Here is a 57,428-nt window from a genome sequence, read left to right on the forward strand (position 1 = left end):
TCGCTCGTGTGAAGCGGCCGCCGGGCAGCGCGCTCACCTGGCCGGCGAGTTCGAGCTGGAGCAGCGTGCTTTGCAATGCCGCATCACCCATCTCGGTGCGGGTGGCAAGAATTTCAAGCGTGGCGGGGGCATGACCGAGTGCGTCGAGGAGTTGCCGTGCCTCGGCGCTCATGGCCGGCGGGGCAGTGGGTGATGCATGCGCCGCGCCTGACTCCTGCTGGACCGCTGCTGTGCACGCCGTCGGCAAATCCGGCTGAATCCTTTCCGATGCGGGCGTTTTTGGCGACTTCAGCGCGCTCGTGCCGTCCCAAAGAGCCGTCTGCTTGCTGGTGGCCTTCGTTGCCGCCGGTTTGGCGAAACCCAGTTCCTCCAACACCTCATCGGGCGTTTCCACCAGCTTGGCGCCCTGCTTGATGATTCGATGACACCCGCGCGACAACGGTGCGTGGATCGAGCCGGGCAGCGCGAAGATATCGCGCCCCATTTCGTTGGCGAGCCGGGCCGTGATCAGCGAGCCCGAGCGCATGGCGGCCTCGACGATCACCACCCCGCTGACCAGGCCGGCGATCAAACGGTTACGTTGCGGAAAATTGGCGGCGCGCGCCGGCGTGCCGAGCGGCCATTCCGACAGGATCGCGCCTTGCGCCGCAATCTGCCGCGCCAGCGCGTGATGCGCTGACGGGTACACAAGGTCCGCGCCAGTGCCGATCACGGCCACCGTGCCGCCGACACCTTCCAGGCCGCCCCGATGCGCGGCACCGTCGATACCCAGAGCGAGCCCTGACACGACAGTGACACCGGCTTGCGAAAGCTCACGCGCGAAGCGTTCGGCGTCTTCAACGCCTTGCGGTGTCGCGCTGCGGCTGCCCACCAGGGCGACCGCTCTCGTATGCAATAGAGCTAGCCGGCCCTTTATATATAGTAGCGGCGGCGGATCGGGCATGGTGAGCAGCGCCGGCGGGTAGGCGGGATCGTCGAGCGTCGCCACGTGATTGCCGGGCAGTTCGCGCCATGCGATAACCGCGTCGAGTTGCGCGTTGAAGTCTGGGCTGGGCGGCGCGAGTACGGCACGCGCTGTTGTCTCGCCCGCGACCTCGGCAAGCGCCTCGGGCGATTGACTGAAAATCGCTTCTGGCAGTCCAAAAGCGCTCAGTAGCAAGCGCAGGGCGGCGGGTTTTAGCCCCGGCGCGAGCGAAAGCCGCAGCCACGCGGCGAGTTCAATATCGGTTGCGGGCAAAGTACGCATTGAAAGTCGATCCTCTTACAGGGCCAGCGGGCAGGCGGGCGCCATGCTAAAATTTTCATCATCCGAAATAACTGCAGCGCCGCGCCCACCCGCGCGGGCTCGTCGTGTAGCGCACGTGGCGCGTTGAATCGAACCGGTTCGACACCCGCTATCGTCTGCGCAACGCGATGCGCCCACAACCTGGCCGAATGGCCAACGCGAGCCTTCCACCGGTCAGCGGCGCCGATAAAACACACACAAGATCATGGCTTTACTGAACATCCTCAATTACCCGGACAAGCGGCTGCACAAGATTGCGAAGCCGGTCGAAGTGGTCAACGACCGCATTCGCCGGCTCGTCGCCGACATGGCCGAAACGATGTACGCCGCACCCGGCGTCGGCCTCGCGGCGACCCAGGTGGACGTGCATGAACGCGTGGTCGTGATCGACGTGTCGGAAACGCACGACGAACTGCTCGCTTTCATCAACCCCGAAATCATCTGGTCGAGCAACGAGAAGAAGCTCTCGGAAGAGGGTTGCCTCTCGGTGCCGGGCATTTACGACAACGTCGAGCGCGCCGAGAAAGTGCGCGTGCGGGCGCTGAACGAGAAGGGCGAAACCTTCGAGCTGGATTGCGAAGGGTTGCTGGCCGTGTGCATTCAGCACGAAATGGATCACCTGATGGGCCGCGTGTTCGTCGAGTACCTGTCGTCGCTGAAGCAGACGCGCATCAAGAGCAAGATGAAGAAGCTCGCCCACGCGATGTAATGCGCGTCCACCTCGCCTACCGCCCCCGTACATGAGTCATTCGTTGCGCGTCATCTTTGCCGGTACGCCGGAGTTCGCCGCGGCCGCGCTGGCCGCGATCCACAGCGCCGGTTTTCCGGTGCCGCTCGTGCTGAGCCAGCCCGACCGGCCCGCGGGGCGCGGGATGAAATTGCAGGCGAGCCCGGTGAAGCGCTACGCGCAGGAGCATGGGCTGGCCGTGGCGCAGCCGGCTTCGCTGCGCCGCGCCGGCAAATATCCGGCTGAAGCCGCCGCTGCGATCGACCAGTTGCGCGCCACCCCGCACGACGTGATGGTGGTGGCCGCGTACGGCCTGATCCTGCCGCAGGAAGTGCTCGATATTCCGCCGCTGGGCTGCATCAACATTCATGCGTCGCTGTTGCCGCGCTGGCGGGGCGCGGCGCCGATCCACCGCGCGATCGAGGCGGGCGATGCTGAAACGGGCATCACGCTGATGCAGATGGACGTCGGCCTCGACACCGGCGCGATGATCTCAGAAGCACGCACACCGATTTCCGGCGAAGACACCACAGCCACCTTGCATGACCGCCTGGCGCAAGACGGCGCGAAGCTGATCGTCGAAGCGCTGATCGAACTCGAACGTAGCGGCAAGCTGGCGGCAACGCCGCAACCGGCCGACGGCGTGACTTACGCCGAAAAAATCGGCAAGCACGAGGCCGCGCTCGACTGGCGCAAGCCGGCCGCAGTGCTCGCGCGCCAGGTGCGTGCGTTCGATCCGTTCCCCGGCGGAGTGGGCGCGCTGGCAGACGGCACGTCGATCAAAATCTGGGCAGCGGTGCCGGCTGAGTCTCAAATTGGCGAGGCGCCCGGCACGATCACCGGTGTCTCTGCCGAAGGCGTCGTAGTCGCCTGTGGCGAAGGCGCACTGCGTCTCACGCAACTGCAAAAGCCGGGTGGCAAGCGCTTGCCGGTGCGCGAATTCCTCGCCGGCTCGACGCTGGCCGCGGGTCAGCGTTTCCAGCTTCCTGAAGCAAAATAACCGCATGGCGCCCACCTTGAACATCGTCCATTCGGCCGGTGTTCAGGAGTCCCGCCACGACCCTGCGGCGCGTTAGAATCCTCTATGCAACGGCCCGCGTTTAGAGGATCCCCATGTTTGGCATCACCCATTTCGAGTTTTTTGTCGTCGCGGTCTTTCTTCTGAACGTGACGCCCGGTCCCGATACGGCGTACATCGTCGGGCGCAGTGTCGCTCAGGGCCGGGGTGCGGGCCTGATGTCCGCGCTTGGCATCTCCGCCGGTTGCTGCGTTCATTCGCTGGCTTGCGCGTTCGGCTTGACGGCACTGCTGGCTGCTTCGGCCGCTGCGTTCACGGTTATCAAGTTCGTCGGCGCTATTTATCTGATCTATCTTGGCGTGCGGCTGATTTTCGCCAAACCGGAGGCAGACCAGGCGGCGGGCGAAGCGCGTGCTGCCGGCGCGCCGAAATCGTTGCGCCAGTTGTTCCTGCAAGGCTTCTGGACCAATGTGCTGAATCCCAAGGTCGTGCTGTTCTTCGTGTCGTTCTTTCCGCAATTCGTCACAACGGGGAGCGACCATAAGGCGCTGGCGTTCCTCACGCTCGGCGTGGTCTTCGTCGTGATGAGCATGATCTGGAACAGTTTTGTCGCCTGGATTGCCGGTAGCGTGACCCGCCGTTTCTCCGGCAAGCCGTCGGTGAAGCGGTGGCTGGATCGCGGCGTCGGCAGCGCATTCGTCGGCTTGGGCATCAAGCTTGCCACCGCATCAAGATGATTGAATTTTCCTCACGCGCCCATATCTAACATTTCGCTTACAATCAGCCGCCGCGATCATGCGGCGCAGATATGAACCCGCGTTAGGGCAAGGAGTTGCAGACATGTTCAATTGGGTCAAAACCGCGATGTTGATGGCCGCGATCACGGCCCTTTTCATCGTGATCGGCGGGATGATCGGCGGGTCGCGCGGCATGACGATTGCGCTCGTGATCGCCCTTGGAATGAATTTCTTTTCTTACTGGTTCTCGGACAAGATGGTTCTGCGCATGTACAACGCGCAGGAAGTGGACGAAAACAGTGCGCCGCAGTTCTACCGCATGGTGCGCGAACTCGCCACCCGCGCGAATCTGCCAATGCCGCGCGTCTACCTGATCAACGAAGACGCGCCGAATGCGTTCGCCACCGGCCGCAATCCGGAGCATGCGGCCGTTGCCGCCACCACGGGCATCTTGCGCGTGCTGTCCGAGCGCGAAATGCGCGGCGTGATGGCGCATGAACTGGCGCACGTGAAGCACCGCGACATTCTGATCTCCACGGTTTCGGCAACCATGGCGGGCGCTATTTCCGCACTGGCGAACTTCGCCATGTTCTTCGGCAGCCGCGACGAAAACGGCCGTCCGACGAACCCGATCGCGGGTATCGCCGTCGCGTTGCTCGCGCCGATCGCCGGTGCGCTGATTCAGATGGCGATCTCACGAGCACGCGAATTCGAAGCGGACCGTGGCGGCGCGCAGATTTCCGGCGACCCGCAGGCGCTCGCCTCGGCGCTCGACAAGATTCATCGCTACGCGAGCGGCATTCCGTTCCCTGCCGCCGAGCAGCATCCGGCCACCGCGCAGATGATGATCATGAATCCGCTGTCGGGCGGCGGTATTGCGAATCTGTTCTCGACGCACCCGGCCACTGAAGAGCGCGTCGCACGTTTGATGGAGATGGCGCGCACGGGGCGCTTCGAGTAACGGGCGCACTGACCCGACGTAACGAAAGGCGAGTCGGCGGGCTCGCCTTTTTTGTTCGGGCATAGGGAAATGCGCGCTGGCAGCGGCTATGGCCGGTGACTGTCATCCGTCCACGACGGCCCCCGTCCCGGGCCACGCTACAATGTGTTCTGTTTGCGCCGCGCGCACCGTGCGGGCTGCCTTAGCCTCTTTCATGACTCCAAAGCCTTCCTCGCGTTCAGCTACACCATCGGCGCGTCCGCGCGAATCCCGTCTGTCGATGCTGCATCTCGCGCCCGAATCGCTCGGTTTCGCGCTCGACGGCGCGGGTCAGGCCGTCGGCGCCGTGCGCCTCGGCGCGGCCTTGCCGGCTGCGCTGCAATCCGTATTCGTATCCGCGCCTGAAGGTAGCGCCGCCGCTGCGCGCGGCGCCGTGCAGGATATCGCGTACCGCACCATGCGGCGTCTGGCGACCGTCGAGTGGCTGATTGCGAAGCTGGTGAAGAAGGCACCGCCGCCGCACGTCGGTCACGTGCTCGCCTGCGCGCTCGCCCTGCTTGTCGACGACGAAGCGAACGCCGCCTATTCGCCGTTCACGGTCGTCGATCAGGCGGTGAGCGCAATCGCCGCGCGCCGTGAATTCGCGTTCGCAAAGGGCCTCGTCAATGCCGTGCTGCGCAATTTCCTGCGCGAGCGCGAGGCGCTGCTGAGCGCAGCGCAAGCCGACGAAGTCGCGCGCTGGAACTACCCGGCGTGGTGGATCGACGCGGTCAAAGGCGCGTGGCCCGACGCGTGGCAAGCCGTGCTCGCCTCGGGCAATACGCAAGGTCCGCTGACGTTGCGCGTGAACGCACGCCGCTCGACAGTCGATGCCTATTTGCAAGTGCTGCACGATCATCACATCCCTGCGAGCAGAGCCGGCGAGTACGCCGTCAGGCTCGCTACGCCGATGCCGGTCGACCGCATCCCCGGCTTTAATGACGGCGTGGTGTCCGTGCAGGACGCCGGCGCGCAGCTCGCCGCGCAACTGCTCGGCGTGCGTGACGGCATGCGCGTGCTCGACGCATGCGCGGCGCCTGGCGGCAAAACCGGCCACCTGCTCGAACTCGCCAACCTGCAACTCGTGGCGCTCGAAAGCGACGCGTCGCGCGCGCGCCGCATCGGTGAAAACTTGCAGCGGCTCAAGCTCGAAGCGGAAGTGCGGATCGGCGACGCGGGCGCGCCGGCCAAATGGCACGACGATATCGACCAGCCGTTCGACCGCATTCTGGCCGACGTGCCGTGCTCCGCCTCGGGCATCGTGCGGCGTCATCCGGATATTCGCTGGCTGCGCCGCGCGTCCGATATTCCCGCGCTGGTCGCCGAGCAGCGCCGCATTCTCGATGCGCTATGGCCACTCGTGAAGCCTGGCGGCGAGTTGCTCTACGTTACGTGTTCGATCTTCCCCGAAGAAGGCGAGTTGCAGGCGCAGTGGTTTGGAAACAAGTATCAGGATGCGGTACGATTGGACGCGCCGGGGCAACTTTTACCCTCAGTCGCCCGCGCGCCCGCCGACACATCGGCCGGGTCCCATGCCGGACACGCTGCTGAAGATAGCGCCGGCTCGAACTCAGACCACGACGGATTTTTCTACGCGCGCTTTCAGAAACGGTGACCATCAAACGCTTTTTCCCGCTTCGGCTCGCTGCCGTGCTCTGGATCGTGCTGGCCATATGGCTCGCGGTACCGGGCGCGGCGTATGCCGATTCGATCGCGGTGCAGCGCGCCTCGCTGCAATCGGACAACACCGGCTGGAGCCTCGACGCGCGTTTCGACTTCGACCTGAACAGCAATCTCGAAGACGCGGTCAACAAGGGCATTCCGCTGTATTTCACGACCGACTTCGAGCTGAGCCGGCCGCGCTGGTACTGGTTCGATGAGCAGCCGGTCAGCGTGTCACAGAGCATTCGCCTGTCGTTCCAGCCGCTCACGCGTGAGTACCGTGTGTCGAGCGTGTCGTCGGGCGGGTTGCAGCTCGGCTTCACGACGCTAAAGGATGCGCTAGCCGTGATCAAGCACATCACATCGTGGCACGTGATCGACCGTAGTCAGGTGCATGCCGGCGAGACGTACAACGCCTCGGTGCGCATGCAACTCGACATTGCGCTGATGCCCAAACCGTTCCAGATCGACGCGGTGAACAACCGCGACTGGAACCTCGCGTCCGAGTGGAAGCGTTTTACCTTCACGGTGACCGAACGTGCTAAATAGAGTGCGCCGCGCCACCAGTGTCAGCAGCATCGTCGTGCGCGTGCTGGTGTCCACGGTCGCCGTGACGGCCGTGCTGCTCCTCGTGCTGCTTGCAGCCGCGAGCGCGAATACCGAATTCTTCGACCGCTATTACCAGTGGCTGTATGCGGCCAACCTTGTGGTCGCGATGATCTTTTTGCTGGTAGTGGCGACGCTCGTCATCATCATCATTGCGCGGCTTAAAAAAGGTAAGTTCGGCACACGGCTGTTAGCGAAACTCGCGTTTTTCATGGCGTTGGTAGGCGTCGTGCCAGGCGGGATCATTTACGTCGTCTCGTACCAGTTCGTGTCGCGCAGTATCGAGTCGTGGTTCGACGTGAACGTCGAAACGGCGCTGACCTCGGGCCTGAATCTGGGCCGCGGCATGCTCGATGCGTCGCTGTCCGATCTGCAGACCAAGGGCCGCTTGATGTCCGAGCAGCTCGCAAGCGCGGATGCCGCCGGCACCACGCTCACGCTGCTGCGCTTGCGCGACCAGTTCGGCGTGCAGGACGCGACGATCGTCGAACCTACGCGCAGCATGTCGGGCGCGACGCCGGATATGCACGTGGTCGCGCAGGCGTCCGGCAACTACGCGACACTCGTGCCGAACGACTTGCCCACGCCGTTGATGATCGACCAGGCGCGCGGCCGCGGCTATGCGGCGATCGAAGGTGAAGTCGACGGCGATCCGCACGCGCACGGCAGCAAGGGCGCGCTGCGGCTGCGCATCGTGCAGCGCATTCCCGATTCGAACGCGTTGCTGTTGCAGCCCACCGAGCGCTTCCTGCAACTCACGCAGCCGGTGTCGCCCTCGCTCGCACGTAATGCCGACGCGGTGCAGCGCGCCTATCGCGAGTACCAGGAGAAGGCGCTGGGCCGCACTGGCTTGCGCAAGATGTACATCGGCACGCTGACGCTCGCGCTGTTCCTCGCCACTTTCATCGCGATGATGCTGGCGCTCGCGCTCGGCAATCAGCTTGCGCGGCCGTTGTTCCTGCTCGCGCAGGGCACCAAGGAAGTGACCGAGGGCGACTACACGCCGAAACGTGAAATCAAATCGCGCGACGAACTGGGCTTCCTCACGCAGTCGTTCAACGCGATGACGCGACAGCTGTCCGAAGCGCGCGCGGCGGTTGAGAATAACCGCATCGCGCTCGAGCATTCCAAGGCCTATCTGGAAAGCATTCTTGCGAACCTGACCGCGGGCGTGTTCGTGTTCGACCGGCAGTTCCGCCTCACCACGGCGAACCGCGGCGCCGAGCGGATTTTCCGTCAGCAGTTCCAGGAAGTGCTGGGTTCGGCGCTGGAGAAGATCGCCGTGTTGAGCGAATTCGGCGGGATGGTGCGCAAAGCGTTTGCCGATCGCGAAGCCGCGAGCGGCGACGGTCACGACGACCGTGGCCACTGGCAGCAGCAGTTTTCGGTGCAGGTGCCGGGCGAAACCGAGCCGCTCACCTTGCTTGTGCGCGGCGCGCGCCTTGTGTCCGCCACCGACCGCGACGCGGAAGACATGCAGACTTCCGGCTATGTGGTCGTGTTCGACGATATTTCGGATGTGATCTCCGCGCAGCGTTCGATCGCCTGGGGCGAAGTGGCGCGGCGACTGGCGCACGAGATCAAGAATCCGCTCACGCCGATTCAGCTCTCCGCCGAGCGTTTGCAGATGAAGCTTGCTGACAAGCTCTCGCCGACGGACGCCGATGTGCTGAAGCGCGGCGCGACCACGATCGTGAACCAGGTCGCGGCAATGAAGCAGATGGTCGACAATTTCCGCGACTATGCGCGTACGCCGCCGGCGGTGCTCGCGCATCTGCAGCTGAACGAACTGGTCAGCGAAGTGCTGACGCTGTACGGTATCGAAGAAGGCAAGGGCGCGATTCAGGTGGAGCTCGCGGAATTGCCGGCAATTCGCGGCGACGCGACGCAATTGCGTCAGGTGATTCACAACCTGCTGCAGAATGCGCAGGATGCCGTGGCCGACGTCGAACAACCGCGTGTGTTGCTCGAGACGAGGACAGTAGAATACGGAGACCCCGACGCGGAAGGCAAAGTACACGTCGCGGTGCGTCTGACAGTGTCGGATAACGGACCGGGCTTCCCCGCGCGTATCCTCACACGTGCATTCGAACCTTACGTGACGACCAAGGCCAAAGGTACGGGTCTCGGTCTTGCGATGGTCAAGAAGATCGTCGACGAACACGGCGCGCGCATCGACATTCGCAACCGCATGAAAGCGGGTGATGTGATCGAAGGCGCGCAGATTTCGATCCTCTTCCTTCAACTGGCAGACGATGCAGCGGCACCTGAAGCAGGGCCGCGGCCGGCGCATGGCAATGCGTCGCAGGGAACGACAAAAGCAACAGTGCAGACAAGGGCAGCGTAAATGGCAACCATCCTGGTGGTAGATGATGAAATGGGCATCCGGGAATTGCTCTCGGAGATCCTGAGCGACGAGGGGCATGTCGTGGAGGCCGCGGAAAACGCGCAGGAAGCGCGCGAATTCCGCTTGCGCCAGGCGCCGGACCTGGTGCTGCTCGACATCTGGATGCCCGATACCGACGGCGTAACTTTGCTCAAGGAATGGGCCGCGCAGGGGCAGCTGACCATGCCGGTGATCATGATGTCCGGTCATGCAACCATCGATACGGCGGTTGAAGCGACCAAGATCGGCGCACTCAATTTCCTCGAGAAGCCGATTGCGCTGCAGAAACTGCTGAAGGCAGTCGAGCAAGGCCTCGCCCGTGGAAATACCGCGGGTGTACCGGGCGGCGCGGTCGCGAAGCCGGCGTTGCCGGTCAGCGCTTCGGCCGTGGCATCGGCGGCTGCGTTGCCGATGCTGTCGGCGGATGGCATGGCCGGCGGTGCGCTGGCCGCACAAACGGCGTCGATCTCTTTCGACATCCCGTTGCGCGACGCACGCGACGCGTTCGAGCGCGCTTACTTCGAGTATCACCTCGCGCGCGAGAATGGCAGCATGACGCGCGTCGCGGAAAAGACCGGCCTGGAGCGCACACACTTGTATCGCAAGCTCAAGCAGCTCGGTGTCGATCTCGGTAAGAACAAAGGAGAATGAACGGCCGCGTCATGTGTGCAGGCGTGTGCCGGCACACACGGTTCGGGCGCGGCAGATTTTTTCGAGAGGGGGCTTGCCGACCTGCTGATCCTTTGATATCATTTCGTTCTTCGTTGGCCCGGTAGCTCAGTTGGTAGAGCAGCGGATTGAAAATCCGCGTGTCGATGGTTCGATTCCGTCCCAGGCCACCAGGATTCAGCCCCAGGAAATCGCAAGATTCCTGGGGCTTTTCCTTTTTGTCCCGTTACTGGCGGGCATTCGTGGCGGCATGGCGTGCTCGGCGGCATTGGGCGTCGCGTGATAAAATCGCGCCAGTTCAAGGACTTGCCTGCGAGCGCACCACTGGCGCGCCACCGCACCGAAGGCGTCTTTTCGTATCCAGAAGCGGGGCCTTTTGCGCACTCTGCCGTAACACGGCAAGGCCGCGACAGGTGCCGAACCCTTCGCCCGACGATTAACGGTATAAGCGCCCAGCGACTCTGCATGCGGAAGGCGCGGCCTATACTGCTTTGGGCCGGCAGCAGTGCCGGCACGCGTCGCGCCGCGTTGCTTGCATGGCGCACCTCGCGTAGCGCGACGTGGCACTCATCATTCACGGAGTTTCACGGTGATCCGCAAAGACGCTAAACGTAGCGCTCTGGTGCTGTTTTCCGGCGGCCAGGATTCCGCCACATGCCTCGCCTGGGCGCTCGAACGTTATGAAACGGTCGAGACCCTGGGCTTCGATTATGGCCAGCGGCACCGAGTCGAACTCGAATGCCGCGAAGGGTTTCGTAACGCAGTGGCGCGCGCCTTTCCGGCGTGGGCCGATCGTCTCGGCGAAGATCACATGATCGATCTGTCGGTGCTGGGTTCGATCAGCGATACGGCGATGACACGCGAGATCGAGATTCACGCCACCGCGAACGGTTTGCCGAATACGTTCGTACCGGGCCGCAATCTGATGTTCATGACGATCGCTGCGGCCATCGCCTATCGGCGTGGTTTGCAGGTGCTGGTGGGCGGCATGTGCGAGACGGACTTCTCGGGCTACCCCGATTGCCGCGACGACACCATGAAGGCCTTGCAGGTCGCGCTGAACCTCGGCATGGATACGCGCTTCCTGCTCGAAACGCCGCTGATGTGGCTCGACAAGGCCGACACGTGGCGTCTCGCGCATGAGCTGGGCGGCGACGAACTGGTCGAACTGGTGCGCGTCGAAACGCACACCTGCTATGTTGGCGAGCGCGCCGAATTGCACGCATGGGGCTTCGGTTGCGGCGAATGCCCGGCGTGCCGCTTGCGCAAGCGGGGTTATGAAGCGTATCTGGCCGGCGAGAAGGTGACCGAGCCGGTCTGACGATGTGACGGTCTGGCGCTTGCACGGCAGTTTTGCGCTGGCGCACCGTGCACACCCTGTGAACAGGGCGCAGCGCACGCAATTATTTTCAGGAACACAAGGCAGAAAGCAGCATGACTTACGCGGTCAAGGAAATCTTCTACACGTTGCAGGGCGAGGGCGCGAATGCCGGGCGCCCGGCCGTGTTCTGCCGGTTCGCCGGCTGCAATCTGTGGTCGGGCCGCGAAGAAGATCGTGCGGAAGCTGTCTGCCAGTTCTGCGATACGGACTTCGTCGGGACGGACGGCGAGAACGGTGGCAAGTACCGCACGCCCGAAGAGCTGGTGCAGATGATCGCGTCGCAATGGCCCGAAGGCGAGGGTGAGCGCTTCGTGGTTTGCACGGGCGGTGAACCGATGTTGCAGATCGATCAGCCGCTTGTCGACGCGCTGCATGCCGCCGGCTTTGAAATCGCCATCGAAACCAACGGCTCGCTGCCGGTGCTCGAGACGATTGACTGGATCTGCGTGAGCCCAAAGGCCGATGCGCCGCTCGTCGTCACCAAGGGCAACGAATTGAAGGTCGTGATTCCGCAGGACAACCAGCGTTTGTCCGAGTATGCGAAGCTCGACTTCCAGTATTTCCTCGTCCAGCCGATGGATGGCCCGTCGCGCGACCTCAACACCAAGCTCGCGATCGACTGGTGCAAACGCCATCCGCAATGGCGCCTGTCGATGCAGACCCACAAGTATCTGAACATTCCCTGATTTGCCGTGCTGACGATTACACGAAAACTCGAATTCGACGCGGGCCACCGCATCCCCGATCACCGCAGCCAGTGCCGTAATCTGCACGGCCATCGCTATGTGCTCGAAATCACGCTGCAAGGCGACCTGGTCGACACCGAAGGCGCGCCGGATCGCGGCATGGTGATGGACTTCGCCGACGTGAAGTCGCTCGCGGTCGAGCATCTGGTCGACAAATGGGACCATGCGTTTCTCGTCTACGAAGGCGATACGCAGGTGCGCGGCTTTCTGGACACCATGGCGGGGCACAAGACGGTCGTGCTCGATCGCATTCCCACCGTTGAAAATCTCGCCGCTGTCGCGTTCGATATCCTCGCGAATGTCTACGACGCGCATTACGGCGTGAATCTGCGTCTGCATAAGGTGCGTCTGTTCGAGACGCCGAACTGCTGGGCCGACGTAGTCCGCGATTGAACCCGGGGTCGCCCGGCACAATCCCGTGCGGCCCGCTCCCGCGGCCCAACCCCCGCGTTATTGTCACGGTATGATCGCTCCGATAACCACACGGAGCGAGACATGCCGGTCACCGCATTGCGTCGCAGCAAGCATTCAGGCCGTCACGGCCCAGGCGTTGGTCTGTTCCGCCACGCCAGTATCCTCACCCGCGTTTCGGGCGATGTGTCCCATCGCCAGGGAGCGCGGCAATGAGCACCTTCACGAATCCCCTCAAGCAACGTCTGAAAGAAGCCGATCCGCTGTTCGGCCTGTGGCTTTCGCTCGGCAGCGATTCTGCAGCCGAGGCGCTCGCGCACGCCGGTTTCGACTGGCTGCTGATCGACATGGAGCATGCACCGAACGATAGCGGCGACGTCACCTCGCAATTGCGCGCAATCGCCGCTGCGCATCTGCCGAGCGAGCCGGTTGTGCGCGTGCCCGCCAGCGAGGCGTGGCTCGTCAAGCGCGTGCTGGACGCGGGCGCGCGCACGCTGATGTTCCCGAATATCGAAACCGCGGAAGAGGCGGCACACGCCGTGCGTCTGACGCAGTATCCGACCGCCGCTGCGCTCGACGGTCAGCGTGGCGTCGCCGGTGCGGTGCGGGCGGCGGCGTACGGCATGCGGCGCGACTACGTGCAGACCGCCAACGCGCAAATCGCAACCATCGTGCAGATCGAGTCGGCGCGTGGCCTGCAGGAAGTCGAGAAGATCGCGGCGACGCCGGGCGTCGATTGCCTGTTCGTCGGACCGGCCGATCTCGCCGCGAGCCTCGGCCACCTCGGCGATTCGAAGCATGCCGACGTGCTGGCGGCGATGGCGCGCATTGTCAGCGCCGCCGATAAGGCCGGTATTGCCACGGGAATTTTTGCTATGGATGTCGCGAGCGCAAAGCAGCAGCGCGATGCCGGTTTTCGTTTTATCGCCTTGGCCGCCGACGTCATGTGGATGTTGCGCGCGACCCGCCAGGCATTGCAGGAGGTGAGGACATGAAGGGGATGGTGCAGGGCGTCGCGGTGCGTCTGGCAGTTGCAGCAGCGTTGATGGCGAATGTGGCGGTGTATGCGCAGGACAACCGCGTCGCGAAGTCGACCGATCCGGAAACGCAAACCGCGGTCGCCGATTACAACGCCGGCAATTTGAGCGCGGCGCTCGCTGAGTTCCGTAAGGCGGCGGAGCGTGGCAGCCGGCTTGCCGAGTTCAACTACGCGATGATGCTGCTCAACGGCGAAGGCACCACAGCCAATGTCGATGAAGGCAAGAAGTGGCTGCGCAAAGCCGCCGATGCCAACATGTCGCACGCACAATACGTGTACGGCAAGATGTACGACGACGGTGAGTTTGTTGGGCGTGACCCGGTCGAGGCGCATCGCTGGTTCCTGAAGGCCGCGCAGCAGGGGCACGTGCAGGCGGAACTCGCGCTGGCCAACCAGTTCCTCGATGGCCGTGGCACGGCTCGCGATAACCAGCAGGCGTTCATCTGGTACAAGAAGGCTGCGCAAGGTGGCGACATGACTGCGCAGTACGTGACCGGCTCGTTTTACGAGCGCGGTGGCGACGGTGTGGACAAGAATCTGAACGTGGCGCGCGCCTACTACGCGGCCGCGGCGGCACAGGGCGATCCGGCGGCGAAACTCAAGTATCAGCAACTGAGCGCACAATTGCGGGATCAGAAGGAAGTAAAACCGCAGTAAATGAAATCGCAGTCAATGAAAAAGGGGCGCTCCTGACGGTGCGCCCCTTTTGTCTGTCCGGCCTTCTTTCCGTGGCCTGCTTTGATGTTGCGTCATGCGTCCTGCGGTGTTCGCCTTCGCAGTCTGAGCCTGCGCCGCGCTAACTCTGCATTAACCGCTTTTGCCGCGCGACACTCATGATGAGGCCAATCGCGACCCCGAGCGTGGTCAGAGCGGTGCCGCCGTAACTCATGAATGGCAACGGCACGCCCACCACCGGCAAGATCCCGCTCACCATGCCGATGTTGACGAACGCGTAGGTGAAGAACGCCATCGTCAGCGATCCGGCCAGCAGCCGCCCGAACAGCGTCGCCCCATTGGCCGCGATAAACAGCCCACGAGCGATCAGCAGCATATACAGCGTGAGCAGCACGATCCCGCCCGCCAGCCCGAATTCCTCGGAAAACACCGCGAAGATGAAGTCGGTGTGCTTCTCGGGGATGAACTCCAGATGCGCCTGGGTACCCTTGAGCCAGCCCTTGCCGAGCGGGCCGCCCGAGCCGATTGCAATCACCGCCTGGATCGTGTGGAAACCCTTGCCGAGCGGATCGGAAGTCGGATCGAGCAGCGTACAGATACGATGCTTCTGATAATCGTGCATCAGCGGCCACTGCACTTCCGGCTGACAGATCTTGTCCTGGAACGCCGCGATCGAAGCAACCGCGATCACGCCGGCAATCAGCACCGGCACGATCAGCTTGAAACTCAGCCCCGCGAAGTAAATCACGAAGAAGCCGGCCGCGAACACCAGCACGGCGGTGCCGAGGTCAGGCTGTTTGGCGATCAAACCGACCGGCACAATCAGAATCAGGAAGCCGACCAGAAAGTCGTACCAGCGCATCACGCCTTCGCGGCGCTGGTAGTACCAGGCGAGCATCAGCGGTGTGGCGATCTTCAGAATCTCCGACGGCTGGATCACCACGCCGACGTTGATCCAGCGCTTGGCGCCCTTGCGGGTCAGGCCGAAGAGCGCCACCGCGACCAGTAACGCGATCCCGAACGTATAGAGCGGGACCGCGAAGCGCATCAGCGTGGTGGGCGGCACATTGGCCAGCCCCCACATCAGCACGAACGTCAGCATGATGTTGCGCAGTTGGTCTTCCACCTTGCCGGGCATGTCCAGCGTCGCGCTGTATAGCGTGACGATGCCAACGCACAGCAGCAGAAACACGATCAGGGCGAGCGGCCGGTCGAAGCCCACGAACATCCGCTTGATGCGGTCGAGCCAGGCGCGCTTGTCGAATTGCATGCCTTTCTCCTTACTCGTCGATGCCGCCGGAAACCGGCTGGCCTGGCGACGTAGGCTGAATACTGTCATCCTGCGACGGGGCGGCGGCGCTCGGCACCGGCTCGCTGCTTGGGCGGGGTTTGTGCGGGACGCCGGATTTACGCGGTGCCGGATTCTTTACAGCGGCAGAGGCGGATGCGGCGACGCCCGCCGATGCGCCTGATGCGGAAGCCGCAGCCGTAGCCGTCGGTGTGGCGCCAGTGGGCGCCGATGCAGCAGCAGGAGCCGAGGCAGCCGCCGCAGCGGAAGCGGCCGCCGCGGCCGAAGCGGCGCCCGGCATCGGCAGCGCGGTGAAGCCCGCCGCGACCTTGACCGGCTGCGCCGCGTCCTGCGGCGTCGGTGCGTCACCCACTTCAGGCGCGGACGCATCCTCGGTCGCCGAGGCCGCTGCCGCGACAGCCGCCGCTTGAGCGCCGGGCTTGTTCTTGCCGACCAGGTAGTAGTCGAGCACACGCCGCGCGATCGGGCCGGCCGACTCCGCACCCCAGCCGCCGTTTTCGACGATCAGCGCGAGCGCGATCTTCGGTTGCTCGGCAGGCGCGAAGGCGATGAAGAGCGCGTGGTCGCGCAGATGTTCGGCGATCGCGTGGCCTTTGTAGTTCGCGCCTTGCAGCGAGTAGACCTGCGCCGTACCTGTCTTGCCGGCCGCCTGATACGGTGCGCCGATGAACAGCTTCGACGCCGTGCCGTTGGTCACGACGCCTTCCATCGCGCGCTTGATGATGTCGATGTCCGATTGCTTCACGGCGATCTTGTCGCTCGGATCGCGCACGACCGGGCGCGTCTCCTTCGAGATCGGATTTTCGATGTCGCGCACGAGGTGCGGCTTCATGACGACACCGTTGTTGGCGAGTGTGGCGGTGGCGTGGGCGAGCTGGAGAATGGTGAACGAGTTGTAGCCCTGGCCGATGCCCAGGCTGATCGTTTCGCCTTCATACCAGCGCTGCTGCTCGGGCTTGCGGTACGCCTTGCGCTTCCATTCTGTTGACGGCAGGATGCCACGTGCCTCGCCCGAAATGTCGATGCCGGTGATCTGGCCGAAGCCCCACGGCTTCATGAAGTTGGCGATGTTGTTGACGCCGAGATCGTGCGCGAGCATGTAGAAGTACGTGTCGTTGGACACGACGATCGCGCGATTCATGTCGACCCAGCCCTGGCCCGAGCGCACGTCGTTGCGGAACGTGTGGCCGCCGAACGTGTACGAGCCCGGATCCTGGAAGCCCCAGCCTGGCGTGCGCTTATGCAGTGTCAGCGCGGCGAGCGCCATGAACGGCTTGTAGGTCGAGCCCGGCGGATAGGTGCCATGCAGCGGCCGGTTCAGGAGCGGGTGGTCGGGCGAGTTGTTGAGCTCGTCCCAGGTCTGCTGATCGATGCCGTCGACAAACGAATTCGGATCGAAGCTCGGCGCCGACACGAACGCCAGCACGTCGCCCGTTGCCGGTTCGATTGCGACCAGTGCGCCACGGCGGCCCGCGAAGGCTTGCTCGGCGACCTGCTGCAGGCCGATGTCGATCGACAGTTGGAGGTTATTGCCCGGCGTCGCCTGAGTACGCGACAGCGTGCGCACAGGCCGGCCGCCGGCGGTGACTTCGACTTCCTCAAAACCGGTCTGGCCGTGCAGCTCCGTCTCGTAGCTCTGCTCGACGCCGATCTTGCCGATGTAGTCGGTGCCCTTGTAGTTGTTGGCGTCGAGGCGCGGATCGTAGTGATCCGGATCGCTGTCGTTCTGATCGCTGGCGTCGTCGATGCGGTCCTGATCGCGCTGCGAAATCCGGCCGATATAGCCGATCACGTGTGCCGCGGTGGGCCCAAGCGGGTATTGGCGGAACAGGCGTGCGCGCACCTCCACGCCCGGAAAGCGGAAGCGTTGCGCGGTGAAACGCGCGACTTCGTCGTCAGTGAGGCGGGTGCGGATCGGCAGGCTCTCGAAGTTCTTCGAGTCTTCCTGCAGCTTCTTGAAGCGGCGCCGGTCGCGTGCGTCGATCGAGACCACGGTGGCCAGGTTGTCGATCACGTTTTCGAGCGTGTCGTTCAGCTTCGATGGCGTGATTTCGAGCGTGTAAGCCGAGTAGTTCTTGGCCAGCACCACCCCGTTACGGTCGGTGATGATGCCCCGGTTCGGCACGATTGGCGCGACCGAGATGCGGTTTTCGTCGGCTTGCAGCGAGTATTTGCTGTAGTGCCAGACCTGCAGGACCAGGAAACGGAAGCCGATCAGCCCGAAGCAGACGAACACGAACACGCCCGCCGCCGCGACGCGCAGGCGGAACTTCGAGAGCTGTTGCTGAGTGTCCTTGAATTCGGTCATGCGATTCTGCAAAAGGCCGCGTGGCGGCCATCATGAGTGTGCGCCCAAACCGGCCAAAACCGGGAGGCATGAACAGCGATGCGCGTCGAGCGGGCCGGCTACCCGGGTTCCAGCGGAACGGCCGGCGGGCTCGATGCGGGATTAAATCGGCCGCGTATCGTCCGGATCGGCCGGGCGACGCTGCGGCATCAGCAGCAGCATGCTGGCGACCGGCCACAGCGCGGCTTCGACGAAGCCGTCGATCAGGTAACCCCAGCCCGGAAACGCCGCGCCCGTCAGCAGACGGATCACGAACGGCACCAGTTGCGCGACGACCAGGAGCGGCATGACCGCGAAGGTCTGCACGCCAAGCGACATCCACAGCACCCGACGATGGATCGTAATCGCCCCGTACGACAACAACGTATACGCTAGTGCGTGCTCGCCAAGCAGGCTGGCATTGTGCACGTCCATCAGCAAGCCGAGAAAGAACGCGATGCCCATGCCGACTTTGCGCGGCTGGTGCACGTTCCAGAACAGCAGCACGAGCGCCACGAAGTCCGGCACGCCGGCGAGGCGCCCCCACGGCATCAGGTTCAGCAGGAACGCCGCGGCGAGGCTGAACGCGATGAAGTACGGATTGACCGGCTGCAGGATGTATTGCGGACGGTTCATGGCTGTGCCCCCGGCGTGGCTTGCGGCTTCGCGCTCTTGTCAGCGGCCGGTTTCTTTTCGGTGGCGGCTTTCTTCTCCGCAGCCGTGGCTTTGGCCGACGGCTTTTCAGCGGGCTTGGCAGCAGCGGCGGCGGGTTTTTCGGCAGGCTTGGCAGCGGATTTATCCGCCGCGGCCTTGTTGTCCGCGGGCTTGCCACCCTTCTTCGCTTTCGCGTCCTTGGCGGTCGTGGCCGCATCGGGCTCTTCCGCCGGTCGCGGCGGCACATTGTTCAGATAGTGCAGCACCAGTAACTGACGCGCGCCGCGCACGGGCGCAACCGGCAAGCAGATCACGCGCGCGAACGCCGTATCGGCCTGCTTGTCGACCCGCACGACCTTGGCGACCGGCAGCCCCGGCGGATAAACGCCGTCGAGCCCGCTGGTGACGAGTTCGTCGCCGGTTTGCACGTCGGCGCTGATCGGCACAAAGCGCAGATCGAGCGTATCGCCCTTCGGCGTGCCGTAAATCACGCTGCGCAAGCCGGTGCGCACGATCTGCACGGGCACGGCCTGGTCTTTGTCGGTGAGCAGCGTCACTTCGGCTTGCAGCGGGAAGACGCGCGTCACCTGACCGATCACGCCGTCTTCGTTGACAACCGGCGAACCGTTCTGGACGCCTTGCTGGGCACCGCGGCCGATCACCACCTTCTGCGTGAACGGGTCGCGTGTGTCGTACTGGATTTCGGCCGGCAGCGATTGCGTGGTCGAGCGCTGCGAGAGTTGCAGCAGCGCGCGCAAATGGGTGTTCTCGGCAGCCAGTTCGGCGGCCGTATTGGCTTGCTGCGAGAGCTGGAGATCTTTGGTGCGCAGCTTGTCGTTCTCGCTACGCAGCGTGGCGCTGGTCACGGCCAGGTCGGCCGCGCCCATGAAGACGTCGCGCGGCACGAGGGCTGCGCGTTGCAACGGATAAAGACCCGCGCCGAGCACGCCGCGAACGATTTCGAGCGTTTTGAAGCGTGCATCGGAGATCAGCAGGGCGAGCGCCAGCACGACGAAAAACACCAGCCGTGCGAGGGCGGACGGGCCTTGCTTGAACAGGGGCGGCGGACTGTATTCCATGGTCGGCGCCGGGGGCGTGAGCGGTTGGGTGAGACGGCGGCGCGTTAGGGACGCGCGTTCAGCGCGCGGAGGCTGGCAGGCCCAGCCAACGGCAAACCGGCCCACAAGGGGCCGTTTGCCTGATCCGCGCTACTGACATGGAGACGGGCTCGCTTACTCGTACGAGAAAATGCTGCCCAGCTTGTCCATGCGTTCGAGCGCCATGCCCGAGCCGCGCACAACGCAGGTCAGCGGGTCTTCGGCGACGAGCACCGGCAGGCCGGTTTCCTCGGCGAGCAGGCGGTCCAGATCGCGCAACAGTGCGCCACCGCCCGTGAGCATCATGCCGCGCTCGGCGATGTCGGCGCCCAGTTCCGGCGGCGTTTGTTCGAGCGCGATCTTCACCGACGACACGATCTGGTTCAGCGGATCGGTGAGGGCTTCGAGAATTTCGTTGCTGGAAATCGTGAAGCTGCGCGGAATGCCTTCCGACAGGTTGCGGCCCTTCACTTCCATTTCCTTGACTTCGGAACCCGGGAACGCGGAGCCGATTTCTTTCTTGATGGCTTCAGCGGTTTGTTCGCCGATCAGCATGCCGTAGTTGCGGCGGATGTAGTTGACGATAGCTTCGTCGAACTTGTCGCCGCCTACGCGCACCGAACCCTTGTACACGATGCCGCCAAGCGAGATCACGCCGACTTCGGTCGTGCCGCCGCCGATGTCGACGACCATCGAGCCGGTTGCTTCCGACACCGGAAGGCCTGCACCGATTGCCGCAGCCATGGGTTCTTCAATGAGGTAGACCTGCGAAGCGCCCGCGCCGTGCGCCGCTTCTTTAATGGCGCGACGCTCGACCTGGGTCGAACCGCACGGCACGCAGATGATGATGCGCGGCGACGGCGAGAACATACGCGATTCGTGAGCAGTTTTGATGAACTGCTTGATCATCTGTTCGGTGACGGTGAAGTCGGCGATCACGCCGTCTTTCATCGGGCGGATCGCCTCGATGTTGCCCGGCACCTTGCCAAGCATCTGCTTGGCTTCTTTACCGACGGCCTGAATGGTTTTTTTGCCGTTGGGACCGCCTTCCTGGCGGATCGAAACCACCGACGGCTCGTCAAGAACGATACCCTTGCCACGCATGTAAATGAGCGTGTTGGCAGTGCCAAGGTCAATCGCCAGATCGTTGGAGAAGTAGCTGCGCAGAAAACCGAACATTCAAAATCCTGTCTCGCTTGGAGCCGGGCCTCGCAACGTATGCGCAGGGCGGCAGCGGAAAAAATAACAGCTTCAACCGGGCGCAAGCGGCGCCACAGGAATTTGAAGCTGCGAGGGAGTCTACCGGAGGCCGGTGCAAGGCCAAGTCAGAAAAATCCGAACTATCTTTGGGAATTGTTCAGAAAGGCCTTGGTAAGTCGGTCCGGGTTTGGGTCGAACGCGTAATGATACCTTATAATTTTGGATGTTTTGAAGGAAACGGACGGCACTTTTTGCCGCCGCTGGCCCCTTTTTCGAGGTCTTCCTCCAGTGTCGTAACCCGCTGTCGCAGCATCGTTTTTCCCGTGCTGCGGCGGTCCACCACATTTTCCGGTGACTGCATGGCTCTGACCCTGACCGATGTTAAACGCATCGCGCACCTCGCGCGGCTCGAACTGGCTGACGCCGAAGCTGAGCACACGCTTGTCCAGCTCAACGATTTTTTCGGCCTCGTCGAGCAAATGCAGGCGGTCGATACCACCGGCATCGCCCCGCTTGCCCATCCGATCGAGCAGATCGAAGACGTCGCGCTGCGTCTGCGCAACGACGCGGTGACCGAAACGGTCGACCGTGAAGCTTTCCAGCGCCCGGCGCCGGCCGTTCAGGACGGCTTGTACCTCGTGCCGAAAGTGATCGAGTAAGACTCGCGAATCAAGCCCAGGATAAAACGCAATGCATGAAAAAAGCTTGACCGAACTGCGCGCCGCACTGGCAGCCAAGGAATGCTCCGCAGTCGAACTGGCGCAGCTCTATCTGAAGCGGATCGACGCGGCCAACAGCCTCAACGCCTTCATTCAGGTCGACGCCGACCTGACGCTCGCGCAGGCGAAAGCGGCCGACGCGCTGCTTCACACCGGCCACGCCGGCCCGCTGGTCGGCCTGCCGATCGCCCACAAAGACGTGTTCGTCACCAAGGGCTGGCGCTCCACGGCCGGCTCGAAGATGCTGTCGAACTACGAAAGTCCGTTCGACGCGACCGTGGTCGCGCGTCTGCAGAACGCCGGCATGGTGTGTGTGGGCAAGACCAATATGGACGAGTTCGCGATGGGCTCGTCCAACGAGAATTCGTACTTTGGCCCGGTGAAGAATCCGTGGGATCGTCTGGCTGTGCCGGGCGGTTCGTCGGGCGGCTCGGCGGCTGCGGTCGCCGCGCGTCTCGCGCCCGCAGCCACCGGCACGGATACCGGTGGCTCGATTCGTCAGCCGGCGTCGTTCTCCGGCATTACCGGCATCAAACCGACGTACGGCCGGGTGTCGCGTTACGGCATGATCGCGTTCGCGTCGTCGCTGGATCAGGGCGGCCCGATGGCCCAAACCGCCGCGGATTGCGCAACGCTGCTCAACGCCATGGCCGGTTTTGACGAGCGCGATTCGACCAGCCTCACGCGTGACGACGAAGACTTCACGCGCTACATCGGCAAGACGTGGAAAGACGATAGCGCGGACAAGCCGCTCGCCGGTTTGCGTATCGGCTTGCCGAAAGAATACTTCGGCGAAGGCCTCGCCGCTGACGTGCGCGCCTCGATCGACGCCGCGCTGAAGCAATACGAAGCGCTCGGCGCCACGCTGGTGGAAGTCTCGCTGCCGAAAACCGAACTGTCGATCCCGGTGTACTACGTGATCGCACCGGCGGAAGCCTCGTCGAACCTGTCGCGTTTCGACGGCGTGCGATTCGGCCATCGCGCGGCGGAATACCACGATCTGCTCGACATGTACAAGAAGTCGCGTGCGGAAGGCTTCGGTCCGGAAGTGAAGCGCCGCATTCTGGTGGGCGCCTATGTGCTGTCGCACGGCTATTACGACGCGTACTACCTGCAGGCACAAAAGATCCGCCGCATCATCGCCCAGGATTTCCAGGAAGCGTTCAAGCAGTGCGACGTGATCATGGGGCCGGTTGCACCGTCGGTGGCGTGGGACCTCGGCGCGAAGGGCGACGATCCGGTGCAGATGTATCTGGCCGACATCTATACGCTGTCGGTGAGCCTCGCCGGTTTGCCGGGCATGAGCGTGCCGTGCGGTTTCGGCGCGGGCGCGAATGCGCAGCGTCCGGTGGGTCTGCAGATCATCGGCAACTATTTCAATGAAGCCCGGATGCTGCAAGTGGCCGACGCGTTCCAGCGCGCGACCGACTGGCACCGTCAAGCACCGGCAGGAGTGTGAGCACCATGGCCAAGCAATGGGAAGTCGTGATCGGTCTGGAGACCCACGCGCAACTGTCGACCCAATCGAAGATTTTCTCGGGCGCCGCCACGCAATTCGGCGCTGCACCGAATACGCAGGCCTGCCCCGTCGATCTGGCATTGCCGGGTTCGCTGCCGGTGATGAACCGCGGTGCTGTCGAACGGGCGATTCAATTCGGTCTCGCGATCGGTTCCACGATTGCACCGCGCAGCATATTCGCGCGCAAGAATTACTTTTACCCCGATCTGCCGAAGGGCTATCAGATCAGCCAGTACGAAATTCCCGTCGTGCAGGGCGGCCAGGTGACGATTCAGGTCCCGGCTAACGAAAAGGCAGGCAAGGAAGCGTACGAGAAGGTCGTCAACCTGACGCGCGCCCATCTCGAAGAAGACGCGGGCAAGTCGCTGCACGAAGACTTCGCGGGCATGACCGGGATCGACCTGAATCGCGCCGGCACGCCGCTGCTCGAAATCGTCACCGAGCCGGAAATGCGCAGCGCGGCTGAAGCGGTCGCGTATGCCAAGACGCTGCACACGCTCGTCACATGGCTCGGTATCTGCGACGGCAACATGCAGGAAGGCTCGTTCCGTTGCGACGCGAACGTGTCGGTACGCCCGGTCGGTCAGGCGGAATTCGGCACGCGTGCCGAGATCAAGAACCTGAACTCGTTCCGCTTCCTCGAAGAAGCAATCCAGTACGAAGTGCGTCGCCAGATCGAATTGATCGAAGACGGCGGCACGGTGGTGCAGGAAACGCGTCTGTACGATCCGGACAAGCGCGAAACGCGTTCGATGCGCAGCAAGGAAGACGCACACGATTACCGCTATTTCCCCGATCCCGATCTGATGCCGCTGGTGATCGACGCGGCGTGGGTCGAGCGCGTGAAGGGCGAGATGCCGGAACTGCCGGTCGCGATTCAACAACGCTTCGTCGCGCAATACGGCCTGACGCCGTACGACGCGAACGTGCTGACGTCGAGCAAAGCCATGGCTGCGTACTACGAAGCGGTCGTCCTCAAGGTCGGTCCGTCGAACGCGAAGGTCGCGGCAAACTGGCTGATGGGCGAAGTGTCGTCGCAACTGAATCGAGAAGACCTGGACATCGCCGATAGCCCGGTTTCGTCCGCGCAGCTCTCGTTGTTGCTGCAACGTATCGCCGACGGCACGATCTCGAACAAGATCGCCAAGGAAATTTTCCTCGCGATCTGGGAAGAGAAGGCCACCGACGAAGCCGCTGCCGATCGCATCATCGAAGCGAAGGGTTTGAAGCAGATTTCGGACACCGGCGCGCTGGAAGCGATCATCGACGAAGTGCTTGCCGCGAACCCGAAGTCGGTTGAGGAATTCCGCGCCGGCAAGGAAAAGGCGTTCAACGCGCTGATCGGTCAGGCGATGAAGGCCACCAAGGGCAAGGCTAATCCGGCACAGGTGAACGAACTGCTGAAGAAGAAGCTGTCCTGAGTTGAAGCAATCGGGCCGGCGCGAGTGCGCCGGTCATCGCGGGCTGTTGCCGGAAACGAAAGTGGGGCAACGGCCCGTTTCATTTTGCGGGCGATGGTTTAACGCAGATTACGGAGCCTGTGAATGGCGAAACAACCCGAACTCGACGATTTCCGCGTGCCGTATTTTGACGGCGGCAAGAAGAACAACGCCTTCTCGCTCGACGCTTTCGACCCGACCGCGAAGCCTTTTTCGACCGGTTCGAAGGAGGCCGACCGGGCGCGTTTGTCGGAGATCGGCGCGAAGCTCGACACGCTGCAGGAATGCCTGCACGCGCAGCAGAAGCGTCGCGTATTGCTGGTGCTGCAGGGCATGGACACAAGCGGCAAGGACGGTACGATCCGCGCGGTGTTTAAAGAAGTCGATCCGCTCGGTTTGCGCATTGTGCCGTTCAAGGCGCCGACGCCCGTCGAACAGGCGCACGATTTTCTATGGCGCGTGCATGCACAGGCGCCTGCTGCCGGTGAGTTGACCATTTTCAACCGCAGTCACTACGAGGATGTGCTGGTGCCGACCGTGCTCGGCACTCTGGATGCCGAAGCATTCGAGCAACGCTGTTGCCACATTCGTCAGTTCGAAGAACTGCTGACATGCAGCGGAACCACCATCATCAAATGCATGCTGCACATTTCGAAAGATGAGCAGCGCGAGCGTCTGCAGGCACGCATCGACGATCCGGACAAGCACTGGAAATTCGATGTCTCCGATCTTGAAGCCCGCAAGCAGTGGGACCAATATCAAGCGGCGTACCGCGAGGCGCTGGCCGCGACATCGACCGATTACGCGCCGTGGTATGTAATTCCGGCCGATTCGAAGACCCATCGCAATGTGATGGTCGCCGAGTTGTTGCTCCGCACGTTCGAAGCGTTGAAGCTTGAATATCCGCCTGCCAAAGAATCGCTGAAGGGCGTCAAGGTCGAATGACGCGGTGCCTTTGGCCCTTTGCTCCAGAAACGAATTGAACATAAAAGGAACGACATGTTGCGTGTGATTACCGCCAACCTGAACGGCATCCGCTCAGCGGCAAAGAAAGGCTTTTTCGACTGGTTCGGCGAACAGAAAGCCGATGTGCTGTGCGTGCAGGAAATCAAATGCTCGCAGGACGATTTGACGCCGGAATTCATGTCGCCGCACGGTTTTACTGGCTATTTCCAGCATGCGGTGAAGAAGGGCTATAGCGGCGCAGGTGTGTACACGCGCCGTGAGCCGGATGAAGTGGTGATCGGTTTCGGCAGCGAGGAATTCGATCCGGAAGGGCGCTATGTCGAACTGCGCTTCGGCGAGCTTTCGGTGATCTCTGTGTACGTGCCGTCGGGGTCGAGCGGGGAAGATCGTCAGCAGGCCAAGTTCCGCTTCATGGACGAGTTCATGCCGCATCTCGCGGAACTGGCCAAGGAGCGGGAAGTGATCGTGTGTGGCGACGTGAACATCGTCCACAAGGAAATCGACATCAAGAACTGGAAAAGCAACCAGAAGAATTCAGGCTGCCTGCCGGAAGAGCGCGAGTGGCTCACCAGGCTGTTTGATGAGGTTGGTTATGTCGACGTATTCCGCACGCTCGATCAGCGGCCGGAACAGTACACGTGGTGGAGCAATCGCGGTCAGGCGTATGCGAAGAACGTGGGGTGGCGGATCGACTATCAGATCGCGACGCAGGGCATAGCCGGCAAGGCGAAACGCACCGACGTGTTCCGCGATATCAAGTTCAGCGACCATGCGCCGCTGACGGTCGATTACGACCACAAGTTCAAGAAGTAAGATTCACTCGCCGATCGGTTTGCGGCGCGGGCGGCCGATGCCGGCATAGTCCGGCAGCGCATCGACGCTCTTGCCGATGGCCTTCGCATAAAGCGGCAGCATATCCGGCAAACGCTTGACGATGTCCTGGCGCCGCGCCGGCGTGTACGGGTGCACGTAGATGTAGCCCTGCTCGCGATTGCTGCGCGTTGCCGTGGCCAGCTTGTCCCATAGCGTGACTGCCGCGCGCGGATCGAACCCGGCGCGAGAGGCGATATCGCTGCCGATCACGTCGGCTTCGGTTTCGTCGGTGCTCTCGTACTTCATCTCCAGCAACCGCGAACCGATGCCGAGCGGTGCCACGCCCAGATCGGCGAGTCCGAATAGCTGCGGGATCGTGCCGGAGGAGTCGAGCTGGCTCGCCTGCAGTTCGCCGAGCCGCTCGCGCGCATGCTCGCGCAACGCGTGTGCGATCTCGTGACCGATTAGCATGCCGAGTTCGTTGTCGTTCAAACGCGCGCGATCGAGCAGGCCGCTATACACGACGATCTTGCCGCCCGGCAGGCAGTACATGCGAATATCGGGCGAGCGCACCACCGCCACATCCCACTTCCAGTTTTTGGCCCGCTCGTTCCACTTCAGCGAGTAGGGAATCAGTTTGTCGACGATCGAGCGCACCCGCGTGACGTGGGCGTCGGTGTCGCCATACAGACGGTTCGCGTGATCTGCGCCGTACACGATCTGGTTGAACTCTTCGGCGGCTTGCGCCTCGAGCATGGGCGAGGGGATCAGGTTGCGAAACACGAGGTAGCCGCCGTAGCGCAGCTGTGTATTCGGAGCACTGTAAGTCGGAGGCGGGGGGGCGTTGGTGGTTGCGGCGGGCGTTGACGTTGCGGCAGGCGCTTTTGCGGTCGCTGCCGGCGCCGAAGTAGCGGCGGGCGTTTTGGCCGTTACCGGCGCCGGTGGCGGCTGCGTCGAAGCGGGCGGCGTGGCGGCGGCAGGTGCGCTGCCGGCGTTCGTGGCGCCGGTTGCGCCGACTGCCGCCGATGTCGCGTTTTCAGCACTCGCTGTGTTTGGCGCCGATTTTGCCGCCGCCGGCGCTGGAGCCGGCGTGGCGGTGGCCGGGGCTGCTGCACCGCTACTAACGGCGGGCATGGCGGTTGCGTAGGCGCTCAACGGCGCTGCCGACAGGCTCGCGCAACCGAGCGCCAACGCCGCACGCAGCACCGCGCGGCCAGTCTTGGGCGAATGAATCCCGGAGACAGCCGCTTCGGGACGCGCGAGGCGCCTTGACTGACGCACCGTCACGACCGGGTTCTCCAGGGCGCGATGCGCAGCAGGAGCAGCATGCCGGGCAGTCCCAGCGCGGTACACACGATGAAGTAGTCGAACCAGCCGATCTTCGCGACGACATAGCCGCTTGCCGCCGATGCCAGCGTGCGCGGCACCGAAGCCAGGCTCGTGAAGAGCGCGAACTGCGTAGCGGTATACCGCGGATCGGTGGTGCTGGCGATGTAAGCAGTGAAGGCCGCCATCGTCAGACCGGTCGCGAAGGTTTCCAGGCCGTAGACCAGCGCCAACGCGACGGAGCGCGGATCGAGCTGCACGGTCCAGTCGATGCCGACGAGCGCGAGCAGTTTTGAGGTGCCCTGGCTCAACCCGACGGCGATGTCATAAATTGCGGTAAGACCAGGCGAAGCCGGGCCAAGATGTGCAAGCCAGGCGAAGCCGAGCGTCGACACCATCTGCAGGACGCCGAAAATCCACAGCCCGCGGCCGATGCCGATCTTCATCAGCCAGATCCCGCCGACGATCCCGCCCGCCAGACTCGCGCCGAATGCGGTGGTCTTGGCGATCACGCCGATTTGCGTGCGCGAAAAGCCGATGTCGAGGAAGAACGACGTGGACAGCGTGGTCGCCATCGTGTCGCCGAGCTTGTAAAGGAAGATGAAGCCGAGCACGAACAGCGCGCCGCGCCAGCCGTCGCGTTGAATGAATTCCCTGAACGGCTGCACGATCGCATCGCGCAGATTCTTCGGCGGGGTGCCGTGCACTTCGGGCTCGCGCACCACCAGCGTCATGATCATGCCGGGCACCATGAACGCGGCGGTGACGATGAAAACGGTGGTCCACGGCAAATGGTCGGACAGAATCAACGCCAGCGAACCCGGCACCAGCGCGGCGATTTTGTACGCGTTCACGTGCACCGCATTGCCGAGACCCTGCTGCGTGTCGCTCAGCAACTCACGCCGGTACGCATCGATCGAGATGTCCTGGCTCGCGCCGAAGAAGGCGACCAGCGCTGTCAAAGCCGCGACCGTCCAGATCGAATCTTTCGGCGACACGAATCCGAGCGTAGCAATCGCGCCCGCGACCAGAATCTGCGTAACCAGCATCCAGCCGCGCCGTCTGCCCGGCCGCCAGCCCGGCAAACGCGGCACGTAGCGGTCCATCAGCGGCGCCCAGACGAATTTCCAGGTGTACGGGAACTGGATCAGCGCAAAAAGGCCGATTTCCTTCAGATTGACGCCTTCGGAGCGTAGCCACGCCTGCACCAGATAGACGAGCGTGAACAGCGGCAATCCCGACGTAAAACCGAGAAAGACGCAGATCAGCATGCGCGTATTCAGGAACGCGCGCCAGCCGGGATGTTCTTCGTGAGCGGTAAGTGCAGGCGCCTCGTGCGGCGGGTTCGACATGTGGATAAGTGGCGTTAGCTTTTCTTGACGCGATAGACCGCAAGACTACCACGCCAGTTCACCCCCCACCGCACCACCTGGCCATCGTGAAGCACCACGCGGTCGAGAATCTCGATGCCGACTTCCGGCGCCAGCGCCTCGAAATCCTTGATCGTCAGCACCCGCACGTTCGGCGTGTTGTGCCACTGGTAAGGCAGCGACTTCGACACCGGCATGCGGCCTTGCAGCACCGAAAGCCGGTGCGCCCAGTAACCGAAGTTCGGGAACGACACGATGCATTCCTTGCCCACCCGCACCGTCTCGCGCAGGATCGCGGCCGTTTGATGGATGGTTTGCAGCGTCTGCGACAAAACCGCGAAATCGAAACTGCCGTCTTCGAACAAACGCAGGCCGTCTTCCAGGTTCTGCTGGATCACGTTGACGCCGTTCTGCGTGGACGCCAGCACGCCGGCGTCGTTGATTTCGATGCCATAGCCCTGCACTTCCAGCTCTTCCTTCAACAGCGACAGCAGCGAGCCGTCGCCGCAACCCAGATCGAGTACGGTGGCGCGCGGTTCGACCCAGCGGGCGATTGCGCGGAAGTCCGGGCGCAGCGCCAGATAATCGAGTGCTCGCTGGTTCATGCGTTCACCTCGTTCGCAATACGTTCGTAATAGGCGCGCATCAGGTTGTGATAGCGCGCGTCGTCGAGCAGGAAGGCGTCGTGGCCGTGCGGCGCGTCGATTTCCGCGTAGGTTACCGTGCGCTTGTGGTCGAGCAACGCCTTCACCAGTTCGCGCGAGCGGGCCGGCGCGAAGCGCCAGTCGGTCGAGAAGCTGGCGATCAGGTATTTCGCCGTGGTGTGCGCGACGGCGGCGGTCAGATCGCCGTCGAAGGCTTTGGCCGGATCGAAATAGTCGAGCGCGCGGGTGATCAGCAGGTACGTGTTCGCGTCGAAGTAGTCAGCGAATTTGTCGCCCTGATAGCGCAGATACGACTCCACTTCGAATTCCACGTCGAAGTTGAAGTTGTACGCGTCCACCGCGCCTTCCGCGCGGCGCAACGAACGGCCGAATTTCTCGGCCATGTCGTCGTCCGACAGGTACGTGATGTGGCCGATCATGCGCGCGACGCGCAAGCCGCGCTTCGGCTTCACGTTGTGCGCGTAGTAGTTGCCGCCGTGGAAGTCGGGGTCCGACAGGATCGCCGAGCGTGCTACTTCGTTGAACGCGATGTTCTGCGCGGAGAGCTTCGGTGTGGATGCCACGACGATGCAATGGCCCACGCGCTCCGGATACATCATGCTCCAGGCGAGCGCCTGCATGCCGCCGAGGCTGCCGCCCATCACCGCGGCGAAGCGCGTGATGCCGAACGCGTCGGCGACGCGCACCTGCGCGTTCACCCAGTCTTCAACCGTGACGACCGGAAAGGTCGCGCCGTACGGATTGCCGGTGGCCGGATCGATGCTCATCGGCCCGGTCGAGCCGAAGCACGAGCCCAGGTTGTTCACGCCGATCACGAAGAACTTGTTCGTGTCGAGCGGCTTGCCCGGGCCGACCATGTTGTCCCACCAGCCGACGTCTTTCGGATTGTCCGCATACACGCCCGCCACGTGGTGCGACGCGTTGAGCGCGTGACACACCAGCACGGCATTGCTGCGTGCGGCGTTGAGCGTGCCGTAGGTCTCGACCATCAGGTCGTAACCGGCCAGCGAGCTGCCGTTCTGCATGAGCAGCGGCTCGGTGAAATGCATTTTTTGGGGAGCGACGATACCGATCGATTCCATTCATTCCGCCATTTGACAAATACAGGGCGGCTAGATTGGCGTCGGCGAGGCACGGAGGAGAAACGGTGTGCGCGGCTGACGACCTCTTTAGCCGCATTTATAGTGAGCCGCGGGAAACATTCCCGGCAGTTCGCGCGCCCGCAATCGAGTCAGCAAATCGGCGCGTGATAGTACGTGTTCAAGGTGTTCAGGGTGCTCCGGACGGCGGTCTCAGATGATTCGGCGAGCCGCGGTCAGGCGCAAAGTATAGCGGAAAATTTCATGCGGCAGCGTCGCGGGCGCCGCTGCAAGCTCGCGTGCCGCGCGGACTATTGAAGGATCAGGAGCAGTTGTGCGTCGGCGTGTTCGGCGGGTGGCCGTGCAAAGCCACTACGCACATACCGATGCCAGCGACCGATGATGTAGCTCAGCAGCAAGCTCGCGCGGATCGCGGGATCGTAGCCGGCTGGTAGCGGGACAGCCTGTGTATTGGCGCTGGGGCTTGCGTTTTCACCTGCGTTCGCGCTCGCATTTGCCTCCATCTGAGCCACGCGCAAACACTGCTTCAACGAGGCCTCGATCCGTTCCAGCATCTGATTGACGCGCTCGGTCAGCCGCTCATGCTCGCCGACCAGCGCCTCGCAGGTCAGCACGCGCGTCATGCCGGGATTCTTCGCGGGGAAGTTGAGCAGCATTAGCGCGATCGAACGGGCTTGCAGCACGCCGTTGCTTTCCTTGTCGGCGATCTGGTTGATCAGGCCGAAGATGGTCTGCTCGATGAACTCGATAAGCCCTTCGAACATTTGCGCCTTGCTGGCGAAATGGCGGTACAGCGCGGCTTCCGAGACGCCGAGCCGGGCGGCGAGTGCCGCCGTGGTGATCTTTTCGCTCTTCGGCGCCTCCAGCATCGCGGCAAGCGTCTGCAGGATATGCACGCGGCGCTCGCCCGGTTTCAGGCGCGCTGCGCGCGGGGTGGCCGGCGAGGTGGGTTCGTCTTCGGTTACGGCTTCGTCAGGCTTGTCGATCGGCTGCATGGCTGCGTCCCGTCTGCTGTCCCTTCAATCGAACCGAGCGGGTGCCCAGTCTCAGCGATTTTAACGAACGAATGCATCGATCGACATAGTGCGGCCGGCCAGTGCCGGGCAGACGCGTGGGCACGCCGTCCGCGTGCGGTTTGCGTGGCAGATGGCCGGTGATCCACACGGTACGGATGCCGAGACGCCGGTAGTTCTTGAGATGCGAGCGCGTGTCTTCCACGAGGATCGCGTCTTTGAGCGAGACGTGCGCGTCGCGCATCGTCTTGCGCAGCATCGAATGGTCGGGTTTGGCGCGCCAGTGGCGGCGATCGCGCATATGTTCGATGGCGATCACCTGTTCGAACAGACGCTCGATACGCAGTTCTCTGAGCACCGCGCGCGCATAGGTCTCGGGTGCATTGGTCAGCACGATCTTGCGGCCGGGCAGCGACGCGACGAGCCGTGCGACGCCGCGTTCGTGACGGATCATCGAGCCGAGATCGGGGAACGTATGCACGACTTTCAGGAAGTCGTTCGGGTCGAGCGGATGATGCCGCGTCAGACCGAGCAGCGTCGCGCCGTAGCGTTGCGTGTAGCCGGTGCGCAGACGGTTGGCTTCGTCGAGATCGACTTGCAAGGCGTCGATGATGTACTGCGTCATGCCCTGATTGATCGCCGGAAAAATCGCGTGCGAGGCGTGATGCAGCGTGTTGTCGAGATCGAACAGCCAGACCGGACTGCCGCCTGCAATATGCGGACGACGTCGCCGGGAAGTGGGGGTGCGCATGATGGAGGGCGCCGTTCAGGCGCAGGCAGCCGTTTCGCGCAGCGAACGCTGACGACGCTTCGCGATGCGGAAAACGATAGAGAAGGAGGGCGTGTTCTTGCGCCGGAGGGCGGCGCGTTGTGCACCGCCGGACGCGGCCGCAGCGCAACTGCACGGCCCACATGGCACGCCTGACTGGCATGCCGTGTGGGCCGGGTGTGAGGCAGGAATCAATGCGAGCGGATCATCGTGCCGAACGGCTGTTCGGTGAGAATTTCCAGCAGCACCGAGTGCTCGATGCGCCCGTCGATGATGTGCACCGAACGCACGCCGCTCTTCGCTGCATCCAGCGCCGACGAGATTTTCGGCAGCATGCCGCCGGAGATCGTGCCGTCTGCGAACAGGCCGTCGATTTCACGCGCCGACAGATCGGTCAGCAGATTGCCTTCCTTATCCATCACGCCCGGGATGTTGGTCATGATCACGAGCTTCTCGGCGTTCAGCACGACCGCCAGTTTGCCCGCGACCAGATCCGCATTGATGTTGTACGACAGACCGTCTTCGCCGAAGCCGATCGGCGAGATCACCGGAATGAACGCGTCGTCCTGCAGCGCTTTCACGACCGCGGGATTGATCGCCTCGACCTCGCCCACCTGACCGATATCGACGTACTGGCCCGGATTGTCGCGATCCGGCATCTGCATCTTGCGCGCGTGGATCAGGCCGCCGTCTTTGCCGGTCAGACCGACCGCGTGGCCGCCGAAATGGTTGATCAGCGTGACGATGTCCTGCTGCACTTCGCCGCCGAGCACCCATTCGACGACTTCCATCGTCTCTTCGTCGGTGACGCGCATGCCCTGAATGAACGTGCCCTGCTTGCCGATTTTCTTCAGCGCCTGGTCGATTTGCGGACCGCCGCCGTGCACGATGACCGGATTGATACCGACGAGCTTCAGCAGGATCACGTCGCGCGCGAAGCCTTGCTTGAGTCGCTCCTCGGTCATGGCGTTGCCGCCGTATTTGATGACCACGGTCTTACCGTGATACTGGCGAATGTAAGGTAGCGCCTCGGCCAGAATTTCAGCCTTGAGGGTGGGCGCGATCTGCGAAAGGTCAGGGATCTCGGACATGGCGGCAGGCTCAGGCACGGAACAGTTAAAACAGGGCGAATTGTACAGGACTGGCGCGCTGCAACAGGGTTTTCGATACCGACGCCCGTGACCGGCGGCGCAGGCTTTGCGCACTGCGCAATGACTGGCCCGAGGCGGCGGCCGGCGATCGAGCTTACCGCCGTTCTGAACCGCCTGTGAATTGGCCGAATGGCCGACTGACGGCGGCACGCCAGTCGTGGCATCATTTCCTGATCCAGGCCGAATCGAGATCAGCGGTCCGTCATGAAATCGTCAGCTTCCCGTTCCGCAAGCAGCGCGCTTTGTCCGCGCTGCGGTCAGGCGTTCGATTGCGCCATGCATGGGGTGCCGTTCGACTGCTGGTGCCGTGAGATGCCGGCCCTGCCGGCAGACCGGCTCGATCCGTCCGGCCGCTGCCTGTGTCCTGAATGTCTCGCAGCGGAGATTGCGCAAGCCGTGCAACGGGCACCGGGAGCCGGTTCGCCTTGAATGCGGCGCGACGTGGCTTGGGTGGCCGCGGTGCCTCGCTAGGCTGCGTGGCTCTGGGCAGCAAGCACGCTCAGATCCTGTGCGACGGCCTTTAGTGCCGGATCCCATTGACCGAACTGTGGCTGCCGGTAGAGTGTGGCGCTCGGATACCACGGGCTGTCGAGCCGGTCGAGCAACCAGACCCAATGCGGATTGACGTCGAGCAGCACCCATGTGCGCTGGCCGAGCGCGCCGCTCAGATGCGCCACGGAAGTGCAAACCGTGATGACGAGATCAAGCGCGCTGACAAACGCAGCCGTGTCGTCGAAATTGGCGAATTCGGCGGTGTAGTCCGACATCGGCAGACCCGCCGCCCGAGCCGCCGCGACGTCCGTCCCGGCACCCGGTTGCAACGAGTAGAACGCCACGTTCTGCATGCCGCCGAAATGTTCCGCGTAGCGCTCCCAACCCACCCGCCGGAACGGATTGCGCTGATGGCCGTGGCTGCCGGTCCACGCGAGTCCGACTTTGAGCCTCCTTTCCCCGCTCAGCCTTTTTCGCCAAGACTGGCTGGCTGCGGCGTCCGCATGCAGGTACGGAATCTCAGCGGGGATAGTCTCCTCGCGCGTGTCGAAGATCAACGGCAGGCTGAGTAACGGAATTTCATAGTCAAACGGCGGCAAGGAGTCGACGCCGCCGCCGGCCGAGTAATCGTCCACTTGATCGGTGAGGCTGCGAGCGAGCAGCGCGCCCATTTGCGGAAATGAATTCCAGATGAGACGGCCGCCCTCGCGATGAACACGCTCCGCCAGCAGGGGAATATATCGGCTGAACTGCAGGACATCGCCCATGCCCTGTTCGCCCCACACCAGCAGCGTTTTGCCGGCGAGCGATTCGCCTTGCCAGGTCGGCGCGGGCATTGAGGGGCGGTTGCCGCCCAATTCAAACGAGCCGTCCCAGCGCGCTTCGTGGTTTTGCCAGCCGTGCGCGTAATCGCCGCGCATAAGCTGCAACAGGCTGAGATTGGAGCGCATCGCCGCGTCGTTGGGCGCTAATGCACAGGCCGTTCTTCCGGCGTGCTCCGCCTCGTCCCAGCGTTGCGCTTCACGTAGCGCCAGCGCATAGTTGTTATGCGCCAGCGGGCTATGCGGCGCACATTGCACGGCTCGTGCGCCTGCTTCAAGCGCGCCCGGCAGATTCAAATTGACACGGTTTACCTGAGTAAGATTGGTCCATGCATCGCCGTGGCCGGGATCGTCATGAACCGCACGTTTCAGTAGGGCGAGTTGCTCGTTGGGATCTCCGCCAGTGAGTGCGAGGGCGCCGGCGAGATTGTTGCGCAACTGCGGCAAAGCTGGATCGATGCCGAGTGCGCGACGATAGGGTGCGATTGCCTCGCCATGCCGGTTTGCCATCTGCAGCGCGTAGGCGAAACGGAAGTGCGTAAGAGCGCGATGGGGATCGAGTTGGGCAATAATGGCGGCGAGTCCGATCGCGTCATTGTGACGATCTTGCGCGAGCAGCGTAGCAATCAGCGATTCGATCGACTCATCGTCGAGTGGATGAAGTTGTGCGGCGATGTCGAGCCACTTGGCCTCTGTGTCCGTTGTGCCGTTTTGTCGGGCTGCGGCAGCATGTCGCAGGAAAGTCAGGAAAGCTGACGAGGCGGGCGTCTCGCTATCGGAGGTAGGTAGCATGATGGGTTTGGGCTGCGCAAGAACCGGTGATAAACGATCGGCCCACGCAGCGCTATCGCAAAATTCCATGCTACCGGCACGAGACCGCGAGGTCAGTCAGACTAGTCCGAACAGTTAAACTAAAGTCATGCATCGTATAACCAACACCGGCCGGGTCAACCTCGGTCATCTGTTCTGGCTACGCAGCCTCGCCATCATCGGCCAACTGACGACGATTGCGTTCGTGCAGAACTTCTTCGGCGTGCACCTGCCGTTGCCCGCCATGTTGCTCGTGATCGCCCTTGAGGTTATCTTCAACGCACTCACGTGGTGGCGTGTCTCGCAGCAGCGGCCAGAGTCCAATCTCGAACTGTTCGGGCAGATCTGGGTCGATCTCGGCGCATTGTCGGCGCTGCTGTTCCTCTCAGGTGGCACCACCAATCCCTTCGTGTCGCTGTACCTGCCGTCGCTCGCGATTGCCGCAGCCGTGTTGCCATGGCATCTGATGGCGTGGCTCGCCGCGTTCGCCGTGGCCTGCTACGCCGTGCTCGGCTTCGATTCCGTACCGCTCAATCTCGACAACCCGGCGAACCTGTTCGACTACTATCGCGCCGGCATGTGGGTGAACTTCATGGTCAGCGTCGGCCTGATTGCGTGGTTCGTTGCACGCATGTCACGCGCTCTGCGACTACGTGACGCAGCGCTCGGAGAAGCGCAGCAGCGCTTGCTTCACGATGAACGCGCCGTCGCGCTTGGCGTGCAGGCCGCTACCGTCGCGCACGAAATCGGCACGCCGCTGTCTACAATTGCGATGTTGTCCGAAGAATTGCGCGACGCGGCCCGAACCGATAAAGGGCTCGCGCCGTATAGCGCCGATCTGGAGCTGCTCGAACAGCAAATGACGCTGTGTACTTCGGCGCTTGCCCGGCTGCGCAGCCGCGCAACGACCGCGACCAACCGGCAAATGGTCGGTGAATGGCTCGAGTCGTTCTCCGAGCAGTGGCGCTTGCGTCATCCGCATGTGAAGTTCGAGCGGATCGGTGTGCCACCTGCGGATATCAGCCTCGACGATACGGTTGCCGTGAGCCAGATTCTGACGATTCTGCTCGACAACGCCGCGCGCGCGAGTCGCGATCACGTCACGCTGTCGTGCACGCTCACAGTTCGCGGTGACCAGATCGTGTTCGAGGTATGCGACGCAGGCCCGGGCATTCCTGCCGCGTTGCGCGGATCGCTCGGCACGATGCCGGTCGACAGCACACAAGGCGGACACGGCGTGGGTCTGTATCTGGCATTTTCGGCGGCGGCACGTCTGAAGGGATCGATCGAGCTGGCCGACTTCAGCGAAATCAAGCCGCGCGGCACGCGTGCAGTGTTGAGACTGCCGCTTGCGGCGCGCAAATTATCAGGTGCGGGCCGTCAAGGCACTACGCCATCCAACACGGAGAAACAGGCATGAGCGATATGAATTTTCTGGTGATCGACGACGATGAGGTGTTCTCCGGCATCCTCGCCCGCGGGTTGACGCGACGCGGTTATACGGTGGCCGAAGCGCACAACGCGGATGAGGCGATCAAGTTGGCGAACCAGCAGAGGTTCAGCCAGATCACGGTGGACCTGCATCTCGGCAACGACTCCGGTCTTACGCTCGTCGCCCCCTTGCGTGATTTGCAGCCTGACGCGCGCATGCTGGTGTTGACCGGTTATGCCAGCATCGCGACGGCGGTTCAGGCCGTGAAAGACGGCGCCGATAACTACCTGGCGAAACCCGCCAATGTCGAGACGATTTTGTCCGCGCTGCAAAGCGAGGCGAGCGCCCTGCAAGCTGAAGAGGCGATTGAGCATCCCACGCCGTTGTCGGTTGCGCGTCTGGAGTGGGAGCATATTCAACGCGTGCTCGCGGAGCACGGCGGCAATATTTCGGCCACGGCGCGTGCGTTGAACATGCATCGTCGAACGCTGCAGCGGAAGTTGGCGAAGCGGCCGGTCAAGCAGTAGTAAGGCTGTAGCCAGGCTGTAGCCAGACGTTAGGTGCTGTGGCCTGCTTGTGCTTGCGGGCCGTCAAACAAAACGGGCCGTCTTTCACAAGACGGCCCGTTTTTTTACACGTCACACACGATCGCCCGCATGCGAGGCGTGCGGTTTTAACATGGCATCGACGTCGACGTCGACCTAAGCATCACAACACGTAGCGCGACAGATCCTCGTCTTCCGCCACTTCGTTCAGCGCGCGATCGACATACGCCGCGTCGATTTGCACCGTCTTGCCCGAGTGATTGCCGGCTGCGAACGAAACATCTTCGAGCAGTTTTTCGATCACCGTGTACAGGCGGCGTGCACCAATGTTTTCAGTCTTCTCGTTGACCGAATACGCGATTTCGGCCATACGCCGAATGCCGTCGTCGGCAAACTCGAGGTGCACGTCTTCCGTAGCCAGCAGCGCCTGGTATTGCTTGACGAGGCTCGCGTCGGTCGACACCAGAATCGATTCGAAATCGCCCACCGACAGCGAATCCAGTTCGACCCGGATCGGGAAGCGGCCTTGCAGTTCCGGAATCAGATCGCTCGGCTTGGCCAGATGAAACGCGCCGCTCGCGATGAACAGAATGTGGTCGGTCTTCACCATGCCGTACTTGGTGTTGATCGTGGTGCCTTCGACGAGCGGCAACAGATCGCGCTGCACGCCCTGGCGCGACACTTCACCGCCACCTGCTTCACTACGCGATGCGATCTTGTCGATTTCGTCGAGAAACACGATACCGTTCTGCTCGACGTTCTGCACCGCCTTGGCTTTCACCTCTTCGTCGTTGAGCATCTTGCCGGCTTCTTCGTCGGTGAGGACCTTGAGCGCTTCCTTCACCTTCAGCTTGCGGCGTGTTTTCTTGCCGCCGCCGATGTTCGCGAACATCGAACGGATCTGCTCGGTCATGTCTTCCATGCCCGGCGGCCCCATGATGTCCATGCCGACTTGCGGCTGTTCGACGTCGAGTTCGATTTCCTTGTCGTCGAGCAGGCCTTCGCGCAGACGCTTGCGGAAGGTCTGACGCGTGGTGCTGCCCTCGTCGGCGGTATCCGCGGCGCTCGAGCTCGCGCCGAAACCCACCGGCCGCGCGCTTGGCAGGAGGATGTCGAGGATACGGTCTTCGGCCTGATCTTCCGCCTTGGTCCGCACCTTGCGCATTTCCGTTTCGCGCGTCTGCTTGATTGAGATCTCCATCAGATCGCGCACGATGCTGTCAACGTCGCGGCCTACGTAGCCGACTTCGGTGAATTTGGTGGCTTCGATCTTGATGAACGGTGCGTCGGCCAGTTTCGCCAGACGCCGCGCGATTTCGGTTTTGCCGACGCCGGTCGGTCCGATCATCAAGATGTTTTTCGGCGTGATTTCCTGACGCAGCGGGTCTTCTACCTGCTGACGGCGCCAGCGGTTGCGCAGCGCCACAGCAACCGCTTTCTTCGCGCGGCCTTGGCCGATGATGTGTTTGTCGAGTTCCGAGACGATCTCGGCAGGGGTCATGGTGCTCATCGTGGGTCCTTACTCGATCGTCTCGATGACGCGGTTATGGTTCGTATAGATGCACATGTCGCCGGCAATCTCCAGCGACTTCTCCACGATCTCGCGCGGCGACAGCTCCGTGTTGTCAACGAGCGCCTTCGCGGCGGCTTGCGCATAAGCGCCGCCCGAACCGATCGCGCAGATACCGCCTTCCGGATCGAGCACGTCGCCGTTACCGGTTATGACGAGGGTCGTGGTGGCGTCCGCCGCGATCAGCATCGCTTCGAGGCGGCGCAGCATGCGGTCGGTGCGCCAGTCTTTGGCGAGTTCGACGGCGGCGCGCGTCAGATTGCCTTGATGTTTTTCCAGCTTCGCTTCGAAGCGGTCGAGCAGCGAGAAGGCGTCGGCCGTGCCGCCGGCGAAGCCGACCATCACTTTGCCGTTATAGATGCGCCGGACTTTCTTGGCCCCGCCTTTCATGACAATGTTGCCCAGCGTCACCTGACCGTCGCCGCCAAGCGCGACCTTGTCGCCGCGGCGCACGGAAACGATCGTTGTGCCGTGAAATTGCTCCATATGCGTTCCTCTTTGCAAAACGGGTAGGACACGGTGGCGCAGCACCACCGCACGAATCCTGTGAATCCTGGAAGCGGACGGCGCGCAACGCTGAAACGATCAACCGGTTGGCGCGCGCTCGTGCAACGCATGTCCGACTTATTTTAGGGCGTGCGCGGTCATATCAAGAGCCGGCAAACGGCATAAGACAAAAACACGGGATTCGGCGCGGGGAAGAGGGCTGCGGGCGGCGGGGCGCAAGGGCGCGCGCTGGGGGCGCACCGGGGGCGCACAAAAGAAAAAAGGCGCACAGATCACCGTGCGCCTCTCGACGAAGCAGCTTAAAAGGGCGCGGAGCCGAAGCCGCGCCGCAGGTGTTCAGTCGCCGAACAGCTTCTGGCGCAGTTCGCGGCGTTCCTGCGCTTCGAGCGACAGGGTAGCCGTGGGCCGTGCGAGCAGACGCGGAATGCCGATCGGTTCGCCGGTTTCTTCGCACCAGCCGTAATCGCCCGAATCGATGCGCGCGATCGATTGCTGCACCTTCTTCAGCAGCTTGCGCTCGCGGTCGCGCGTGCGCAGTTCCAGCGCATGCTCTTCCTCGATCGTTGCGCGATCTGCCGGATCCGGCACGATTACTGTTTCGCGCAGGTTCTCGGTCGTCTGGCCGGCATTGCGGAGAATGTCCGCCTGCAGCTGTTCGAGCTTGTTCTTGAAGAAAGCGAGCTGATCCTCATTCATGTAATCCTTGTCGCTCATCTTCAGGATTTCGGCTTCAGTCAAGAGTCGTTTCGTCGTCATCTGGCTTGCTTCTTCAATGTGAGGCAAAACTCTTACATAGTGCCCGCAATTTCGTATTGCCCGCAAAAGCGCCACGAGGACGCTGAGCGCCAAGGCGGGCACGGACGATGGGCTGTCGGTGACGCGAAAGCGCCTTGCGCCCACGCGCCGGGCGTCGCTACGCCTATGCGGGGCCGAACTCCTCTGGAAACCGCTTCTCAATTGCTCCTGAGGCATTGCTTGCCGGCAGCGTGCCTTATCAGCTGTGCCAGCCGGCATTGTCGGCGTCATTCCCGGACAAGATTTTCCGGCGCCGTTTCAGGCCCGGCACGCAATACGCGCTGACCGGGCAATTCGTTGTCATTCTCCAGTGGGCACGTATTGTAACTGAATCACAATCTAGCACCGCAACTGGTAAAAATCCCCCGGCGGCGCACTGATATCCCGAAAATATAACGCGCGCCCGACCAAAAAGCGATGGTCGTGCACGGTTTAATACAGCAGGGTTTTCACGTGCTTTTCACACAGCGGACATTTCAGCGGGCATTTCGGCCGCTCCCCCGCGTATTCTGCAGACGATTACCTCGGTGCCTGCAGGGTGCGCGCCCGATGTCAGGGCCTGAGCACGCCGCGTGCCACGCCACCTGCGCGGCGCGGCAGGCGTCACGCTTACGCCAGGCAGGCGTCCAGGCCGTCGGTGATCAGGTCTTGCGGCAGTTCGATACCGATGAACACCATCTTGTTGGTCTTCTTCTCGATCGGTTGCCATTTCGCGGCCAGGTCGCTGCCCATCATCTGGTGTACGCCCTGGAACACCACCTTCCGGTCGACGCCCTTCATATACAGCACGCCCTTGTAGCGCAGCAGGCGTTCGCCGTAGATCTGCAGAATGCCGCCGAGGAAGTCCTCGAGCTTGTTCGGATCGAACGGACGGTCGCTGCGGTAGACGAACGATTTGATCTTGTCGTCATGGTGCGCGTGATGGTGATGCGCGTGGTCGTGACCTTCGTGGTCGCACTTGCCGTGATCGTGATCGCAGTTTTCGTGGTCGTGCTCGTCGTGATCGGCGTGGGTGTGGCCGTGCTCGTCATGCGCGTGAGCGTGGCTGTGCGCGTGTTCGTCTTCAGCGAGGAAATCCGGGTCGATTTCGAGCTTCGAATTCAGGTTGAAGCCGCGCAGGTCGAAGATTTCCTTGATGTCCGCTTCGCCGAAATTGACGATCTTGATCGCCGCCCGCGGGTTCATGTGCAGCAGGCGGTGACGCAGATCGTCCACGTGCTGTTCGTCGACCGTATCGGACTTGGTGATGAACAGGCGATCGGCAAAACCGACCTGGCGCTGCACCACTTCATGCTCGTCCAGTTGATGGTTCGCGTGCTTCGCGTCGACCAGCGTGATGATCGCGTCGAGCAGGAATTCGTTGGCGATCTGGTCGTCCATGAAGAAGGTCTGCGCGACCGGGCCCGGGTTCGCGAGGCCGGTGGTTTCGATCACGACGCGGTCAAAATCCAGTTCGCCGGACTGCTTCTTCGCCGCCAGATCGCCCAGCACGCGCGACAGGTCGCCGCGGATCGTGCAGCAGATGCAACCGTTGCTCATCTGGATGATCTGCTCGCTCGTGTCCTGCACGAGGATTTCGTTATCGATGTTTTCTTCGCCGAACTCGTTCTCGATCACGGCGATCTTCATGCCGTGTTTTTCGTTCAGGATGCGCTTGAGCAGGGTGGTTTTGCCGCTGCCGAGAAAGCCGGTCAGGATGGTGACTGGGATCATGTTGGTCGCCTGTATGTACGTGAGTCTGTGCGTAATCTGAATATGCTGCGCGAATGTATAGCGCGAAATGTGCGGCGCGGGATCCACAGCGAATGCGTCTGCGAATCCGGTTTGCCGGGCGCGGCAGCCTGACGGCGCGCGGCCCGATCTAGCCGGATATTGAAACATATCTGCCCGGCCCGCGCTGGCGGAGGGGGCGAACCCCTTTCGCCAGCGCGGGAAATAACCCCGAAGCTATGGGCGATCAGGCAATTTGCAACAGCAGGCCCTTCAGGTATTCGCCTTCGGGGAATGCGGTGAGCAACGGGTGATCGACCCCGGCGCCGAGGCGCTTGAGAATCCGCGCATCGACCCGGGCATCGGCCGCCGCGCCGGACACGATCTTCTGGAACAGTTCGGAGTCGATAGCGCCGGAGCACGAATAGGTGAACAGCAGGCCGCCCGGGCGCAGCAGCTTCATGCCGGTCAGGTTGATGTCCTTATAGGCGCGCGAGGCGCGGTCCACGTGTTCACGCGACGGCGCGAATTTCGGCGGATCGAGCACGACCAGGTCGAAGCGTTCGCCTTCGTCGTAGAGACGGCGCAGGGTTTTGAACGCGTCGGCGTCGAGCCAGGTGGCGCGCTCGGCGTCGAAACCGTTGGCGGCCACATTCTGTTGGGCGATCGCAAGCGCGTCGCCCGACGAATCGATCGACACCACGCGCTTTGCTCCACCCTTCAATGCCGCCAGCGAAAAGCCACCGGTGTAGCAGAAGCAGTTCAGCACGTCGCGATCCTGCGCGAGCTCCTGCACCAGCAAGCGGTTGTCGCGCTGGTCGACGTAGAAGCCCGTCTTGTGGCCGTTTCGCACGTCGACGTGATAGCGCACGCCGTTTTCGCTCGCGATCAGCGCTTCCGATGGCGCATCGCCTGCCAGCACGCCGGTGATCTGTTCGAGCCCTTCTTTCTGGCGAATCGACACGTCCGAGCGCTCGTAGACGTTCGGGCAGCCGGTCGCGTCGACCAGCGCGGCGACGATCGCGTCCTTCCACGCTTCGACGCCCGTCGCCATGAACTGGCACACGAGCTGGCTGCGCTGGCCCGCGTCTTCGGCGACGTAATGATCGACGATCAGACCCGGCAGGCCGTCCGCTTCACCAAAAATCAGCCGTACGGCGCCGGTGTTGTGCACCATGGTTTGACGATGCGCGAGCGCGCGCTGCACGCGGCGCTTGAAGAAAGCGTGATCGATCGGCTCGGCTTCGTCGAAGCTCCACACGCGCGCGCGAATCTGCGAATGGGGGCTATAGGCTGCACGCGCGAGGAAACGGCCGTCGTGCGCGCGCACCAGCACGGTCGCGCCAGGAGCGGGATTGCCGTCGACGCGATCGATCGCGTTGGCATAGACCCACGGGTGGCGGCGCAGCAGCGATTTTTCTTTCGACGGTTTGAGCGTAACGATATTCATCAGGGTGTCAGCAGGAGCAGTTGGCCGCGTGGACAAGGAGGCACGCGGCAGGTGAAGCAAAGGCGGAGACCGCAAGCCGCACCAAGCAAGGAGCGGAGTCAGTCGCGTTTTTTGGCGCGCGGATGCGCCTGATCGTAGACGTGCGCGAGATGCTGGAAATCGAGCGCGGTGTAGACCTGCGTGGCGGTGATGCTGGCGTGCCCGAGCAGTTCCTGCACGGCGCGCAGATCGCCGCTCGACTGCAGCACATGCGTGGCGAACGAATGCCGCAGCACGTGCGGATGCACGTTGGCAGGAATGCCAGCGACCAGCGCCGCGCGCTTCACACGGTCACGCACGACATTCGGCGACAGCCGATTGCCGCGTGCCGAAAGAAACAGCGGATGCGGGTCCTGCCTGACCATCTGGCCGCGCACCGCGAGCCACGCGTTCAAGGCGTCGATTGCTTTGCGGCCGACCGGCACGATGCGGCGCCGGTTGCCTTTGCCGAGCACTTCGACTTCGGCGGAGTCGAGCTTGAGCCAGCCTGCGGAGCGGTAGCCACCGGCATCGGCAAAACGGGCGTCGAGGCCGACTAGCTCCGACAGGCGCAGGCCCGACGAGTAGAACAGTTCGAGCATCGCGTGATCGCGCAAACCTTCGGGCGTCGCGGCGGGCGGGCTCTCCATCAGGCGCGTGGCGTCGTCGACGGAAAGCGCTTTGGGCAGGGCTTTGGCCTGCTTGGGCGCCCGCACGGTGGCGACCGGGTTGGCCGGCAGATCGACGCGGCCCGCGAACCAGCGGTAAAACGCCCGCCAGCACGACAGCCGATGGCTGATCGAGCGCGCCGTCAGACCGCCGGCGTGCGCCCGCGAAACCGCGCCGCGAATATCGACAGCGGTGAGGCTTTCGAGCGGCCGGCCTTTAGCCAGCAGCTTGAGTTCCTCGAGTTCGTGGGTGTAGCCGCGCAGCGTATGCGCCGACAGTCGCCGCTCATGTTCGAGATTCGACAGGTAGGCGGCGATCGGGTCGGCTTCGGTCACGATGGCCTTTTGCTGGATCGGCGGGGCAGCGGGTTGGTGGCTGAGCGGCTCAGCGCGGCAGCAGACGGCTCAGCGCCGCGCTCGCCAACGCGCCGATCTGCGTCAGGAAATCGGTGGCCATGCCGTCGTGGAAGCGGCGAGCGTCGGCCGAGCCCATCACCAGCAGGCCGAAGGTGGGCGCTTCTTCATTGCCTTCCGGGTCGCGCAGCGCGAGCAGCGCAATCGATTCGGTGGCGTGCGCGGACTCGCTCGTACCGCCTGCGGTCCCATCCTCGCTCACCGCCGACACCGCCGGCGCCAGCCACTGCGCCGCTTCGAAGCCGGTGTTCGCGCCACAGTACGGCGTGGTGAGGCTATTCGCGAAGATTCGCACTTCCTCACCGACATGGCGCGCAAACTCAGCCTGTGCATACGGCTCGGAGACGTCCCATACGCGCAGCGCCGCTTGCGGCACGTCGAAAATTTCCCGCAAACCGGTAGCGATCGTGCGCGGCAGCGCGTACGGATCGCGCTCGGCCATCACGCGGATGGTCCAGCGATTGAACTTCGAGGCAATGCTGTCGTTTTCGTGACCGTAGCGCAGCAGCTCGGCCAGACGCCGTTCGAGATGCTTGTTCTTGTCGCGCAGCATTTCCATCTGCCGTTCCTGCAGCGACACCGCGGCTTTGCCGTGCGGGTTGGCAAGCCGGATTGTCGCGAGCATTTCCGCGTGTTCGGCGAAGAAATCGGGGTTGGCGAGCAGATATTCGGCGACTTCGCGATCGTTCATGGTTTCGGCTAAAGGACTACGGGACGACGCCTTCGGGCGGCGTATCGGTCATGAGTTCGGTCGGCCGGTGAAAGAGCCGCTTGGTCCGGCTTCTTCATCGGCCCGTTCATCGGCCTGTTCGAGGCCACGTGTCGGGTACTTCCTCGGCCAATCGCTCGGCCGTCAATTCAGGTAGTGCGTCGAGTAGTGCGCTGGCGCGACTCAGTCGGCCAGTTCGATCTCGCCTTCGAAGACGGTTGCAGCAGGGCCGGCCATGAGCAGCGGCGCGCCTTCTTGCGTGCTGTCCCACGTGATGGTCAGCTTGCCGCCATGCGTGTGCACCAGCACCGGCGTATCCAGCAGCCCGCGGCGAATGCCCGCTGCGACTGCCGCGCACGCGCCCGTGCCGCACGCCAGCGTTTCACCGGCGCCGCGTTCGTAGACCCGCAGCCTGATCTCGCTGCGGCCGACGATCTGCATGAAGCCGGCGTTCACTCGCTGCGGAAAGCGGGCATGCCGCTCGATCACCGGGCCTTCGACGAGCACCGGAAAATCTTCGACGTCGTCGACCACCTGCACCGCGTGCGGATTGCCCATGGACACCACCGAAATCCAGCGCGTCACACCGTTCACGTCGAGCGGCCAGAGCGTGTCGGCACCCTCGGGGCGGCCTTCGATGCCCTTGGTGGCGAACGGTACGCGCTCCGGTTCGAACACGGGCGCACCCATATCGACCAGCACTTCGCCGTTGTTCTGCATGGTCAGCAGGAGGGTGCCGTTCTGCACTTGCACGCGCACGCTGCGCTTGTCGGTCAGGCCGCTGTCGCGCACGAACTTCACGAAGCAGCGCGCGCCGTTGCCGCAGTGCTCGACCTCGCCGCCGTCGCAATTGAAGATGCGATATCTGAAATCGACGCCCTCCACGGTGGGCTTTTCGACCAGCAGCAACTGGTCGGCGCCGACGCCGAAATGCCGGTCCGCGAGCGCGCGCACCTGCGCCGGCGTCAGGTTGACCGGTTGGGTGTAGCCGTCGAGCACGACGAAGTCGTTACCCGCGCCGTGCATTTTGGTGAATTTCAGTTTCATCACGCTATTGTAAGTGACGCGCCTGCAGGTGGGCCGAACGCCGCCTTATTTGCCATGTATTTGCCGTTTTATTTCCGTGTTCAGGCGCTTTTTCCCAGGACCGCCTAGTAGACGCTCGGCTCGCCCGGCGGACGGGTCTTGAAGCGCTTGTGCACCCAGTAATACTGCTCGGGGATCAACGGAATCTGCTCTTCGAGGAAGGCGTTCATGCGACGTGCATCGGCGTCGTCGTCGCCGGTGGGGTAGTTTTCCCACGGCTTGAAGACCTTTAGCCGGTAGCCTTTGTAGTTCGGCAGGACCTCGCCGATGAACGGCACGACCTGCGCGTGCCCGACCTTCGCGAGACGCGCCACGGCGGTCAGCGTGCAGGTCGGGACGCCGAAGAACGGCACGAAGGTGGAATTGCGCTCGCCATAGTCCATGTCGGCGCCGAGCATGACCGGTTTGTGGTCGCGCAACCAGCGCAGCACGATGCGCGCACTGTCGGCGCGGCTTGCCATGTCCGCGCCGAAGCGGCCGCGCGCGGCTATCGCCACGTCGTCGAGCACCTTGTTGGACATCGGCTGGTAAAGCGCTCCGCACTGCCGGTGCAGCGCGTAGTTGATGAACACCGAGCCCGCTTCGATGCCGACGAAATGTGCGCCGAGCAGCAGGGTGGGGGGCATGTCAGGATCGAGTAGGTCGACCTCGCTATCCACCTGCACGAGCTTCTCCAGCTTCTTCGCGGAGCCAAACCACTGCACGCTGCGCTCAACATAACTGCGGATCGCGTGGCGGAAATGTTTCTGCGCGATCTCTTCGCGGTGCTCGGCGCTCCACTCCGGGAAGCACAAGCTGAGGTTGATGTGGACGACGCGCTTGCGGTTGCTGGGGACCTGGTAGAGCAGCCAGCCCAGCCCGTCGCCTAGTCGCGCAACGAAACCGTACGGCAACAACGCCAGAAATTTCAGCAGTCCAATGGCCAGATGGGCGCCAAGGCGACTCAGCATGCCGCCCCTCCGTGTAGGGCGTCGAGCGACGCTTTGCTCAAGAAATCTGAGGACGGGTCGAAATACGGCACGGGTCATCACTCTGTGACAATCGATGGAAGTCGCTATAATAAAGGCTTCGCCGAGTTAATAGACAACTTGCGGGGCGAAGCTGGCGGGTGCGATCCATTGGAAAGCCCCAGCCAGTAAGGTAATCCGCTAAAGCGTCGCCGCTTCAAGGCTCCCGAAGCTGGCTACGTGAAACTCAACCGTAACCACACAACAGGAGTCTGCAACGTGGCAAACGATTATCTCTTCACTTCCGAATCCGTTTCCGAAGGCCATCCCGACAAAGTCGCGGATCAGATCTCGGACGCCATCCTCGACGCCATTCTGGCTCAAGACAAGTACTCGCGTGTTGCAGCAGAAACACTGTGCAACACCGGTCTCGTCGTGCTGGCCGGTGAAATCACCACCACCGCGAACGTCGATTACATTCAGGTCGCGCGCAACACGATCAAGCGCATCGGCTACGACAACACCGAATACGGTATCGACTACCGCGGCTGCGCGGTGCTGGTGGCGTACGACAAGCAATCGCCGGACATCGCCCAGGGCGTGGACCGCGCGCACGACAACAACCTCGATCAAGGCGCTGGCGACCAGGGTCTGATGTTCGGTTACGCGTGCGAAGAAACGCCGGAATTGATGCCGCTGCCGATCCACCTGTCGCACCGTCTGGTGGAGCGCCAGGCCAATCTGCGCCGCGACGGCCGTCTGCCCTGGCTGCGTCCGGATGCGAAGTCGCAGGTTACCGTGCGTTATGTCGACGGCAAGCCGCATTCGATCGACACGGTTGTGCTGTCCACGCAGCATTCGCCGGACATCGATCTCGCGGTGCTGCGCGAAGCCGTGATCGAAGAAGTCATCAAGCCGACGCTGCCGGCTGACCTGATCAAGGGCGACATCAAGTTCCTGGTGAACCCGACCGGCCGGTTCGTGATCGGCGGCCCGCAAGGCGATTGCGGTCTGACGGGCCGCAAGATCATCGTCGATACGTACGGCGGCGCGGCGCCGCACGGCGGCGGCGCATTCTCGGGCAAGGATCCGTCCAAGGTCGACCGTTCGGCAGCGTATGCCGGCCGTTATGTCGCGAAGAACATCGTGGCGGCTGGTTTGGCGTCGCGCTGCCTGATTCAGGTGTCGTACGCGATCGGCGTTGCGCAGCCGACGTCGGTGATGGTGAACACGTTCGGCACGGGACGCGTATCGGATGCAACGATCACGCGTCTGGTGCAGGAGCATTTCGACCTGCGTCCGAAGGGCATCATTCAGATGCTCGACCTGCTGCGCCCGATCTACGAGAAGAGCGCGGCCTACGGTCACTTCGGCCGCGAAGAGCCGGAATTCACGTGGGAAGCCACTGATAAGGCTTTGGTGCTGGCCGAAGCCGCCGGCACGGAACCGGTCGCCGCGCTCGCCTAATCAGCGCGCAGTCCGCTTCAGCAAAAAACCCCGCCGGCGCGAGCCGTGCGGGGTTTTTTTTACCCTCGAAGACGCAGTATCAACGGCTCGCAAACGCGAACGCGAACCAGCCGGTGCTGCCGTTCGTCGACATACGGCGCGGGCGCCGGCTCGTGCTTTGCGGCGCTGCGACCGGTGCATTGCGCGGTGCTGAGAGGCGCAGCGGCGTTGGTTTGCGCAGCAATGTGCGCAGCGAAAACCGGCGCGAACTGCCTTGCAGGCGCAGCGCGGAGAAGAAAGTGTGGAACCACGTGCGAATGCCGTCGACCGCTTTGGCTTCGCGCCATTGTTCGCCTAGTGCGCGAGTGCGCGTGGCATGGTGACGCAGTGCGCGCACGACATGGCGGCGCGCCGGACGCGCCGCTTTCAATGCGGCGCGGGTAAGACGGGTGCTCAGAAGAGTATGCATGGCTTCACAAGTAGGCAACGTGTCGCGCGACGGAGTGTGCGCCAGAAGGAGCACCAAATGTGCCAATGGCGGTGTCGCGATGGACGGCGCGAAAGCCCGGAATTCGGTGGAAAAGGGCACGGAAGATGGCGGAGGCGGCCACAGCAGCGCGTGCGCGCCGCAAAAGTGCGGGAGTAGCGATCAACATGTGTGCAGGCTACACGCGATTCGTGACGTCAGAAAGTCGGTTTTTACCCTGCGAATACGGGTTCTTACGGGGTAAGTACGACGTGCGCGCATGCGGGGTCGCGCCCTTTGCGGTCGATTTTCGTGCGTGCTTGCCCTGACAGCGTGCCATGCGAACCGCCATTTCGCGTGAAAGTAGTGCGTAAGGCCCAGGCTTGCCGACAGGCGAAACTGCGCACGATCCGATCGCGCCCGTTTTACAATCGAGCATCGGTCAGTCGAAAGTAACGGAACACCATGTCACTTCACTCGAAAAAAGAGCAGATTCAAACGTTGCGGGAGCAAGGATTTGTCGTTGTGCCTGGATTGGTGTCGCCAGAGCGTTGCGCCGAGCTGAAGCAGATTGCGCAGCGGCAGTTGCAGGAAGCGGCGGCGCCGATCGAGTTCGAAGCGGATTTGCGGTATCCGGGGGCGCCGGAATCCAAGCATGCGCCGGGCGGCCATACGGTTCGCCGCTTGCTGGATGCGTACGGGCGCCATCCGCATTTTGCGCAATGGGCAACCGCGCCGGAAATTCGCGGCTGGATGGAGTTGTACTTCGGCGAGGAGCCGCGCTTATCGCGGGCGCATCACAATTGCATGATGACCAAGCACCCCGCTTATGGCAGCTTGACCGGCTGGCATCGTGATGTGAGGTATTGGTCGTTCGAGCGTGACGACCTGGTCTCAGTGTGGCTCGCGGTTGGATCGGAAACGGTCGATAACGGGGCGTTGTGGCTGGTGCCGAAGTCGCATAGCGCTGCCTTCACTTCCGACCGGTTCGACGAAGCCAAGTTTTTCCGCTCCGACCTTGAAGAGAATCAGGCGTTGATTCGCACCGCGGTTTCGCCCGAACTCAACGCCGGAGACGTGGTGTTTTTCCATTGCAACACACTGCATTCGGCTGGCAAGAACCTCAGCGATCAGGTGAAATTTTCTTTGGTGTTTACCTACCACGGGGCGAGCAATGTGCCCCTGCCGGGATCCCGCTCGGCGGCCAAGCCTGAAATCGCCTTTTAGGTTTTTTTGCGCTGCGCGGCGCGCACGTTCATAGGTCTCGCGCCGCGCAGGCACTCGACGCTCTAGCGCTTGCGCCCGGAAAGGGCTACGCCGGTCAGGCCGGCAATCGTGGCGACAACGCCGCCCACGATCAGCATGATTGCCTTATTGGTCGGAGACCCGGTAAACACGCGAGACACCTCGCTGCTGACCGAGTTGAACGCCTGCCCGCCGAAATACAACAACACGATACCGCCGACAATCAGCGCGATTGAAATCGCCTTCGTCATGAACCCACCCCTTTCGATAAGCTTTTGATCGGCCAAAGTGTAGGGGAGCTGCCAGTAATCGTCCATCCCGCATAGTGGGCCTCTGCAGGCAGCACGGCGATTGGCTACCATAGCAGTCTGGTCTCACCCATCTGAACATAAAACCTGCACGCCTTCCGCAGTACGTGATGATTTCCTCACGCCCGTGATCGCCGGGCGACTTCAACATCAAGGACACTAGCAATGGCTTACGAAGCAGCTTCAGAACGCTATTCGGACATGCAATACCGCGTCTGCGGCAAGTCGGGTCTCAAACTGCCGGCGCTGTCGCTCGGCCTGTGGCACAACTTTGGCGATACCACGCCGATTTCCACGCAGCGCGATATTCTGCGCACAGCCTTCGACCTGGGCATCACGCACTTCGACCTCGCCAACAACTACGGTCCCCCGTACGGTAGTGCCGAAACCAATTTTGGCCGGCTCTTCAAAGACGACTTCAAGCCGTATCGCGACGAACTTTTGATCTCGTCGAAAGCGGGCTGGGACATGTGGCCGGGTCCGTACGGACAGGGCGGCGGTTCGCGTAAATATGTACTCGCGAGTCTCGATCAGAGCTTGCAGCGCATGGGTCTCGACTACGTCGACATCTTCTATTCGCATCGTTTCGATGCCGATACGCCGCTCGAAGAAACCGCCGGCGCATTGGCGAGCGCCGTGCAGCAGGGCAAGGCGCTGTACATCGGTATTTCGTCGTACTCGGCAACCAAGACGCTTGAAATGGCGAAGCTGCTTGCCGAGTACAAGGTGCCGCTGCTGATTCATCAGCCGGCGTACAACATGCTCAACCGCTGGATGGAACGCGAGCTACTCGACACGCTCGAAAAAGTCGGCTCGGGCGCCATCGCGTTCACGCCGCTCGCGCAGGGCTTGCTCACCGGCAAGTATCTGAACGGCGTGCCCGAAGACGCGCGCGTCAACAAGCCGGGCGGCGGTTCGTTGAAGCAGGAGCATCTCAGTCCGCAAAACATCGAACACGTGCGCAAGCTCAACGACATCGCTCAGCGTCGCGGGCAAAGCCTCGCACAGATGGCGCTCGCCTGGGCGCTGCGCGATCCGCGCGTCACGTCCGTGCTGATCGGCGCAAGCCGTGCGGAACAGGTGCGCGAGAACGTCGGTGCCCTGAAGAATCTCGCGTTCTCGAAAGAAGAGCTGGCGGAGATCGACCGCTACGCAACGGAAGGCGGCATTAATCTGTGGGAAAAGCCGTCGACGGACCAGGCAATCTGATCGCACACCGTTTCAGGTCGTAGAAAAAAGAAAGCCGCCCGTGAGGCGGCTTTCTTTATCGATGCAATTCAGGCGCGCACGCTTCCCGCGCAGCGGCCGAAGCGACTGCGTTCAGTCGACCGAACCATCGGCGAAGCGCAGAGGCCGTCTTGGCCAGGCCCCGCTAAACTAGCGCAGGCAAGCCTTCGACCAGCACGACCGCGAACACTACGCCGATCAGCGCGCCGAGCACGCGCAATGCGTTGTGCCGCAACTCCGTCTTGCACGGTAGCGCGCCGACAAACAAAGCACCGGCCAGCGCCATCGGAATCACCAGGATGAAATCGCCGATCGTGAAATAGGTCGTCATACCCGTCTCCTTGTCTAAGGCGAAGGCAGTGGCTCTATTTCTGGAGTCATGCACTGCCAACGCTCGATTCGAGTATAGGCGACGGTTAGATCGGCATTTCAATGCCTTGCGGCGCTGCAGCGCGTCTTCGCAGCCTGCTGAACCCAATGCCACAAGGGCCGCCGCGATTGGCGCGTTGCAGCAAAAACACCGTGAATAGTGAAGCGTTTGCTTACGCAGCCCTTACTTTTTGGACCGGTTCGATGCCCAGCGGATTATTCGCGCCTAACCGGGCTCCACGCGATGCAAGCCTGGTTCCATGCTCGGTTTTCCCGAAGCCGATCAGCCGCGTCCCCTTATCCGGCGGTCCGTTCGCACTGACGCAAGCGCGTGGCCGCAACGATGCCAATGACGAGCAGCGCGCCCACCAGCCCAGCGACACCATTCCAGCCATACCCGGCCCATACGTGGCCGCCATAAGAGCCAATCACGCTCGAGCCGATGTAATACGCGAGCAGATACAGCGCGGCCGCCTGCCCCTTGGCTTCTTTGGCGAGGCGTCCGACCCAGCCGCTTGCCACCGAGTGCCCGGCGAAGAAGCCGAACGTCACGCAGGCGATCCCGATTGCGATGGCCGTAATCGGATGGAACATCGTGAGGGCGAGTCCAAGCGCCATCATTAGGAGGCTGCCGGTCAGCACGCGCGCCCGGCCGAAGGTGTCGGCCATGCGGCCCGACCACGGCGAGGCGACCACACCCGTCAGATAGACGACGAAAATCGCGCCGATCTCCGTCTGACTCAACAGGTAGGGCGGCGCGAGCAGCCGGTAACCGATGTAGTTGTAGAGCGTGACGAAGCTGCCCATCAACACGAAGCCGAGCAGGAACAGCAGGGGCAAGCCCGGCCGCGTGAATTGCTTCAACAGCGCAGTGCGGTGATGGCCAAAGCCGAGCCCGCGACGCGGCACGAAATGGCGCGACGGCGGCAGCAGTGCACGGAACGCAAGCATGGAGAGAATGCCGAGCACGCCGATCGTGCCGATTGCCACGCGCCACGAAAACAGATCCGCGACGACGCCGGTAATCACGCGCCCCGCCATCCCGCCGATCGCCGTGCCGCCGACATACAACCCCATCGCCAGACCAAGTCCATCGGGGTGCACTTCTTCGGCGAGGTACGCCATCGCAACGGCGGGCACGCCACCGAGCGCGAGGCCTTCGAGTGCGCGCAACACGAGCAATTGATGCCAATGCGGCGCGATCGAGACACCGATCGTCAATAGCGCCGACAGCGTGAGCGACGCGGTCATCAGCTTGTGACGGCTCCAGCCTTCCGACACTAGTCCGGCCACGAAGATGGCGAGCGCAAGCGCGGCTGTCGTCAGCGAAAGCGACAAGCTGCTCTGTGCCGGCGTTACACCGAATGCCGTGGAGAACGCGGGCAGCAGAGGCTGCACGCAGTACAGCAGCGAGAAGGTGGCGTAGCCGGCGAACAGCAGCGCGACGCTGGCGCGCCAATAGCCACGCGTGCCGCGTTCGAGATAGGGGTTTTGGGGCACGTCAGGCGCGGCAGTGGAGGTGAGAGAAGCAGGTGAAGCAGGAACAGCCGAAGTAGCAGTCCGGTGGGATTCCGGCGATGCGGTCACGAAAAAATCTCCTTGGGGCGCGCAAAGTACTCAAAGAAGTTAAGGATACGCTGAAAAAGCTGGCAGGTGCGCGCGGAGCGCAGTGAGACTAACCGCTGCTAACCGTGCGCCGCCGCCTCGCTCGCAGGCGCGGCGGGATGCACGATCTGTTCGTCGGTCGGCAAGGCGGACGCGTCCCAACCGCCCCCCAATGCCTTGATCAGCGCGACGCTCGCCGCCATACGACGGCGCGCAATTGACACCGCATTGCGTTCGTTAGCGAGCGCGGTGGTTTGCGCAACTACGACGTCGAGATACGTGATCGCGCCGTTTTTATAGCGGTTCGACACGACCGCGAGCGAACGCTCCGCGGCGGCCACCGCGTCGTCCTGCGCGGCGGCTTCCTGTTCGAGCACGCGCAATGCGGCGAGGTTGTCTTCCACCTGGCCGAATGCGGTCAGCACCGTTTGGCGATACTGCGCGACGCTTTCATCGTAGTGCGCGCGGGCTTGCTCTTTCACCGACGCCCGTCCGCCGAAGTCGAGCAGCGTGCCCGCCAGTGCCGGCCCGAGCGACCACAGACGGCTCGGCGCCAGCAGCCATTGGCTATAGTTCGTCGCTTCGAGCCCACCCGTCACCGACAAAATCAGGTTCGGAAAGAATGCCGCCGTCGCCACGCCAATCTGCGCATTCATATCGGCGACATGGCGTTCTGCCGACGCGATGTCGGGGCGTCGCTCGAGCAGGGCGGATGGCACGCCGGCCGCCGCGACCACGGGCACAGCGGTGAGCGGTGCAACCGGCAGGGAAAATGTTGAGGGCGTTTGGCCGGTCAGGATCGCGATCGCGTGTTCGAGTTGCGCGCGCTGCACGCCGAGGTCGAGCGCCTGCGCCTGGGTGGTCTTCAACTGTGTTTCCGCCTGTGCGACATCGGCGTCGGTGGCGATGCCGCCGGCGTAGCGGTGTTGCGTCAGATCGAGCGCTTCCTTGTAGGCCTTGATGGTGTCGTCGAGAAGTTGGCGCTCCTGATCGTAACCACGGAGTTCGAAGTAGTCGGTCGCCAGTTCGGCCTGCATCGAGAGGAGCGCGCCCTGCGCATCGGCGGCGCTCGCCTGCGCCTCGGCTTTCGCGCCTTCGACGCTGCGCGACACACGGCCCCACAAGTCGGGTTCCCACGAAGCGTCCGCTTGCACGAGGTAATCGTTCAGCGCGAGACCCGCGGTCGATTTGTGCAGCACATTCTCCGATGTCCTCGCGCGCGAATAATCGCCGTTCGCGGTGACGAGCGGGAAGAAGTTCGAGCGATATTGCGCGACCGTCGCGCGGGCGGCGCGAAAGCGTGCCTCGGCGGCTTGCACGTTCTGGTTCGCGCTCGCGACCTGCTGTTCGAGCGCGTCGAGCGACGGGTCCGCGTAGACGTTCCACCATGCGCCGCGCGCGAGGGTGTCGGCGGGTTGCGCGGGCTTCCAGCCGGTGCCTTCGAGTTCCTTATAGGTCGCGGCGGTGGTGGCCGGTGGCTTGGCGTAGTCGGGGCCTACGGTGCAGGCAGTGAGCGTGCAGGCGAACGCCGCGGCAAGCAGCGCGACGCGCGCGGTGCAGGCAAGCGTGTTCACGATGCACCACCCGCGCTGGCTTCCGCACTCGCTTTCCCGGGCACGATCCGCACCGGCGCACCGTCGACGATCGAATCCTGCGGATTCAGAATCACCTGCTCATCGCCGTGCAAACCGGATGCGATTGCCACGCGCGTGCCGAAGTCCGTACCGAGCGAAACCGGCAGCAGTTTCACCTTGTGCTGTGGATCCACAGTGGCGACTTTCACACCATCCGGCCGGAACAGCAGCGCATTGCCAGGCAGCGTGAACGGCGCGGCGCCTGCGCCCAAAGCGAAATGCACTTGCGCGTACGCGCCCGGCAGCAGGTCGCCGCCGCGATTGTCGACGTCGACCTCGACTAGCATGGTCCGTTGTTGCGGATCGACGGCGCCCGAGGTGCGCGCCACGGTCCCCGGATAATGTTTGGACGGCGTCTCGGTCAGCGTCAGAAATGCCGTCTGCTGGGCGTGGACCTGCTGCGCATAGGCCTGCGGCACGTTCACGTATACGCGCAATCTGTCTGCCTGCGCGACGTGGAACAGTTCCTTCGCCGGTCCGCCGGAACTGCCCGCATCGATCAGCGCACCTACGTCGACATTGCGCGCCGTCACCGTGCCGTCGAACGGCGCGTAGACCTTCTGGAACGACTGCGTTTTCTCGAGGCGTGCCACGTTGAAGCGCGCGGCGTCCAGCGTGCCTTTCTTCGCGAGCATGTCGCCGACCTTCTCGTCGGTTTCCTGCTTCGAGACCGATTTGCTTCTTAGCATCTCGGTCCAGCGGTCGGCGGTGCTTTTTGCGAGCGCGTAGTTGGCCTCGGCATTCGCCAGATCGGCGCGGGCGGCGCGCAGTTGATCGTCCACTTCAGGCGTGTCGATTTCCGCGAGCAACTGGCCGTTGCTGACATGCGCACCGATGTCCGCGTACCACTTCTTCAGATAGCCGTTGGTGCGTGCGTAAATCGGCGTGTCGAGAAACGCCTGCACGTTCCCGGGCAGCACGAGGTCGAGTCCCGCCGTCGACTTTTGCGGGCGCACGACTTCGACACTCGTCTGGCTGGCGTGCTCGGCGTCGCGTTCGAGTGCCGCATGCGCATCATGACGCGACCAGATGCCTTGTGCCGTGAGTACGACGATCACCACGACCACGGCCACGATCACCCAGCGCGTGCGCTTGCTCTTCGCTGCATCGAGCGTGGCGCCGGATCCGTCTGGACGTTTTCCTTCCATCAAGCTTCCCCTGTCAGAATGCCCGGGCGGTCGAAGCCGCCTCTTGTGCGTCGTATGACGTGTGTCGCGCTATAGGTCATGGCTTTTGCACCACATGCTCGGCCGCACGCTGACGCCGTGCCGCGAGCCGCCGGTAGATCATCGAAAACACGACGGGCACGAAGATCAGCGTGGCCAGCGTGCCGACCGTCAAACCGCCGATCACCGCGCGCCCGAGCGGCGCATTCTGCTCGCCGCCTTCGCCGAGAC

General features: G+C 63.0%; 54 protein-coding genes and 1 tRNA gene (2 of these 55 cut by a window edge). 25 read left to right on the forward strand and 30 right to left on the reverse strand.

All coding sequences use genetic code 11. From position 1 onward, the window contains the following. Positions 1-1,246: the 5' portion of a DNA-processing protein DprA gene (gene dprA, locus KHO23_RS20800; RefSeq protein WP_211613130.1), read on the reverse strand. Its footprint begins 11 nt before the window's first position; 1,246 of the gene's 1,257 nt are visible here — the first part of the coding sequence; the start codon lies at positions 1,244-1,246; the stop codon falls past the left edge of the window. A gap of 244 nt (positions 1,247-1,490) precedes the next feature. Between dprA and def the strand changes: the two genes are divergently transcribed. From def to KHO23_RS20870, 14 genes are all read left to right on the forward strand, one after another. Then, positions 1,491-1,994 carry a peptide deformylase gene (gene def / locus KHO23_RS20805; protein ID WP_201071802.1) on the forward strand — a complete coding sequence of 168 codons (504 nt, stop codon included), beginning with the start codon at positions 1,491-1,493 and terminating at the stop codon, positions 1,992-1,994. A 31-nt stretch (positions 1,995-2,025) separates the two neighbouring features. After that, entirely contained in the window at positions 2,026-3,012 is a 987-nt protein-coding gene (fmt, locus tag KHO23_RS20810) for a methionyl-tRNA formyltransferase (RefSeq protein WP_211613131.1), read from the forward strand. Between the two features lie 113 nt (positions 3,013-3,125). After that, a complete protein-coding gene (locus tag KHO23_RS20815) occupies positions 3,126-3,767 on the forward strand; it encodes a LysE family translocator (RefSeq protein ID WP_211613132.1) in 642 nt (213 codons plus the stop codon). Between the two features lie 103 nt (positions 3,768-3,870). Continuing rightward, positions 3,871-4,728 (forward strand): zinc metalloprotease HtpX, encoded by an 858-nt coding sequence (gene htpX / locus KHO23_RS20820; RefSeq protein ID WP_211613133.1) that lies wholly within the window; start codon positions 3,871-3,873, stop codon positions 4,726-4,728. Between the two features lie 193 nt (positions 4,729-4,921). Further along, a complete protein-coding gene (gene rsmB, locus KHO23_RS20825) occupies positions 4,922-6,361 on the forward strand; it encodes a 16S rRNA (cytosine(967)-C(5))-methyltransferase RsmB (protein WP_211613134.1) in 1,440 nt (479 codons plus the stop codon). Continuing rightward, positions 6,358-6,957: a DUF4390 domain-containing protein gene (locus KHO23_RS20830; RefSeq protein WP_211613135.1), complete on the forward strand. Its 600-nt coding sequence runs from the start codon at positions 6,358-6,360 to the stop codon at positions 6,955-6,957. The genes rsmB and KHO23_RS20830 overlap by 4 nt, the downstream gene beginning before the upstream one ends. Continuing rightward, positions 6,947-9,361 carry a sensor histidine kinase gene (locus KHO23_RS20835; RefSeq protein WP_211613136.1) on the forward strand — a complete coding sequence of 805 codons (2,415 nt, stop codon included), beginning with the start codon at positions 6,947-6,949 and terminating at the stop codon, positions 9,359-9,361. Before KHO23_RS20830 ends, KHO23_RS20835 begins: the two co-directional genes overlap by 11 nt. Continuing rightward, positions 9,362-10,051, forward strand: coding sequence for a response regulator transcription factor EsaR (gene esaR / locus KHO23_RS20840; protein WP_211613137.1), 690 nt, complete (start codon positions 9,362-9,364; stop codon positions 10,049-10,051). It abuts the gene before it with no gap. A gap of 115 nt (positions 10,052-10,166) precedes the next feature. Further along, positions 10,167-10,242 (forward strand) — tRNA-Phe (locus tag KHO23_RS20845). A 416-nt stretch (positions 10,243-10,658) separates the two neighbouring features. Next, positions 10,659-11,390, forward strand: a complete 732-nt coding sequence (queC, locus tag KHO23_RS20850) for a 7-cyano-7-deazaguanine synthase QueC (RefSeq protein ID WP_211613138.1) — start codon at positions 10,659-10,661, stop codon at positions 11,388-11,390. 113 nt (positions 11,391-11,503) lie between these two features. After that, positions 11,504-12,136 (forward strand): 7-carboxy-7-deazaguanine synthase, encoded by a 633-nt coding sequence (gene queE, locus KHO23_RS20855; protein WP_211613139.1) that lies wholly within the window; start codon positions 11,504-11,506, stop codon positions 12,134-12,136. A 6-nt stretch (positions 12,137-12,142) separates the two neighbouring features. After that, positions 12,143-12,589, forward strand: a complete 447-nt coding sequence (gene queD, locus KHO23_RS20860; protein WP_115781555.1) for a 6-carboxytetrahydropterin synthase QueD — start codon at positions 12,143-12,145, stop codon at positions 12,587-12,589. Positions 12,590-12,819: 230 nt separating this feature from the next. Continuing rightward, on the forward strand, positions 12,820-13,602 hold the full coding sequence (locus KHO23_RS20865) for an HpcH/HpaI aldolase family protein (RefSeq protein WP_211613140.1): 783 nt from the start codon (positions 12,820-12,822) through the stop codon (positions 13,600-13,602). Further along, entirely contained in the window at positions 13,599-14,303 is a 705-nt protein-coding gene (locus tag KHO23_RS20870; RefSeq protein WP_211613141.1) for a tetratricopeptide repeat protein, read from the forward strand. Before KHO23_RS20865 ends, KHO23_RS20870 begins: the two co-directional genes overlap by 4 nt. A gap of 139 nt (positions 14,304-14,442) precedes the next feature. Here the strand turns inward: KHO23_RS20870 and rodA are convergent, their stop codons facing one another. From rodA to KHO23_RS20895, 5 genes are all read right to left on the reverse strand, one after another. Continuing rightward, positions 14,443-15,591, reverse strand: coding sequence for a rod shape-determining protein RodA (gene rodA / locus KHO23_RS20875; protein WP_211613142.1), 1,149 nt, complete (start codon positions 15,589-15,591; stop codon positions 14,443-14,445). Positions 15,592-15,601: 10 nt separating this feature from the next. Continuing rightward, positions 15,602-17,938: a penicillin-binding protein 2 gene (gene mrdA, locus KHO23_RS20880; RefSeq protein ID WP_211613143.1), complete on the reverse strand. Its 2,337-nt coding sequence runs from the start codon at positions 17,936-17,938 to the stop codon at positions 15,602-15,604. A 141-nt stretch (positions 17,939-18,079) separates the two neighbouring features. Continuing rightward, positions 18,080-18,592 carry a rod shape-determining protein MreD gene (mreD, locus tag KHO23_RS20885; protein ID WP_211613144.1) on the reverse strand — a complete coding sequence of 171 codons (513 nt, stop codon included), beginning with the start codon at positions 18,590-18,592 and terminating at the stop codon, positions 18,080-18,082. Continuing rightward, the gene (mreC, locus tag KHO23_RS20890; RefSeq protein ID WP_211613145.1) at positions 18,589-19,689 is read right to left on the reverse strand and encodes a rod shape-determining protein MreC; all 1,101 of its coding nucleotides are present in this window, start codon (positions 19,687-19,689) and stop codon (positions 18,589-18,591) included. Before mreC ends, mreD begins: the two co-directional genes overlap by 4 nt. Positions 19,690-19,842: 153 nt before the next feature. Beyond that, positions 19,843-20,886, reverse strand: a complete 1,044-nt coding sequence (locus KHO23_RS20895) for a rod shape-determining protein (RefSeq protein WP_004189550.1) — start codon at positions 20,884-20,886, stop codon at positions 19,843-19,845. 380 nt (positions 20,887-21,266) lie between these two features. Between KHO23_RS20895 and gatC the strand changes: the two genes are divergently transcribed. The 5 genes from gatC to KHO23_RS20920 all read left to right on the forward strand — a co-directional run bounded on the left by gatC (position 21,267) and on the right by KHO23_RS20920 (position 26,363). After that, positions 21,267-21,566, forward strand: a complete 300-nt coding sequence (gene gatC, locus KHO23_RS20900; RefSeq protein WP_211613146.1) for an Asp-tRNA(Asn)/Glu-tRNA(Gln) amidotransferase subunit GatC — start codon at positions 21,267-21,269, stop codon at positions 21,564-21,566. Positions 21,567-21,597: 31 nt separating this feature from the next. Beyond that, complete coding sequence (gene gatA / locus KHO23_RS20905) at positions 21,598-23,085, forward strand: Asp-tRNA(Asn)/Glu-tRNA(Gln) amidotransferase subunit GatA (RefSeq protein ID WP_211613147.1); 1,488 nt, start codon at positions 21,598-21,600, stop codon at positions 23,083-23,085. Positions 23,086-23,090: 5 nt separating this feature from the next. Beyond that, positions 23,091-24,566 (forward strand): Asp-tRNA(Asn)/Glu-tRNA(Gln) amidotransferase subunit GatB, encoded by a 1,476-nt coding sequence (gene gatB / locus KHO23_RS20910; protein WP_211613148.1) that lies wholly within the window; start codon positions 23,091-23,093, stop codon positions 24,564-24,566. Positions 24,567-24,689: 123 nt separating this feature from the next. Next, a complete protein-coding gene (locus KHO23_RS20915) occupies positions 24,690-25,529 on the forward strand; it encodes a PPK2 family polyphosphate kinase (protein WP_211613149.1) in 840 nt (279 codons plus the stop codon). A gap of 54 nt (positions 25,530-25,583) precedes the next feature. Continuing rightward, the gene (locus KHO23_RS20920; protein ID WP_211613150.1) at positions 25,584-26,363 is read left to right on the forward strand and encodes an exodeoxyribonuclease III; all 780 of its coding nucleotides are present in this window, start codon (positions 25,584-25,586) and stop codon (positions 26,361-26,363) included. A 3-nt stretch (positions 26,364-26,366) separates the two neighbouring features. Here KHO23_RS20920 and KHO23_RS20925 read toward each other — a convergent pair whose 3' ends face one another. The 7 genes from KHO23_RS20925 to argB form a co-directional block, all read right to left on the reverse strand. Next, positions 26,367-27,596, reverse strand: coding sequence for a M48 family metallopeptidase (locus KHO23_RS20925; RefSeq protein WP_236066938.1), 1,230 nt, complete (start codon positions 27,594-27,596; stop codon positions 26,367-26,369). A 50-nt stretch (positions 27,597-27,646) separates the two neighbouring features. Next, the gene (locus tag KHO23_RS20930; RefSeq protein WP_211613151.1) at positions 27,647-29,041 is read right to left on the reverse strand and encodes an AmpG family muropeptide MFS transporter; all 1,395 of its coding nucleotides are present in this window, start codon (positions 29,039-29,041) and stop codon (positions 27,647-27,649) included. A gap of 14 nt (positions 29,042-29,055) precedes the next feature. Next, the gene (gene metW, locus KHO23_RS20935) at positions 29,056-29,664 is read right to left on the reverse strand and encodes a methionine biosynthesis protein MetW (RefSeq protein WP_211613152.1); all 609 of its coding nucleotides are present in this window, start codon (positions 29,662-29,664) and stop codon (positions 29,056-29,058) included. Then, positions 29,661-30,806, reverse strand: a complete 1,146-nt coding sequence (gene metX, locus KHO23_RS20940; RefSeq protein ID WP_211613153.1) for a homoserine O-succinyltransferase MetX — start codon at positions 30,804-30,806, stop codon at positions 29,661-29,663. The genes metW and metX overlap by 4 nt, the downstream gene beginning before the upstream one ends. Positions 30,807-31,114: 308 nt before the next feature. Next, positions 31,115-31,819 (reverse strand): nucleoid occlusion factor SlmA, encoded by a 705-nt coding sequence (gene slmA / locus KHO23_RS20945; protein WP_211613154.1) that lies wholly within the window; start codon positions 31,817-31,819, stop codon positions 31,115-31,117. Further along, a complete protein-coding gene (locus KHO23_RS20950) occupies positions 31,797-32,588 on the reverse strand; it encodes a pyrimidine 5'-nucleotidase (protein WP_211613155.1) in 792 nt (263 codons plus the stop codon). Before KHO23_RS20950 ends, slmA begins: the two co-directional genes overlap by 23 nt. 209 nt (positions 32,589-32,797) lie before the next feature. After that, positions 32,798-33,697 carry an acetylglutamate kinase gene (gene argB, locus KHO23_RS20955; RefSeq protein WP_063494482.1) on the reverse strand — a complete coding sequence of 300 codons (900 nt, stop codon included), beginning with the start codon at positions 33,695-33,697 and terminating at the stop codon, positions 32,798-32,800. Positions 33,698-33,961: 264 nt separating this feature from the next. On the opposite strand from argB, the gene KHO23_RS20960 reads away from it, so the two are divergent. Then, complete coding sequence (locus tag KHO23_RS20960; RefSeq protein ID WP_211613156.1) at positions 33,962-34,186, forward strand: cysteine-rich CWC family protein; 225 nt, start codon at positions 33,962-33,964, stop codon at positions 34,184-34,186. 38 nt (positions 34,187-34,224) lie between these two features. On the opposite strand, the gene KHO23_RS20965 is transcribed toward KHO23_RS20960, so the two are convergent. Beyond that, a complete protein-coding gene (locus tag KHO23_RS20965) occupies positions 34,225-35,862 on the reverse strand; it encodes a tetratricopeptide repeat protein (protein ID WP_211613157.1) in 1,638 nt (545 codons plus the stop codon). Between the two features lie 127 nt (positions 35,863-35,989). Here KHO23_RS20965 and KHO23_RS20970 point away from each other — a divergent pair, with 127 nt between their 5' ends. Both KHO23_RS20970 and KHO23_RS20975 read left to right on the forward strand, forming a co-directional pair. Then, positions 35,990-37,300, forward strand: coding sequence for an ATP-binding protein (locus KHO23_RS20970; protein ID WP_211613158.1), 1,311 nt, complete (start codon positions 35,990-35,992; stop codon positions 37,298-37,300). Further along, positions 37,297-37,839 (forward strand): response regulator transcription factor, encoded by a 543-nt coding sequence (locus KHO23_RS20975; protein WP_211613159.1) that lies wholly within the window; start codon positions 37,297-37,299, stop codon positions 37,837-37,839. The genes KHO23_RS20970 and KHO23_RS20975 overlap by 4 nt, the downstream gene beginning before the upstream one ends. 181 nt (positions 37,840-38,020) lie before the next feature. On the opposite strand, the gene hslU is transcribed toward KHO23_RS20975, so the two are convergent. From hslU to KHO23_RS21020, 9 genes are all read right to left on the reverse strand, one after another. Continuing rightward, positions 38,021-39,367, reverse strand: coding sequence for an ATP-dependent protease ATPase subunit HslU (gene hslU, locus KHO23_RS20980; protein WP_211613160.1), 1,347 nt, complete (start codon positions 39,365-39,367; stop codon positions 38,021-38,023). A gap of 9 nt (positions 39,368-39,376) precedes the next feature. Further along, positions 39,377-39,913, reverse strand: coding sequence for an ATP-dependent protease subunit HslV (gene hslV, locus KHO23_RS20985; RefSeq protein ID WP_028197737.1), 537 nt, complete (start codon positions 39,911-39,913; stop codon positions 39,377-39,379). Positions 39,914-40,270: 357 nt separating this feature from the next. Continuing rightward, a complete protein-coding gene (gene dksA / locus KHO23_RS20990) occupies positions 40,271-40,690 on the reverse strand; it encodes an RNA polymerase-binding protein DksA (RefSeq protein ID WP_012431412.1) in 420 nt (139 codons plus the stop codon). Positions 40,691-41,338: 648 nt separating this feature from the next. Further along, positions 41,339-42,442, reverse strand: a complete 1,104-nt coding sequence (locus KHO23_RS20995) for a CobW family GTP-binding protein (RefSeq protein ID WP_211613161.1) — start codon at positions 42,440-42,442, stop codon at positions 41,339-41,341. A gap of 244 nt (positions 42,443-42,686) precedes the next feature. After that, on the reverse strand, positions 42,687-43,889 hold the full coding sequence (locus tag KHO23_RS21000) for a class I SAM-dependent rRNA methyltransferase (RefSeq protein WP_211613162.1): 1,203 nt from the start codon (positions 43,887-43,889) through the stop codon (positions 42,687-42,689). Positions 43,890-43,987: 98 nt separating this feature from the next. Further along, complete coding sequence (xerC, locus tag KHO23_RS21005; RefSeq protein WP_211613163.1) at positions 43,988-44,911, reverse strand: tyrosine recombinase XerC; 924 nt, start codon at positions 44,909-44,911, stop codon at positions 43,988-43,990. Between the two features lie 49 nt (positions 44,912-44,960). Further along, positions 44,961-45,680: a DUF484 family protein gene (locus KHO23_RS21010; RefSeq protein WP_211613164.1), complete on the reverse strand. Its 720-nt coding sequence runs from the start codon at positions 45,678-45,680 to the stop codon at positions 44,961-44,963. 201 nt (positions 45,681-45,881) lie between these two features. Then, positions 45,882-46,745, reverse strand: coding sequence for a diaminopimelate epimerase (gene dapF, locus KHO23_RS21015; protein ID WP_211613165.1), 864 nt, complete (start codon positions 46,743-46,745; stop codon positions 45,882-45,884). A gap of 104 nt (positions 46,746-46,849) precedes the next feature. After that, positions 46,850-47,734, reverse strand: a complete 885-nt coding sequence (locus KHO23_RS21020; RefSeq protein ID WP_211613166.1) for a lipid A biosynthesis lauroyl acyltransferase — start codon at positions 47,732-47,734, stop codon at positions 46,850-46,852. Between the two features lie 276 nt (positions 47,735-48,010). On the opposite strand from KHO23_RS21020, the gene metK reads away from it, so the two are divergent. Further along, complete coding sequence (gene metK / locus KHO23_RS21025; RefSeq protein WP_211613167.1) at positions 48,011-49,198, forward strand: methionine adenosyltransferase; 1,188 nt, start codon at positions 48,011-48,013, stop codon at positions 49,196-49,198. 79 nt (positions 49,199-49,277) lie between these two features. On the opposite strand, the gene KHO23_RS21030 is transcribed toward metK, so the two are convergent. Then, positions 49,278-49,646, reverse strand: a complete 369-nt coding sequence (locus KHO23_RS21030; protein WP_211613168.1) for a hypothetical protein — start codon at positions 49,644-49,646, stop codon at positions 49,278-49,280. A gap of 462 nt (positions 49,647-50,108) precedes the next feature. On the opposite strand from KHO23_RS21030, the gene KHO23_RS21035 reads away from it, so the two are divergent. After that, complete coding sequence (locus KHO23_RS21035; RefSeq protein ID WP_211613169.1) at positions 50,109-50,870, forward strand: phytanoyl-CoA dioxygenase family protein; 762 nt, start codon at positions 50,109-50,111, stop codon at positions 50,868-50,870. A 62-nt stretch (positions 50,871-50,932) separates the two neighbouring features. Here the strand turns inward: KHO23_RS21035 and KHO23_RS21040 are convergent, their stop codons facing one another. Continuing rightward, entirely contained in the window at positions 50,933-51,139 is a 207-nt protein-coding gene (locus tag KHO23_RS21040) for a DUF3185 family protein (RefSeq protein ID WP_211613222.1), read from the reverse strand. 222 nt (positions 51,140-51,361) lie between these two features. Here KHO23_RS21040 and mgrA point away from each other — a divergent pair, with 222 nt between their 5' ends. Beyond that, on the forward strand, positions 51,362-52,405 hold the full coding sequence (gene mgrA, locus KHO23_RS21045; RefSeq protein WP_211613170.1) for an L-glyceraldehyde 3-phosphate reductase: 1,044 nt from the start codon (positions 51,362-51,364) through the stop codon (positions 52,403-52,405). A 163-nt stretch (positions 52,406-52,568) separates the two neighbouring features. Here mgrA and KHO23_RS21050 read toward each other — a convergent pair whose 3' ends face one another. The 5 genes from KHO23_RS21050 to KHO23_RS21070 form a co-directional block, all read right to left on the reverse strand. Next, the gene (locus tag KHO23_RS21050; RefSeq protein WP_120297341.1) at positions 52,569-52,754 is read right to left on the reverse strand and encodes a hypothetical protein; all 186 of its coding nucleotides are present in this window, start codon (positions 52,752-52,754) and stop codon (positions 52,569-52,571) included. Positions 52,755-53,089: 335 nt separating this feature from the next. Beyond that, the gene (locus KHO23_RS21055) at positions 53,090-54,292 is read right to left on the reverse strand and encodes an MFS transporter (protein WP_407946060.1); all 1,203 of its coding nucleotides are present in this window, start codon (positions 54,290-54,292) and stop codon (positions 53,090-53,092) included. 185 nt (positions 54,293-54,477) lie between these two features. Then, complete coding sequence (locus KHO23_RS21060) at positions 54,478-55,971, reverse strand: efflux transporter outer membrane subunit (RefSeq protein ID WP_211613172.1); 1,494 nt, start codon at positions 55,969-55,971, stop codon at positions 54,478-54,480. After that, positions 55,968-57,179 carry an efflux RND transporter periplasmic adaptor subunit gene (locus tag KHO23_RS21065; protein WP_211613173.1) on the reverse strand — a complete coding sequence of 404 codons (1,212 nt, stop codon included), beginning with the start codon at positions 57,177-57,179 and terminating at the stop codon, positions 55,968-55,970. The genes KHO23_RS21060 and KHO23_RS21065 overlap by 4 nt, the downstream gene beginning before the upstream one ends. A 76-nt stretch (positions 57,180-57,255) precedes the next feature. Continuing rightward, positions 57,256-57,428, reverse strand: the end of a protein-coding gene (locus KHO23_RS21070) for an efflux RND transporter permease subunit (protein WP_211613174.1). The gene runs 3,010 nt beyond the window's last position; the window shows 173 of its 3,183 coding nt (coding positions 3,011-3,183); its start codon lies off the right edge, out of view; it ends in the stop codon at positions 57,256-57,258.

The sequence above is a fragment of the Paraburkholderia haematera genome, from assembly GCF_905220975.1.
In the GTDB taxonomy this organism is placed as follows: domain Bacteria; phylum Pseudomonadota; class Gammaproteobacteria; order Burkholderiales; family Burkholderiaceae; genus Paraburkholderia; species Paraburkholderia haematera.

Coding starts and splice junctions, on each gene's coding strand:
- KHO23_RS21035 (WP_211613169.1), top strand. CDS start 50,109: ATGTCACTTCACTCGAAAAAAGAGCAGATTCAAACGTTGCGGGAGCAA.
- rodA (WP_211613142.1), bottom strand. CDS start 15,591: ATGCAATTCGACAAGCGCGCCTGGCTCGACCGCATCAAGCGGATGTTC.
- queE (WP_211613139.1), top strand. CDS start 11,504: ATGACTTACGCGGTCAAGGAAATCTTCTACACGTTGCAGGGCGAGGGC.
- mrdA (WP_211613143.1), bottom strand. CDS start 17,938: ATGACCGAATTCAAGGACACTCAGCAACAGCTCTCGAAGTTCCGCCTG.
- hslV (WP_028197737.1), bottom strand. CDS start 39,913: ATGGAGCAATTTCACGGCACAACGATCGTTTCCGTGCGCCGCGGCGAC.
- hslU (WP_211613160.1), bottom strand. CDS start 39,367: ATGAGCACCATGACCCCTGCCGAGATCGTCTCGGAACTCGACAAACAC.
- fmt (WP_211613131.1), top strand. CDS start 2,026: ATGAGTCATTCGTTGCGCGTCATCTTTGCCGGTACGCCGGAGTTCGCC.
- KHO23_RS20915 (WP_211613149.1), top strand. CDS start 24,690: ATGGCGAAACAACCCGAACTCGACGATTTCCGCGTGCCGTATTTTGAC.
- gatC (WP_211613146.1), top strand. CDS start 21,267: ATGGCTCTGACCCTGACCGATGTTAAACGCATCGCGCACCTCGCGCGG.
- KHO23_RS21010 (WP_211613164.1), bottom strand. CDS start 45,680: ATGAACGATCGCGAAGTCGCCGAATATCTGCTCGCCAACCCCGATTTC.
- KHO23_RS20870 (WP_211613141.1), top strand. CDS start 13,599: ATGAAGGGGATGGTGCAGGGCGTCGCGGTGCGTCTGGCAGTTGCAGCA.
- metW (WP_211613152.1), bottom strand. CDS start 29,664: ATGAACCAGCGAGCACTCGATTATCTGGCGCTGCGCCCGGACTTCCGC.
- metX (WP_211613153.1), bottom strand. CDS start 30,806: ATGGAATCGATCGGTATCGTCGCTCCCCAAAAAATGCATTTCACCGAG.
- KHO23_RS20965 (WP_211613157.1), bottom strand. CDS start 35,862: ATGCTACCTACCTCCGATAGCGAGACGCCCGCCTCGTCAGCTTTCCTG.
- KHO23_RS21030 (WP_211613168.1), bottom strand. CDS start 49,646: ATGCATACTCTTCTGAGCACCCGTCTTACCCGCGCCGCATTGAAAGCG.
- mgrA (WP_211613170.1), top strand. CDS start 51,362: ATGGCTTACGAAGCAGCTTCAGAACGCTATTCGGACATGCAATACCGC.
- gatA (WP_211613147.1), top strand. CDS start 21,598: ATGCATGAAAAAAGCTTGACCGAACTGCGCGCCGCACTGGCAGCCAAG.
- KHO23_RS20950 (WP_211613155.1), bottom strand. CDS start 32,588: ATGCGCACCCCCACTTCCCGGCGACGTCGTCCGCATATTGCAGGCGGC.
- KHO23_RS21050 (WP_120297341.1), bottom strand. CDS start 52,754: ATGACGACCTATTTCACGATCGGCGATTTCATCCTGGTGATTCCGATG.
- slmA (WP_211613154.1), bottom strand. CDS start 31,819: ATGCAGCCGATCGACAAGCCTGACGAAGCCGTAACCGAAGACGAACCC.
- KHO23_RS21000 (WP_211613162.1), bottom strand. CDS start 43,889: ATGAATATCGTTACGCTCAAACCGTCGAAAGAAAAATCGCTGCTGCGC.
- KHO23_RS20815 (WP_211613132.1), top strand. CDS start 3,126: ATGTTTGGCATCACCCATTTCGAGTTTTTTGTCGTCGCGGTCTTTCTT.
- KHO23_RS20930 (WP_211613151.1), bottom strand. CDS start 29,041: ATGTCGAACCCGCCGCACGAGGCGCCTGCACTTACCGCTCACGAAGAA.
- KHO23_RS21065 (WP_211613173.1), bottom strand. CDS start 57,179: ATGGAAGGAAAACGTCCAGACGGATCCGGCGCCACGCTCGATGCAGCG.
- rsmB (WP_211613134.1), top strand. CDS start 4,922: ATGACTCCAAAGCCTTCCTCGCGTTCAGCTACACCATCGGCGCGTCCG.
- KHO23_RS20895 (WP_004189550.1), bottom strand. CDS start 20,886: ATGTTCGGTTTTCTGCGCAGCTACTTCTCCAACGATCTGGCGATTGAC.
- dapF (WP_211613165.1), bottom strand. CDS start 46,745: ATGAAACTGAAATTCACCAAAATGCACGGCGCGGGTAACGACTTCGTC.
- KHO23_RS20995 (WP_211613161.1), bottom strand. CDS start 42,442: ATGATCCCAGTCACCATCCTGACCGGCTTTCTCGGCAGCGGCAAAACC.
- dksA (WP_012431412.1), bottom strand. CDS start 40,690: ATGACGACGAAACGACTCTTGACTGAAGCCGAAATCCTGAAGATGAGC.
- def (WP_201071802.1), top strand. CDS start 1,491: ATGGCTTTACTGAACATCCTCAATTACCCGGACAAGCGGCTGCACAAG.
- KHO23_RS20920 (WP_211613150.1), top strand. CDS start 25,584: ATGTTGCGTGTGATTACCGCCAACCTGAACGGCATCCGCTCAGCGGCA.
- KHO23_RS20975 (WP_211613159.1), top strand. CDS start 37,297: ATGAGCGATATGAATTTTCTGGTGATCGACGACGATGAGGTGTTCTCC.
- KHO23_RS20970 (WP_211613158.1), top strand. CDS start 35,990: ATGCATCGTATAACCAACACCGGCCGGGTCAACCTCGGTCATCTGTTC.
- mreD (WP_211613144.1), bottom strand. CDS start 18,592: ATGAACCGTCCGCAATACATCCTGCAGCCGGTCAATCCGTACTTCATC.
- KHO23_RS21020 (WP_211613166.1), bottom strand. CDS start 47,734: ATGCTGAGTCGCCTTGGCGCCCATCTGGCCATTGGACTGCTGAAATTT.
- mreC (WP_211613145.1), bottom strand. CDS start 19,689: ATGGAATACAGTCCGCCGCCCCTGTTCAAGCAAGGCCCGTCCGCCCTC.
- gatB (WP_211613148.1), top strand. CDS start 23,091: ATGGCCAAGCAATGGGAAGTCGTGATCGGTCTGGAGACCCACGCGCAA.
- esaR (WP_211613137.1), top strand. CDS start 9,362: ATGGCAACCATCCTGGTGGTAGATGATGAAATGGGCATCCGGGAATTG.
- KHO23_RS21040 (WP_211613222.1), bottom strand. CDS start 51,139: ATGACGAAGGCGATTTCAATCGCGCTGATTGTCGGCGGTATCGTGTTG.
- htpX (WP_211613133.1), top strand. CDS start 3,871: ATGTTCAATTGGGTCAAAACCGCGATGTTGATGGCCGCGATCACGGCC.
- KHO23_RS20960 (WP_211613156.1), top strand. CDS start 33,962: ATGAAATCGTCAGCTTCCCGTTCCGCAAGCAGCGCGCTTTGTCCGCGC.
- argB (WP_063494482.1), bottom strand. CDS start 33,697: ATGTCCGAGATCCCTGACCTTTCGCAGATCGCGCCCACCCTCAAGGCT.
- KHO23_RS20865 (WP_211613140.1), top strand. CDS start 12,820: ATGAGCACCTTCACGAATCCCCTCAAGCAACGTCTGAAAGAAGCCGAT.